Source organism: Collinsella sp. AM20-15AC (assembly GCF_003471405.1).
GTDB lineage: Bacteria > Actinomycetota > Coriobacteriia > Coriobacteriales > Coriobacteriaceae > Collinsella.
The window spans coordinates 17334-75004 of sequence record NZ_QRJA01000010.1 but is presented as its reverse complement, the minus strand read 5'-3'; the positions used below and the strand labels follow the sequence as shown (position 1 = coordinate 75004).

Here is a 57671-nt window from a genome sequence, read left to right as displayed (position 1 = left end):
TGGCAGTCCCGGCTTCCCGTCAGATAATCAGTTAGGCGCTTGCACCCATGCGTTGATAGACCGTGATGAAGCGCTCGGCAAGGATACGGAAGCCCTCAGCGCTCATGAGCTGATCCTCCGCATGCAGCAAGATGATGCGAAACGGCAGCTCCTCGCCGCTGGCCTCTTGCTGAAGCAGTTTCATGTGAGCGTCGTGGCCTGCGTTGAACACCACGTTGCCCTCGTCGATAAGTTTCCGGGCGGCCTCAAAATCACCATTCTCGGCACAGGTTATCGCTTCGAGGTAGCAGCTGCGCGCGCTCCCCACCTGAGCGACGATAGAGAAGCACGTCATTTCAAACTGATCGATCGCTTCTTGTTTGATCTCTGACATGGCTATGCCCCCAGCAACTTTCGAGCCTGTTTGAGCACGGCCTCGCCGTTCATTGTCCCATACGCTGTCATATCAATCGGCTCCACCGGACAGTTCACTTGATTCTTCACCTTGTTGAGTTCAAAGCGAACCTGCGGTCCCAGCAGGATAACGTCGCTATCCGCATATTCCGCCGCTTGGTTGACAGGGTGCGCCTCGATGGTGCACACGAAACCGTCCTTTTCAGCCGCCTGTTGCATGCGCTGTACCAGCATGCTCGTCGAAGCGCCCGCGGCGCACATAAGTACGATATGTTTCATCCTACGCTCCCAACCTCATGGAAAATGATGGTGTGAATATGAAAATCCCTATGCGGCCGATTCCTCGAGAGCGGCCTGCTCCTCTCGCAACGCCTGGCGATCAGCCATAAGGGTGAAGGGGGTATACATGAGCACCGACACCGCCAAAACCGCAACCGAAATCACCAGGCACCCGATGCCGCCCTGCATGAATGCGATGACCGGCTGGGGAAGCACCCAGGGAAGCTGAATCGTGGGATTGAACGCAGCCCCAAGACCGAGGGCGTAAAGCGCCTGGACCACGATGGCGCAGACCGGGATGTTCAGCACGAACGGGATGAAGTACGTGGGATTCAGCACGACCGGCAGACCGAACATGAGCGGCTCGGAGATATTGAAAAGCGACGGAACAAGCGCGATGCCGCGAATCGCCTTGAAGCGCTCGGACTTGGTGAAGAGCAGCGAGATGCTGATGCCCAGGGCGTTAGCCTGGCCACCGATGGCGGTGCCGAGCGCGACGACGGCCCAAGCGCCATAGGGCAGTGCCTCGCCCGCGATGATGGCCTCGGTGTTAGCAGCGCTGCAAGCCATGATTACCGGAGCGTAGAAGTTGAGCATCACGTTGGGGTGGACACCGAAGAACCAGAAGATCGACTGCAGCGAGCACACGATGATATAGGCCAAAGGAGAGGCACCGACCATCGTGACCGGCGTGCCGATCAAGGTGTTGATCATATCGAACAGGTTGCCCCACGGGGTGAAAGAAAGACCCCACTTGGCGAACCACACCGCAGTGAATAGCACGATGGCGGCAAACATCGGCGACAGCGAGTCTGCAACCATGGGCGGAACCATATCGGGGAGCTTGATTTCAAGCTTGCTCATCAAAATGGCTGTCACCTTCGGCACGATCAGGCCAAGCAGAATGGCGACGAAGATGCCGTTCGATCCCATGTACGACGTGTTGATGAAACTCGCCATGGGAATATCCTCGAACGATTGCTGCGGCATGAATGCCAAAAACACCGCGCCGCTCACGATGCCACCGGTATAACCGCTAAGGCCGCATACCTTACCCCACCTCAAACCGATGAAGAAGGAGATGTATATACCCATCATGTTCATGGTAACGGTGAGGATGGAGTTGCCGGTCGCCATGAGACCGCTCGAACCCACCCAATCGGAGAACCCCGGAATGGGGAAGTTGATGAGAATCGCGATAACCGAGACGCCAAGGGTCATGGGCAGCGTGCACATCATGCCGCCCATGAGGGCGTCGAGCATCTTGCTGTCAGCAACCTTGCTTGCCACAGGTGCGATTGTCTTATCCATTATGTTTTGGATCTTGTCGAATACCGCCATGTTTCAGCTCCAATCTTTGCAGTGAACTCTATCGATGCCCGTGTGCGGCATCTTCCCCTCTAGATAGCGCATCCACCTCTCTTCAAAATCACAACGACGTGCTTCAGGCAGTACGCCATTCAGCGTGAATTGGCGAGATTGCCCCAGCGGACGCTTACGTCAGGTCCGCGTACGTCACGAGCCCCACGTCCTGCTCTGCAAGCCATGCGGCGACATCAGGGTCGACAAGCATCGCGGCTTCCCGGATGCGGGCCTCGAGCATGGTCGAGTTATCTCGCAAGTACGCGTCGATATAACCTGGGTGAAACACCATGAGACGGCATATCCCTTCCGGTGTCGTTTCAAGCGCCTCTCGAAGCGCCGCAAAGGGATCCGCTTCATATGACGAGAAATCCTTGGGAACATAGGAAAGCACCGGCGTCGAGCGAAAGGTGACTGGCTCGCCCGGAACACCCATCGCGAAATAGGGCAGGCCGTGACGCTCGGCAACGATCTCAAGGCCGCGGAAGAACATGGGGCTTGCGACCGCATGTCCCTCGAAGTAATCGGGCTCACGCCCGACGAGCTCAAGGAATCGCCGATACTGCGCCTCGATTTCGATAATGACCTCGTCAAGCACCACGAAGTCCTCCCCAGCCCGCGCGGCGGCGCGATATGCTGAGCTCCGCTTGAAATTGCCATCATCGTCAACGATGCTCGAGATGAGCGAGGAATCGCTGAGGGGCCTACCCGTGCAGATATTGGTGTGCTGACCCAAGCAGAGATCCTTGATTTGCAGGCGCGCCAAACCGCTTTCTGCAAGCGGCATGTTGGTCATGACGCCCACCGAGCGAATGAGCCCCGCTTGGACCGCGGCCGCTATCCCGCAATTAACACCGTCGCTGTAACCTAAATCGTCGGCGCGCAGCAATAACCGCTTCATCCGATCCTCCTCAACCGATATCTCGTCGAGCGGCAAAGCAACGAAGCGATGCCCTGTGTAGAGCCGATGCCGTGTTCCGGCGGGGCGGCAAGCTTCGTCGTCTCTTCTTGCATTAAGTATGACGCCGGCTATATCCAAAATCGGTTACATGCTGTGCCACAAGGTTGCGAGATGGCTACGCGAGTTTCATAACGTGAAACTCCGCAGGAATACCGGCATGTTTGAGCTATAGTTTGGTCAAATGAGGCCCTCTTATTCGGGCCACTGAGCATAAAGGGGACAGCCATCATGGAAAAATCCATCTCGATGGGATCGGTTGCCGAACGGTTGCTTGACTACATCGACACCGCAATGCAGCACGACACCAACTACGAGATAGCGACCACGCTGGTGAAAAACTACAGCAAGCTGAGCGAGCTCTCGATTGGAGAAATCGCCGACATGTGCTTCGTCTCGAAGGCTTCAGTGTCGCGATTCTGCCGGTTTATGGGTTTCGCTGATTTCAAGGACCTGCGCAACCAGCTTGAACATGACATCCTCAAAACCGGGTTGTTTCCACATGCCTTTGTAGAACAGCTGTCAAACGACACGGAAGGCGCTCTGGCATCCTACCGGGAGGCGATCCTGCTCAATATCGAAACGACCATCTCGGCGGCAAACATCGCGAAACTGCCCGCCATTGTCGATGATTTGCACGACAGCGGGCATGTCGCGTTCTTCTCCCACCACTTCCTCTGGGACGTGGGCCGCTACTTCCAAAGCAGGCTCACCATCATGAACCGCCTCATCGAGCTTTACCTCGATTATTCATCGCAGCTCGCCTGCGCGCAATCGCTCACCAAATCCAGCCTCGCCATCATTTGCAGCATAGGGGGAACATACCCCATTCGTTATCCAGAAATCGTCAACGCACTCGCCGCCTCCGGCTGTCGTCTTCTCGCCATCACACAAAACACCTCAAGCGCCTACTGGAACCATGCCTCCTGCATACTGAGCTGCGGAGTGACCAACAACATCGACACGGGCAAGTTCGGTGCGCTTGCCGCCATCGACTTGATAGTCATGGAATACCTGAGGCGTTATGGAGCCGATTCCGGTACTGGCGAGTAATCTCGTCGGACCACCGACGCTCAGCAGGGCAAGCCGTTTTCTCTAATCACGTCCTGATACCAGAAGAAGCTGTCCTTCCTGAAACGAGCGCATTGCTTCGCATCGGTTTCCGTGCGATCGACATACAGAAGGCCGTAGCGCTTAGTGAACCCCTGATGACTTGAGCATAGATCCATGAGGCTCCAAACGCAGTAGCCGAAGACGGGATAGCCTTCGCGAATGAGCTCCTCGACCTCGCCCAAATGTCGTGAAAGGTATTCGATGCGCACGGCATCATGCACCCTGTTCTCCTCGTCAAGTGACTCGGAAAGAGCCATGCCGTTCTCCGTGACGATCATCGGAAGCTGGTAGCGATCGTAGAGCTTGCGCATGCCCACGCGAAGCCCAAGGGGGTCGATGCCGTTCGACATCCACTCGGTCGGCGCGATCGCAGGGTTATCGCAGAGTTCGAAATCCCCGCCCGACCACGGAGGGAACCGGTCGAAGCGGATGGGCTCCGTGCGCTCATGCGCACAATTGCTGAAATAGTAGTTCACCCCAAGAAAATCGGGCCTCGTCGCGACCAGGATGTCGTGGTCCCCGCACTCAACAACAGGGTAGAAACCTTCGCGCTCCAGGTAATAGCGCGCATAAGGCGAGATGTCGCCGCGCACACTCAGGTCGAGCAGGTAGTTCTGCATCATCTCCTCGGCGTTCATGGCCGCAAGCACATCCGCCGAAGCGCTCGTCCGCGGGTTGACCACCTGCATGGCGACAACGGGGCCGATCTGCGCATCGGGGTCGATCTGTCGCAGGCACGCGATGGCGCGATGCTCGGCAAGAGCGACATGATAGCTCATCTGGTAGGCGTTCTTCTGCCGTTGGCGCGGATCGGTTTCGGTGTCACCCGTGTTGCTGGGCGCGGAGGTCGCAATTAGCTGTTCATTCACGGTAACCCAGCGCTTGACGCGCCCCTTGAAGTGCGTGAAGCAGATTTCGGCATAGCGCACATAGAAGTCGATCATCTTACGGCTCTTCCAGCCGCCGAAGGTCTCGACCAACGCACTCGGACATTCGAAGTGATACAGGGTGACCAAGGGCTCGATCCCTCGCTCCAGCAGGTAGTCAATCAGCTGGTCATAAAACGCCAAGCCCTCAGGATTGGGATCCCCCGAGGCATCGGGCATGATGCGGCTCCAAGCGAAACCCATCCGGTAGACCTTGATGCCGAGCTCGGCCATGAGGTCGACATCCTCACGCCAGTGATGATAGTGGTCCGAGGCGATCTTGTTATCGGCGATGCCGGGACGCCCCGGGCCGCGATCGGTGGTTGCCGGACCTTTGCCTCCTTCATCATACCCACCCTCAACCTGAAAAGCGCTGGTGGAAGCACCCCAGAGGAAACCTTCGGGAAACCGGTGCTGAGTCATGAGTTCAACCTCTCGTCACGGATGTCACTTCTTGCAACTCCCGTTATAACGGATGTACGAACCAAAGCCTGTTACTCATTCCCGGGCAATGTTTCACGATTTGAAAACGGCCGTGCCATCATGCACCGCAAACTCTAAAGAACATGCCGTCGCGAAGGCCAAGCCTCATGCCCGCCACCGTCACGTGCCGGCGCCGCACACCGCCAAGCCGCTACTCCCCGTCGCGGAAGGTCAGGAGGTCGCGGTAGTCCGTGTCGCGCGTGCTGCCCGTCTTCGAGAACGGGTTCACCGAAGCAGGACACCTCATCCTCAAGATCTACCTCCTCGACGAAACCAAGGTCGATTTAGGAGACGCAACGTTACTACAGCGCAGGGAAAACGGCCCGCCGAATAAAATCGGATCGATCCCCCGTCTTTCGGTCGATTGCCACCACCATGGATGCCGGAAAGCGCACGGTAACTGCAACAAGCGGCTCATCAGCAACAACGCCAGGCCTGACATGGATGCGCTCAAGACGACCCGTCCAAGTCTCTTGCTCAAACTCTACGCTCTCGCGCTCGATATCTTCGTCTGTCAGGACCGATCCATCAGCTAGTTTGTACTCAGTCATTATCTAGAACCTCCCTCTCAGACAAACCATGCTTGAGAGCATTGCGGTGGACAATTGCCATGGAAGTATCCTCTCCTCCAGGCAGAGTTTGTCATACTCATTGCATGACAAACTCTGCCTTGATACGTTCCCCACCCCATGCTCATCGGCAAAGCTCAAGGCCATAAGCGAAATAAGCTTCTAACACCGAACAATTCCTACCGCTACCCATCAGACCTCTCCAGCAACATCCGTAAGTCATCGATGGGCGGCAGAGCATCGAGCAACTCTCGTGGCATATCCTTCGACGTCTTATAGGTGGCCACACCCATGGGTTTTGTGAAGTCTTGGATCACATAGTCAACAAATCCCTTGTCCATGTCTTTGCAAAGCACAAGGCCTATGGAGGGATTCTCGTGCTCGCGACGCTCAAAGTCGTCCAGGATGCGTAGATAGCCAGAGAGCTGGCCGAGATAGGCCGGCTTGAAGGGGCCGCTCTTGAGCTCGACTGCAACTAAACAGTTGAGGTCGCGGTTGAAGAACAGGAGGTCGATGTACTGATCGATGCCAAAGGCGTCGAGATGGTACTGGTTTCCCACAAACGCGAAGGCTCGACCGAACGTCATGATGAACTGCTTGATATTCTGCACGATGCCTTGCTCTAACACGCGCTCGTCGACATCCTCCGCATCGCGCACCCCGAGTTCCTCAACATTGATAAAGTCGAGCAGATACTCGTCCTTGAACGTGGCGATAGCGCGCAGCGCCTGCTGACCCTTTGGCAGCGTTGAGAGGAAGTTGTTGGAGACCTCTCCTTGATGATGAAAGTCGTCCGCCTTCAGCGAGCGTTTGAGCGCCTCCACACTTAAGTGCTCAAATGCGCACTTGTGAATGTAGAAGAGCCGCTCGTCAAGGGTCTTAGCACCTGCAAGGATATACCGATGATGGGTAAACCCAATCGCTAAAAAATCATCGAGAGAACATGTGTTTGAATTCGGCACTTGCAAGTGACGAATTTGCAGAAGGCCACCGTCTGAAGATTCGTCACTCACGAGTGACGAATCGAGAAACGCCTGTTCATCGCCCGGAGCAGACCAAGCTTCAAAGAAGATTCGCATATATTTGAGACTTGTTGTGGAGAAGCCCCTGAGTCCTGGCAGCTCCTTCCGCAATTGTTCGCTGATGGTTTTGAGCGCGTTGGTTCCCCACGTGCCATTGCGCGTGTTGGCGGAGACGTAGCCTCCCACGGCGAAATAGAGCTGCAGCTGCTGAGCGTTGGCGCTCTTCGCCGCAGCATACTGCGCACGCAATATCGCCGTCTTGATGGTCTGAACTTCCTCACGATAGCCCGTAATCTCTGACATCATGGCGTCCTCCTCTTCTTACGAACTTGTGTTCCATGACGCGTTCTATGCTATCAACGCGTGCGGACACAAAATTGCGCGTACCATAGAGGCGTTTTCTGCTTCGCCTCGTTTGGAAGATGTATGTCCAAACCCTCATCCGCACTCGCCGCCAGCTCTTGCGATGTTTACGCCGACTCCGCGCGCCACCCTCTCACGCGCACATGGTGCGTAGCTGCGCTCGCCCTCATCTGCTGCGCGCTCTGGGGCAGTGCGATCCCCTGCATCAAGATCGGCTACGAGCTTCTCGGCATCCAAAACGGCGACGTACCATCGGAGTTTCTCTTCGCTGGCGTGCGCTTTATGCTTGCCGGCGCTATCGCACTTGCCGCTGCAGTCATAACAAGACGTCGCTTGCCTCGCGTCTCACGCACGGGATGGCCACTCGTTATCAGACTCTCGCTTGCCCAAACTATCGTGCAGTACGCCTTCTTTTATATCGGCGTTTCAAACGCTTCGGGTGTGCGCGGCTCAATCGTCAACGCTATGAACACGTTTCTCTGCGTGTTGATGGCAGCGCTCGTGTTCCGGCAAGAACGGCTCACTGCGCGCAAAGTCCTCGGCTGCGCTATAGGTTTTGCCGGAGTCGTTATCGTCAACCTCACCGGTGGCGATAGCGGCGGCGCCGTCACGCTCACAGGCGAGGGCTTCATCCTTATTGCCGCTGTCTCCTACGCTGTCTCGTCTGCCCTCATCCACACCTACTCCCAGCGCGAGGACCCCGTGGCGCTCAGCGGCTACCAGTTTATCAGCCCTAGTCATCGCGCAAAGCCCCTTCGGCAGCACACGGTGCAGCCAAGTCACCGCAGGCCGGGGCGGGAGGCGGTCCTTTCTCTCGGAAAACTTCGCGAAGCCCAGTTTCCGAGAGAAAGTGTCCGGCTGCCGCCCCGGCCGACCAGGTCACATTACACCGTGTGCTGCGGCAGGTCCTGCAGGGCGATGACGTCCATGCCCATGTCGTTGGCGCTGCCGTGACCCTGCTGGTCCTCACGCACCGCCTCGATGGCACTCACGTACGTGTTGGCCGCAGACATCGCGGTCACGCAGGTCACACCGCGTCGCACTGCCTCGGTGCGCAGCAGATAGCCGTCGCCGCGCGAGCCCGGGCCGTATGGCGTATTGATGATCACCGCGATCTTGCCATCGGCGATGAGGTCGCCGATGTTGGGGCGCTCGCCGTCGTGCGGGCCGCTAATCTTCTCCACGACCTCGCACGTCACGTTGCCTCCACGCAGCACGCGCGCCGTACCCTCGGTGGAGCAGATGTCAAAGCCCAGGTAGCGCAGGATACGGGCGACCGAAAGGATGTGGCGCTTGTCGCGGTCGCACACGCTGATGAACACCTTGCCGACGCTCGGGTCGGGCAGCTTGTAGTCAATCGCCAGCTGCGTCTTGGCGTATGCCTCGGGATAGCTCTTGGCGATACCCATGACCTCGCCCGTCGACTTCATCTCGGGCCCCAGGATGACGTCGGCGCCCGGGAAACGACCCCAGGGCATGACGGCTTCCTTCATGCAGAACCAGTCCAGCTGACGTTCGTCGCTCGGCAGGCCCAAGCTCGCGATGGAATCGCCTGCCATGATGCGCGCCGCGCATTTGGCCAGCGGCACACCGGTGGCCTTGGAGATAAACGGCACGGTACGGCTGGCGCGCGGGTTGGCCTCGATCACGTAGACGGTCTCGCCCTTGATGGCATATTGCACGTTGACCAGACCGCGGACTCCCAGCGCCATCGCGATGCGGCGCGTGGTCTCGCGGAGCTTCGCCTGCAGGCTCTCGCTAAAGCTGAACGGCGGGATGCAGGTCGCGGAGTCGCCGGAGTGAATACCGGCTTCCTCGATATGCTCCAGGATGCCGCCGATGTATACCTCTTCGCCATCGCACAGGGCGTCGACATCGGACTCGATTGCGCCCTCCAGGAAGCGGTCCAGATACACCGGGTAGTCGGGGCTGATGCGCGCAGCCTCTGCCATGTAATCGCGCAGATGCTCGGCATCGTAGGCGATCATCATGCCGCGGCCGCCCAGCACGTAGCTCGGACGCACCAGCAGCGGGTAGCCGATGTGCGCGGCCACGGCCTCGGCCTCCTCAAACGAGGTGGCCTGACCCGCCGGCGGGTACATAATGCCCAGCTTGTCGAGCAGGGCGGCAAAGCGCTCGCGGTCCTCGGCAAAATCGATGGCGTCGGGCTTTGTGCCCATAATGTTCACGCCGCTCTCCTCGAGCATGCGCGCCAGCTTAAGCGGGGTCTGGCCGCCGAGCGTCACCACGACGCCGTCGGGGCGCTCGACATCGATAACGTCCATGACGTCCTCGTAGGTGAGCGGCTCAAAGTACAGACGGTCGGACGTGTCATAGTCGGTCGAGACGGTCTCGGGATTGCAGTTGACCATGATGGTCTCGAAGCCGCGAGCCGCCAGCGCGTAGCTCGCGTGCACGCAGCAGTAATCGAACTCGATACCCTGGCCAATGCGGTTGGGGCCGGCGCCCAGGATCATCGCCTTGGGCTTGTCCGCCGGCGTGGTCTCGTCGGGAGCCACGCACTTCTTGGCATCCGGGCTCGTGCGGTAGATGTTCTCGTACGTCTTGTAGTGGTACTCCGTGGCGCTCGAGAACTCGGCCGCGCAGGTATCGACCGTCTTCATGCTGGGAACCACGCCCAGACCCTTGCGATAGGCGCGCACAAAGCGCTCGTCCGAGCCGGTCAGCGCGGCAATCTCGGCGTCGCTCGTGCCGTACTGCTTGAGCAGGCGCATCGCGTCGGCGTCGATATCCTCCACACGCAGGCCGCGGATGCTCTCCTGGACCTGCACCATGTCGTTGATACGGTTGAGGTACCACGGATCGATGCCGCAGATGGCATGGATGCGGGCGATGTCCCAGCCACGGCGCAGGGCCTCGACCACAAAGAAGATGCGGTGCTCGGTCGGGGTTGCCACGGCCCGAGCGAGCTCGTCGTCGCTCAGCTTGTCGGCACCCTCCTTGCCGCCGGCGCAAATGCCCTGGTGTCCGTCCTCCAGCGAGCGCATGGCCTTGCCGAAGGCCTCCTCAAAGGTGCGGCCGATCGCCATGATCTCGCCCACGGCCTTCATACGCGTGGTGAGCGTGGGGTCGGTACCCTTAAACTTCTCGAAGGCAAAGCGCGGCACCTTGACCACACAGTAGTCGATCGTGGGCTCAAAGCAGGCGGGCGTTGCCTTGGTAATGTCGTTGACGATCTCGTCGAGCGTGTAGCCCACGGCCAGGCGAGCGGCGGCCTTGGCGATGGGGAAGCCCGTGGCCTTGGAGGCCAGTGCGGACGAACGGCTCACGCGCGGGTTCATCTCGATGACGATCAGACGGCCGGTCTGGGGGTTCACGGCAAACTGCACGTTGGAGCCGCCGGTCTCGACGCCGATCTTTTCCAAGATGGCGAGCGAGGCGACACGCATGCGCTGATACTCAAGGTCGGAGAGGGTCTGCGCCGGTGCCACCGTGATGGAGTCGCCGGTATGCACGCCCATGGGATCGAGGTTCTCGATGGAGCACACGATGATGCCGTTGCCGGCGTGGTCGCGCATGACCTCCATCTCGTACTCTTTCCAGCCCTCGATGGACTCCTCGACCAGCACCTCGTGGGCAGGCGAAAGCTCGAGGCCCTGGCTCACGATGGAGACGAGCTCCTCATGGGTATGCGCGATGCCGCCGCCGGCACCGCCGAGGGTAAAGCTCGGACGCAGCACGCAGGGATAGCCCACGCGCTCGGCGATGGCCTCGGCGTCAGCCACGCTATAGGCGTAGCCCGAGCGCGCGACCTCCAGGCCGATCTCGGCCATGGCCTCGTTAAAGAGCTTGCGGTCCTCGCCGCGCTCGATGGCGGCCAGGTCGCAACCGATCATCTCGACGCCGTACTTGTCGAGCGTGCCGTCCTTTGCCAGCTCGACGGCGGCGTTCAGACCGGTCTGGCCGCCCAGCGTGGGCAGCAGCGCGTCCGGGTGCTCTTTCTTGATCACGCGCTCGATAAACTCGGCGGTGATAGGCTCAACATAGGTGCGGTCAGCCAAGCCCGGGTCGGTCATGATGGTCGCCGGATTGGAGTTGACCAGGATGACCTCAAAGCCATCCTCCTTGAGCACCTTGCAGGCCTGGGCGCCGGAGTAGTCGAACTCGCAGGCCTGACCGATAACGATGGGGCCCGAACCAATAACGAGGATGCGCTTGATGTCAGTACGTTTAGGCATGTTAGTTCTCCTCGGTCGCAGCGTTCTCGGACTCGGCGAAATTCCAGCCGGCGAGGCGGTCCTTCGCGGTGTCGATGTCCAGGTAGTTCTCCTCGCCGTCCATGAGTCGCGTAAAGGCGGTAAAGAGATAGTGGGCATCGGTGGGGCCGGGCGAAGCCTCGGGGTGGTATTGGACCGAGAAGCACGGGGCGTCGAGCAGCTGGATGCCCTCGGCGGTGCCGTCGTTGAGGTTCACATGTGTCAGGCGAATGCGGCCAAAGCGCTCGTTCATCACGACCGGCGCGATACCGCGGCGCACCCAGGCGCGCAGGTCGCCATCGGCCGCATGCTCGGTTTCGCCGCCGGAAAGCTCCGGAATCAGTTTGCCCAGACTGGGGAACAGCAGGCCAAAGCCGTGGTTTTGCGCGGTGATCTCCACGCGACGGCTCACCAGATTCATAACCGGCTGGTTACCGCCACGGTGACCGAATTTAAGCTTTTCCATTTGGGCGCCGCAGGCCAAGCTGATCATCTGGTGACCTAGGCAAATACCAAAGACCGGCACCTTGCCGATCAGCTGCTGCACCTGCTCGTAGGTCTCCACCACGGCGTCGGGGTCGCCGGGGCCGTTGGACAAAAAGACGCCATCGGGATTCATCTCGAGCACCTGCTGGGCGGGAGTATCCCACGGCACGACGGTAAGGTCGCAGCCGGCGCGGACCAGCCCCTCCAGAATGCCGCGCTTCACACCGCAGTCGTAGGCGACCACTTTGTGACGGGCAGGAGCGGCAACCGCAAGCGCAAAGTCATGCGTGGCAGGCAGGTCGGCGGCCACAAACTCGTAAGGCGCGGGGCAACTTACGGTCTTGACCAGGTTCTCGCCTACCAGCGTGGGCGCTGCGGCCAGACGCTCGGCAAGCTCGTCGACGTCGAAGATCTCGGTCGAGATAATGCCCATTTTGGAACCATTGTCGCGCAGATGGCGCACCAGAGCGCGGGTGTCGACACCCTCGATAGCGACGATGCCGTGAGCGCGCAGGTACTCCGGCACGCTGACGGCCGAGCGCCAGTTAGAAGGCGTGGCGCACATGTCGCGAACGATCATGCCGCGCATGGCCGGAGCGCTCGCAGGGCGCACGGCGTCGCCGGGGAAGGCCGACTGGACATCGGTCTCGTCGATACCGTAATTGCCGATCTGCGGATAGGTCATGGTTACAATTTGGCCGGCATAACTCGGGTCGGTCATGACCTCAAAGTAGCCCTCGAGCGAGGTGTTGAAGCAGACTTCGCCGGTCGCGGTGCCCTCGGCGCCGCATGCACGTCCATAAAAAATGGTCCCATCCTCAAGATACAGGATACAGGGACCGCAGGTGCCCTTGCTGGTTTTGGCCAGCATACGCTGGCAAAGCTCGCTGGGCGCGAAGGTGCGGGCGGCAGCGCCCGCGGTATGGTTGTTCGCCATAATTCTCCTTCCCGGTCTCACAGGACCGGCTTAAAGGTGTGTAGTTAGGCCTCGCGGTATTGTAACCGCAAGCATGCCTCATGGCGTTAATTTCATCGAAATGTTTACGAAATGATAATTATGACTTTCTATGCATAATGATTATTTAATCCCCGTCCCAGAAAAATTATCCCGCGTGGGCTTGTGGCTCACGCGGGATAATGGCCTCTTACTTTTGCTTGTCCTGTTCCAGCAGATCGGACGGTGAGCGATCGGGCTTGCCGCCGCGGAAAATCTCGCGGCCATGCAGACGATGCTCCAGGTCACGTTCGGCCTTTTCCTCGTCAATCTTGGTCTGGCTCACCACCGGGTCCTCGATCAGCGACGAAACCGAGTTCACCTGTTTTTGAATGCGCTCGGCAATGGTGTCGTCCATGCTTACGATGCGCATCTTCCAGTCGATACTCGTGGCGTTGGATGAGCTCTTGGTCCACACAAACGTCAAAATGGCGCTCTGATGACCCCGCGCGGGAAACATGCCAAAGAAGGAATCGTGCTGAATGTTGCTATCCTCGTCGATATAGGCGTGAACGTTATACACCACGCGGTCGATCTTATCGTTGAGCAGCGCGTTGGTCGCAAGCGCAGCGGCCTGAATCTGCCCGTTGGACAGCAGCTCGAGCTCGTTGGCAGACGATGTGTCCAACACCGTCACCTCGACCGTGCCCGTACGCTCATCAGCTTCATCGACGGTAAAGTCGAGCGGGAACTGCGTAAAGCCGTTGCCCCACTCAAGGCCGCCCTTCAGCGCCGTCGAAACGGTATCCACCGAAACGCTCTCGGACAGGTTGGCGGTATTCAGACGGCGCATCACGCCGTAGCCGATCTGCATGCCCACGATCAGCACCAGAATACCGATGACCACGGCCATCGCGGTCTTCGTAATGGTATGGCTCACCTGCGAGCCCGAAGGATCGTCCTCGGACAGCGGGTCGATATGTTTTGCCTGGCTCGCGCGGTCCTCGCTGCGCAGCTGCGCTAGCGCCGCTTTGTCACCGCGCTTGGCCGCAGCCTCCTTCTCACGCATGCGCTCGGTTCGCTTTTTGGCAAGCGTGGGATCCAAGACACCGGATGCATCGATTTCGGAGAATAACTCCGTCACTTCTTCCGGAGTCAAAGGGTTCTTGTCAGCCATAAACTTCCTGTCATATCAATCAGTCGAGCTCGTGCGCACGCGCACCTTCGAACTGCATTCGATAGTAACGGGCATAGGTGCCGCCACGGGCGAGAAGCTCCTCGTGCGTGCCACGCTCCACAACGCGACCATGCTCAACGGTCGCAATCTCATCGGCATGCTTAATAGTCGAAAGACGATGGGCAATGATAATCGTGGTGCGGCCGCGTGCCAGCTCTTCGAGTGACTCCTGCACCGCCTCCTCGCTCTCGTTATCCAAAGCACTCGTCGCCTCGTCCAAAATCAGGATCTTGGGGTTCTTGAGAAACACGCGCGCAATGGCAACGCGCTGCTTCTGTCCACCCGAAAGACGGCTGCCGCGCTCGCCCACCACGGTGTCGTAGCCCTGAGGAAGCGATTCGATAAAGGTATCGATATTGGCGCGGCGGGCAGCCTCGGCAATTTCTTCCGCCGTAGCGCCCGGCTTGCCGTAGGCGATGTTCTCGCCGATTGTTCCGTCAAACAGGTAGACATCCTGCTGCACCAGGCCGATGGCGCGGCGCAGGCTCTGCTGCGTCACATCGCGCACGTCCTGACCGTCGATGCTAATGGATCCGGCAGCCACGTCATAAAAGCGCGGCAGCAGCGAACAGGTCGTGGACTTGCCACCACCCGAAGGGCCAACCAAAGCGATGGTCTGCCCGGGCTTGATGGACAGATTCATATGGTCGATAACGGGACGCTCTTCGGCATCACCCTCGCCCAGCTCAACATCCTCGTAGTTAAAGCACACGTCGTGATAATCCACGGCGCCGGCAGTCACCTGCAGATCCGTAGCGCCCGGCTTGTCCTGGATATCCGGCGCGGTCGAGAGCACCTCGTCCATACGCTTAAAGCCGGCGATGGCCTTCTGATACGTTTCGGCCGAATTGACGAGTGTCTCGAGCGGCGTGCAGAACAGCGAAATATAGAGTGCAAAGGTCGCCATATCGACCGCCTGCAGCTGTCCCTGGGCGACCAGCCAGCCGCCCAGCAGTACCACGATCACATAGAGCACACCCGAGAGCAGGCCATACGTCGCAGTATAGACGCCCATGGCGTGATACATGTTCTCCTTGGACGAAAGATAGCGATTGTTGGAGGCGCGGAACTTAGAGCGCTCGGTCTCCTCATTGGCAAAGCTCTTGACCACGCGCATGCCAGCCAGCGAATCCTGCAGCTGTGCATTGATGCCGCTGATCTTTTTGCGATTGTCGCTAAAGACCTCGCGCATGCGCATGTTCTGCCAAAACATGATGACCGAAAACGCTGCTGTCACCGCAGCCATGGCAAGCGCCAGCACCGGGGCGATGGTAAAGAGGATCACAAACGAGCCGATAATCTCGATGCCGCAGATGATGATCCACTCGGGCACGTGGTGCGCCGCCTCGCAGATATCGAACAGGTCGTTGACCACGCGGCTCATCATGTCGCCCGAGCTGTTACGGTCGAAGTACGCAAAGCTAAAGCGCTCATACTGGTCGAACAGGTCCTCGCGCATCTTGGACTCCATGCGCGCACCCATCACGTGACCCCAATAGCTCACAAAATAGCGGCAGGCGCAGCGGATGACATACATCAGCACCAAACCTACCGCGATCATACCGAGCGCCTGCATAATGGCAGCATGACCCTGGGTAAACAGCCCACCGGTCAAATTGCGCAGAATAATAGGAAACGCAAGGTCAATGGCGGCAAGCACCAGAGCACAAACAGTATCAGCAACAAAAAGCCCCATCTGGGGCCTGTAGTAAGAAAGAAACCTCTTCAGCATAATCACCTTACGCGGTTTTACCAAACCGCGTTTCGTCTCGACGCTGCAAGTGCTCCATTTGGACAATCTGGCCTTCAATCGTCGGTCGCGTATATCCATACGCTTCCCTCCTCTTTTGGGCCACCTTGTCTCAAATGGAGCACTTTCGCTGACTTACACAAACCTGCGGGATCATCCCCGCTCGTTAAAGCTCCGCACCCCCAAGGCGATGCGCGATGCTATCGCAGGCCAAGGCGCCCACGACGGTCTTGGCGTCTTCGATCTTGCCGTCGAGCACGGCGTCGATCAGCTCGTGCAGCGGCACCAGGTCCACGTTGACAAACTCGTCATCGTCGGGGTTGGGCGCATCAAACTCGAGCTTGGTAGCCAAGTAGATGTGGATGATCTCATCGCAAAAACCGCAGGACGTGACAATCGACGTCAAAAAGCGAATGCGACCGGCCCTAAAGCCCGTCTCCTCGTGTAGCTCGCGCTTAGCGCAATCGAGTGGGTCCTCGCCCGGGTCGAGCTTGCCGGCGGGAATCTCGACCGTCACGCGGTCGATGGCGGTGCGGTACTGACGCACCAGTACGATCTTGCCGCTCTCGGTCAGCGCCACAACGGCCGCCGCACCCGGATGGCGAACGATATCGCGGGCGCTGCGGCGACCGTTAGGCAGCTCAACCTCAAGACGGTGGACGTCGAGGATCTTGCCCTTCCAGGCGCACTCCTCCGAAAGAATCTTCTCGTGCAGCTCGGCATCGTGCGGGTCATCGTCGCCCAGCACCAGCGCCGGCTCGTCAGCGACCTCGCCACCAGGTTCGCCCTCGGCGTGCCCATACACGCGGCTGTCCTCCTCGACGATCTGCGCATCCACGAGCTCTTCGTTCTTTTCGTCCATCCGTCTCATTCCTCTCGGACTTTAGGCATCCCAGGCGTCGCGGCCGCGCAGCGCGCGCAGGCCAATATCGTGACGCAGGGTCTTACCCTCAAAATCAATCTTCTCGCAGGCCTCGTAGGCAAGGTTGCGAGCGTTCTCGAACGTGTCGCCCAGAGCGGTCACGGCAAGCACGCGACCACCATTGGTCAAGAGCTGGCCGTTCACCACAGCAGTGCCCGCGTGGTACACGGTCACGTTCTCCATGGCCTCGGCATCGGTGATACCGGCGATGACCTTGCCCCTCTCGTAGCTGCCGGGATAGCCCGCACTCGTCAGGACAACGGCCACGGCCCACTCGTCGCGCCAGTCGAGCTCAATCTGATCGAGCTCACAGTTGGCGCAGGCCAGCATGACCTCAACCAGGTCGTTCTTAAGGCGCGGCAGCACGACCTGCGTCTCGGGGTCGCCAAAGCGGGCATTGAACTCCAGCACCTTGGGGCCGGCGGGCGTGAGCATAAAGCCGCCGTACAGGCAGCCGCGGTAGTCGATGCCCTCGGCAGCAAGCTCGGCAACGGTCTGCTCCATGACCTTCACCATGGTGGCGTGCTCCTCGTCGGTCACGATGGGCACCGGGCTGTAGACACCCATGCCGCCGGTGTTGGGGCCCTTGTCGCCCTCGAGCGCGCGCTTGTGGTCCTGCGAGGTGGCCATGGGGCGCACGGTCTTGCCGTCGGTAAAGGCCAAAAGCGAGCACTCGGGGCCGGTCAGCATCTCCTCGATAACCACGGTGTTGCCGGCATCGCCAAAGGTGCCGCCAAAGCACTCGCGCACGGCCTCCTCGGCCTGCTCAAGTTCGGTCGCCACGATAACGCCCTTGCCCGCGGCAAGGCCGTCGGCCTTGACGACCAGCGGAGCGCCCTGCTCACGCACATAAGCAAGAGCCGAAGCCTCGTCGGTAAACGAGCCGTAGGCTGCCGTCGGAATGCCCGCGCGCTCCATGAGCTGCTTGGAGAACAGCTTAGAGCCCTCCATCTGGGCGCCCTCGGCACCCGGGCCAAAGCAGGGAATACCCACCGCGCGCACGGCGTCGGCCACGCCCGCCACGAGCGGAGCCTCGGGGCCAATTACCACGAGTCCGCATCCGTGGCTCTGCGCAAACGCCGCCACGGCCGCAGGATCGCAGTCGTCGAGAACAACGTTCTCGCCGCAGCTCGCGGTGCCGCCGTTGCCCGGCGCGATGTAGAGCTTGCCGGCGCGCGGTGATGCTGCGAGCTTAGCTGCCAAAGCATGCTCACGGCCGCCGCTGCCCAACAACAGGATGTCGATGGTTTGAGTGTCCGCCTTCAAGGGTGCCTCCTCTATGGATGAATGGCCCGCTCCGCGCGAGCCCTTTGCAAGCAAATATACCCCTCGGCCGCCCGCTTGGGCTGCAAAGGGGTATATCGCAATAACCAAATAGTCCCGATTACTTCCAGAATCGGTTGATGATCTGCTCGCGACCGGCGCCGACGCCAATGAACGTCACGCGGGTGTGTGCCAGATCCTCGATAAACGCCACGTAGTCCTGAGCCTCCTGCGGCAGCTCATCAAAGCTGCGGCAACCGGTGATGTCGCACTTCCAGCCGGGGAGCTCCTCGTAGATGGGCTTGGCATGCTCAAAGCGCACCTGATGCTCGGGCACGCTGGTGTAGCGCTCGCCATCGACGTCGTAGGCCACGCACACCTTGATGGTGTCGAAGGCCGAAAGCACGTCGAGCTTGGTCAGGGCGATATCGGTGAGGCCGTTGACGCGTGAGGCGTAGTTGGCGATGGGGCCGTCGAACCAGCCGCAGCGACGACGGCGACCGGTGGTCACACCGTACTCATAGCCCTCCTCGGTCAGCGTGTGACCGGCCTCAGACTCATAGGAAAGCTCGGTGGGCATGGGGCCCGAACCGACGCGGGTGATATAGGCCTTCATGACGCCCAGCACGCGGTCGACGTTCTTCATGCCCACGCCGGAGCCGGTGATGGCGCCGCCGGCGGTGCAGTTGGAAGACGTCACGTACGGATAGGTGCCGTGGTCGATGTCGAGCAACGTCGCCTGGGCGCCCTCAAACAGCAGGTCCTTGCCCTCATCGATCATGTTGTTGAGCAGCAGGCTCGTCTCGGTGATGTAGGGACGCAGGCGCTCGGCCATGGGCAGGTACTCGTCGCAAATCTGGTCCACGGTGTAGGTGGGCAGGTTGTAGATGAGCTCAAGCTCGGGGTTCACGCGGGCGAGAGCGGTCTCCAGCTTGTCGCGGAACAGCGCCTCGTCCAGCATATCCTGCATGCGCAGGCCAATGCGGGCCATCTTGTCCTGATAGCACGGACCGATACCGCGCTTGGTGGTACCGATGTTCTTCTTGCCGAGCTTCTGCTCAAAGGCGCCATCCAGGTCGATGTGGTACGGCATGATGACATGCGCGTTGCCGCTAATCTTGAGGTTCTTGGTGGTGATGCCGTCGGCCTCAAACATGTCGATCTCCTCAAGGACAACCTTGGGGTTGACGACGCAGCCGTTACCGATCACCGACACATGGTCGGAATACATGATACCGGAGGGCACCTGGTGCAGGCCGTACTTCTTGCCGTTGACGACGATGGTGTGGCCGGCGTTGTTGCCGCCCGAGTAGCGCACGACGGCATCGAAGTCGCCGGCGACCAGGTCGCAAATCTTACCCTTGCCCTCATCGCCCCACTGGGCACCGACCAAAACGGTTGACGGCATGTTTACTCCTTACATTCATGGACTGTCTACGCGCCACGCCGGCACGCAGAAGCACAAAACATTCCCAGTATACCCGTGCAACGGGTGCCTGTCCTACTCCTCGGCATGTGCCCCATCAAGCTCATAGAACTTGGTGGATGCCGGCAGGAACATCAGGTCGACGTCGCCGATCGGGCCCGAACGGTTCTTGGCCACGACAATACGCGTAACGCCCTCGTCGGGTCGATCGTCGCGCGAGGCTTCGGCCTCGTCGGCGGAGCGGTCCAAGAACATAACGATATCGGCGTCCTGCTCGATGGAGCCCGATTCACGAAGGTCGGAAAGCTGCGGGCGCTTGCCGGTACGGGATTCGACCTGACGCGAGAGCTGCGACAGCGCGATGAGCGGGATCTTGAGCTCCTTGGCCATGATCTTCAGACCACGCGACATCTCGGAGACCTCGACGGTACGGCTCTCGGAGCGGCGTCCCGGCGGAGGACTCACCAGCTGCAGGTAGTCCAGGATGATGATAGCTTTCTCCTTGTTGTGGAGCATGCGGCGGCTCTTGGCGCGAATCTCGGTCACTGTGGTGCCGGGCGTATCGTCAATCAGAATATCGAGCTTGGACAAGGTCTGCGTGGCCTCGTTGATATTTGCCCACTGCTCGGGGCTAATGCGGCCCATGCGGAAGTCACTGATCGAGATCATGGCGTAGGCGCAAATCAGACGCTGGGCAATTTCCTTGCCCGACATCTCCAGCGAGAAGAAGCCGACGGTATAACCGGCAGCGGCAGCGTTGAGCGCCAGATTCAGGGCGAACGACGTCTTACCCACAGCAGGGCGGGCGCCGATGATGATGAGCTGGCCCTCGCGAAAACCCATGAGCATGCGGTCGAGCGACGGGAAGCCCGTGGGCACGCCCGCAGCCTGGCCGCCTGCCTGGCACACTTCCTCGGCCTCGTTATAGGCCTCGACCATAAACTCGGTCAGCGTCTTGTAGCTCGACTTGACCTCGCGCGCCGTGACCTTGAGCAACTTGCTCTCGGCCAGCTCCACGACCTCTTTGGTATCGGTGGGAGCGTTATAGGCCAGCGCGTTGATCTCGTTGGTGGCGCCGATCAGCTCACGCAGCATCGAATCGCGGCGAACGATAGCGGCATGGTGCTGCCAGTTGACGAGCGACAGGGTCTGACCCATCAACTCCAAAATGTAGGCCTCGCCGCCCACGGCATCAAGCTTGTTGATGCTTCGCAGGTAATCGATCAGCGAGATGGAGTCGATGGGAATGCGGCTGTTGTACATATCGACCATCGCGGTATAGATGGTCTTATGAATGGGCCGGTAGAAGTCATCGGGCTGCAGCTCGACCTGGGCCTCTTCGACCACCTCGGGCGATAGCAGCATAGCGGCCAGTACATTGGCCTCTGCATCTTGGTTTTGGGGAAGACCCAACTTGGAGCCGCGGTCCTCAACCGTCAGCCCGGTCTCCCTATCGTCATATGCCATGAGCATCCTCATTCATATCGCTTGCGAGCATCCATAGTATCAGCCACGGTCCCAAAACGCGCCGCGCGCCGCCAATCATCACCGAACCAAACGGATGAACGGTCCTGTATATAGGACTTCGACGCAACGTTCACCATGAAACTCACTCAGCGCAAAAAACAAAAGGGCGCCCTGGTTTCCCAGAGCGCCCTTCTTAGAACAAGATTGTTGCGTTGCAGCAAATGCTACTCGGCAGCAGCCTCAGTCTCGACCTCGGCGGTCTCGGCCTCGGCGACCTCAGCGGCCTCCTCGACCTCAGCCTCGGCAGCGAGCTCCTCGGCGGTAACGCCGACGAGAACGACAACCTCGGCCTTGATCTCGCGGTACAGCGAGATGGCAACGGTGTGGGCACCGGCAACCTTGATGGGCTTACCGAGCTCGACGCGCTTGCGGTCGATGTCCATACCGAGCTGAGCCTTGATGGCGTCAGCGATCATAGCGGCGGTAACGGAGCCAAAGAGGATGCCCTCGTCGCCGACCTTGACGTCAACGGTGACCGTCTTGCCCTCAAAGGCAGCCTTGGTCTCGTTGGCGGTAGCCAGACGGACGGCCTCGCGCTTGGCGATGTTGTTGCGACGCTCGTCAAGCTGCTTGAGGTTGCCCTTGGTGGCGGCAACAGCGAGCTTCTTGGGGAACAGGAAGTTCTCAGCGTAACCCTGAGCGACCTCTACGACGTCACCCTCGCCGCCCTTGCCCTTGATCTCATCGAGAAGAATAACCTTCATGATGCGTCTCCCTTCTTAGCCGCGGTCGCGGTTGCCACGAGAGGAAACCACGGGGACGGTGTACGGCAGGAGAGCCATCTCGCGGGCGCGCTTGATGGCGTTGGCGATGTCATGCTGATGCTGCGTGCAAGCGCCAGTGACGCGACGGGGCTTAATCTTGCCACGGTCGGTCATGTACTTACGGAGAAGCTGAGTGTCCTTATAGTCGATGAACTCAGTGTTCTCCTTGCAGAACTGGCAGTACTTACGACGCGGCTGACGTGCAGAAAAATCATTAGCCATGTCAAAATACCTTTCGTTTGGCAACTTCGGCGAACCGAAGCCGCCTCTCACTCAAAAATAGGTGAACAACCCTTAGAACGGGATGTCCTCATCGTAGACGTCGACCGCGGGCGGCGTAGCCACCGGTGCGGCAGGACGTGCTGCGGGCGCGGGAGCTGCGGGGGCGTAACCGCCCTGGTCGTAGCCACCCTGGCCACCACGGGAGCTCATAAACTCGATCTCATCGACGATGACCTCAAGCTTGCTCCGGCGCTGGCCGTCGCGCTCCCAAGAGCTGTAGCGCAGCTTGCCCTCGATCGCGACCTTGTTTCCCTTTGCCAGGAAACGGCTCACGGCCTCGGCGCGGGTGCCGAACATGGTGCAGTCGACAAAGTTGGGATAGTCCTCCCACTCGCCAGTCTGCGCGTTGCGGCGACGATCGTTCACGGCGACGCCAAAGGACAGAACCTGGGTTCCGCCGGCGGTGGCGCGCAGCTCGGGATCGCGGGTGAGGTTACCGGTGATGTTCACTCGATTGATGCTCATAACTCACTACTTCCTCTTGGGGCACAAGCCCAGTCCAAAACGACAGTCTTACTCCTGGTCGTCGCGACGGACGATCATGTGGCGGACCACAGCGTCGGTGATGCGCAGGACGCGATCAAGCTCGGCGATCTGGGTAGGATCTGCGTGGAAGTTGATGAGGGTGTAGTCACCATCGGTGAGGTCGTTGATCTCGTAGGCGAGCTTGCGCTTGCCCCACTCGTCAACGGAGTCGACCTTGCCAGCGCCCTCAGCGATCGTGGTATCGATACGCTTCATAACAGCGAGACGAGTCTCGGGGTCGAGCGACGGGTCAACAAAGAACAGCAGTTCATAAGCCTTCATATTGTCACCTCCTCTGGGCAAATGTGGCTTCAGGTCGTGAAGGTGCGCCTGAAGCAGGAAAAGACTTGGTAATAATATCTTTCAACCTCCTAGGCTGCAAGAATATGCAGCTACAACCTCATGACCTCCACATATGTCCATGCTCACACGGCACTTCATGCGCATTCCAACCAAATGCTGACCAAATGCTTGACGGATCTGTGTTCAAGATACGGTGCCGTGGGGACAAGCTGAGCCAAGCCGCAGGTCAGTGGGCACAAGGCTGTGGTCGCAAAATGCATACCAGTGGCCCACAGCACCACCCAAAGATTTTTAAATTCATTGCCAAGTCGCTTATGAATACCCTTTTTTGAACAATTGAGTTGATCAACCACGCTGGTCGGAAGCCGTTTTTTGGGACCTCAAGCCCCACTGCAGCGCCAAGCACGGCCAAGCGTTTTAAAAAATGCCAACTTTTCTGTTTGCACTTTGCGATTCCTCGTGTATACTGACTTTCGCATTTAACGGAGAGTTGTCCGAGTGGCCGAAGGAGCACGATTGGAAATCGTGTAGGCGTCAAAAGCGTCTCCAGGGTTCAAATCCCTGACTCTCCGCCAGTTAATTCCAAAGCAGGCCTTCGAGCCTGCTTTGTTTTTACCCCACGCGGAGGGGTGGCAGAGTGGTTGAATGCGGCGGTCTCGAAAACCGTTTGGCCTGTATAAGGTCACGAGGGTTCGAATCCCTCCTCCTCCGCCATTTTGGTTGAGAAAGCTCCCGAAAACGGGGGCTTTTTTGTTTAGAGTCCCTTACAAGCAAATACGGCGGAGGAGGAGGGATTCGAACCCGTCAGGACGCGGAGCGTAAAGAAAACGCGCCAGTGGCGCGTTTTTAGCGCAGCGCGGTCGGCGCAAGCCGACCGAATAAATTTTGAGCTCCGCTCAAAATTTGGACATCCCTCCTATTCAGCCACGTCCCCCATTGCTTTCGATTTCACCTTGAATCTCAAACATGTACATCACCCTCCAAAAACGACATTTTTCGGCATCTTTGGAGGCTGATGTACATGTTTGGTACCCATGACCGTTCCCAGTCCCTACCGTTTGCCGAGCAATAGGGTCTCAATCGCCGCCAACCATGTACTATGTACGGGCATTGTTCAAACCCGAGAATCAAAGGACCTCATCTTGCCCGTCGTCGCCGCTATGACTGTTACTTCACACGCCTCGGATGCCATGGTCGCTATCCCATTTTGGCTCGAGATGTTCGCCGTTGTCGCGGCATCGATCTCGGGCGTGCTGGTCGCTCGCGAGCACAAGCTCGACCTGGTGGGCGCGGTCGCGCTCGCGGTGGTCTGCGGTCTGGGCGGCGGTCTTTTGCGCGATATGACGCTCCAGGTCGGCAACGTCTACATCCTCAACCAGCCCATGGCACTACCGCTCTCCATCGCCACAGCCGCCATCATCTATATCTTCCCGGCAATCGTCGATAAGCCCGAAAAACTCATTCCCCTGCTCGACATCATCTCGGTCGGCATCTATGCAGCAACCGGCGCGGACAAGGCGTTGGTGTACGGATTTGCGCCCGCCGTATGTATCATGATGGGCTTCTTTACCGCCGTGGGCGGCGGCATGCTGCGCGACGGCTTTATGGGCGTGGTCCCGGGCATTTTCCAACGCACCAACTTCTATGCCATCGCGGCCGTCGCCGGATCGGCAAGCTATGTAGCCCTCGTCATGAGCGGCCTCATGAGCAATGTTGCCGCGCTGGTCGTATGCGTTGTGGTGACCATGGGGCTGCGTTGGCTATCACTGCGCTTTGACATTAAAAGCCCTACCGAGGAAGACATCGCGCGCTTTTTGCACCGTAAAAAGTAGGTAGCACAGCACAACCCCTCGAAATGCAACCGAGAGATTCTTTTAGAGCGCCCGCGCGTTGGGTACCCTGTTAGATACCTGTCGAGTATCTAACGAAGGATTCACTATGCCTTGCAACCAAGTACCGTCGATCCGGCGCCACAAAGCGCAGGCCCGCATCACCATCCTATTCGCGCTGATTGCGCTCGCGCTCACCGCACTTCCCACGGTGTCGTTCGCCGGCACCGACACCGCGGGAAACGTGCTCGCAACCGAAGTTGACTCAACTCCGTCCGGTATCGAAGGCGACCTGTACTGGGCCGGCCAAAGTCTCAACCTAGACGACGCCTCCATCGGCCGCGATATTATCGCGGCGGGTGAGAACCTGTCGATTCGCGATTGCACCGTAGGCGGCGCCGTTCGTCTGGCGGCACGCACCATCGATATCGCCAAAACCGCAATCGATGGCAGCGTCACGGTGGCCGGCCAGCACGTCGTGCTCAACACCGGCAGCACCGCCAACTGTTTTTACGCGGCAGGCGAAACGGTCGCCCTGCGCGGCTCCGCCAAATCGGCGGCGCTTGCCGGCGACACCGTAACCATCGACGGCACCGTCGATGGCGATGTTGAGGTCTGGGCCGACAAGCTCATCCTGGGTAAAAACGCCCGCATCACCGGCACGGTGAACGCCCACGTCTCACAGGACCCCGAGCGGGCCGAGGGCGCCCAGGTCGGAGCTCTCAAGATCGACCGGACCGAGAACGAGAACACCTCTACGGCCAACGACATTATCGGCGGCATCGTTGCCGCGGCGCTTTCCACCTGCTTTGTCGCCATCCTGCTTGAGCTTGTCTTTCCACGCGCAACCGCCAGCGCTGCCGGCATGCTCCATCAGCGTCCCATGCCGCTGTGGGTAAGTGGTCTTCTGGGCACGGTCGCCGTCGCTCCCGCCGTGCTGCTGCTCATCATCTCGATTGCAGGCCTGTCGCTCGCCGCCGCCCTCATGTGCGGCGTCATCGGCATCGCTTTGGTCTCGGCGGCATTTACGGGCACCGCGGTCGCGCGCATGGTCGGACACAACCAAAACCGCTACGCCATGGCCGCCGTGGGCGGTATCGTCGCGGGCGCACTCACGGCACTTCCTCTTATGGGCAACTTTGTCAGCGGTGTAGCCTTCGTCTTCACGCTCGGCTACGCCATCCAGATCATCTGGCGCAACGCCCACCTCAAGCCGCAGCAGCCGGCTAACACGCCAGGACTCCCCACCGCCTAGCCGCCAACCACCACAAAAGGGCCAGGCACCTTTGTGGTGGCGCAAAGCAACCTGATCCCATTGCACCAAAAAGGGCGCCGACCATTGCGGTCGACGCCCTTTCTTATTGGCAGTTATAAGCCCCAGCGCTTATTTGTTGACCTGGCCGGCGCGGACGGCTGCCTTCTTACGGTCGGTGGCGTTGAGCAGACGCTTGCGCAGGCGGATGTTCTTGGGAGTAATCTCCACCAGCTCGTCGTCGGCGATGTACTCCAGCGCCTCCTCCAGAGAGAAGGTGCGAGGCGGCACCAGCTGCACGGAGATGTCGGAGGTCGAGGAACGCTGGTTACCCAGGTTCTTGGTACGGGCGATGTTGACGACCATGTCGCCGGCCTTGCTGCGCTCGCCCACGATCATGCCCTCGTAGCACTCGGTGCCCGGCTCAACAAACAGCTGGCCGCGCTCCTGCAGCGTGCCCAGGGCATAGGCAACGGCCTTCTCGGTGGTCATGGAGATCATGGCACCGTTCTGACGGTTGCCGATCTCGCCGGCGTAGGGACCGTACTCCAGGAAGGTGTGGTAGAACACGCCCTCGCCGTGGGTGACGTTCATGATGCGGTTCTTAAGGCCCATGATGCCACGCGTCGGGATCTTAAACTCAAGGTGCGTCACGATGCCCGAGGTATCCATGCTCGTCATGATGCCACCGGAGGTGCCGAAGACCTCAACGACCTTGCCCGAGTACTCGTCCGGGCACTCGACGACGGCCTGCTCGACAGGCTCCATCTTGTTGCCGTTCTCGTCCTTCTTAAACAGAACGCGCGGACGACCGACCTGGAACTCAAAGCCCTCGCGGCGCATGGACTCCATCAGAACGGACAGGTGCAGAATGCCGCGGCCCGAGACCTCGACGCCGCTCTTGTCCTCGAGCTCCTCGATCTTCATGGTCACGTTGTTCTCGGCCTCGTTGAACAGGCGCTCCTTAAGCTGACGGGCGCCAACGATATCGCCGTCGCGGCCGACGAGCGGGGAGGTCGAAGCCTCAAAGACGATGGACAGGGTCGGCGGGTCGATCTCGATGGGCTCGAGCTCGACGGGATTCTCGGGGTCGGTGTAGACATCGCCGATATCGGTGCGGTCGATGCCCACAACGGCGGCAATGTCGCCGGCGCCGACTTCCTGGCACTCGGTACGGCCCAGGTAGTCGAAGGTAAAGAGTTGCTTGACGGTAGCGGTGGCGCTGGAGCCGTCGTTCTTGACGACCAAGATCTGGTCGCCCTGGTGGATGGTGCCGGAGTACACGCGGCCGATGCCGATACGGCCGACGAAGTTGGAGTGATCGATGGTCACGCACTGCATGGCCAGCGGAGCGGTCTCGTCAACCTCGGGTGCGGGCATGTCGTCGATGATCATGTCGAGCAGCGGGTACATGTCCATGTTGCCGTCCTCGGGATCATGACGGGCAAAGCCGTTGACGCCGCTGGCGTAGATGACATGCTCCATGGCAAACTCAAGCTGGTCGTCGGTAGCGCCCAGGTCGGCCATAAGGTCCAGGCAGTCGTTGTAGGCCTTCTCGGGGTTGGCACCCGGACGGTCGATCTTGTTGATGACGATCATGATCTTAAGGCCGGTATCGATAGCGTGACGCAGCACGAAGCGGGTCTGGGGCATGGGACCCTCAAAAGCGTCGACCAGCAACAGGGCGCCGTCGGCCATACGCAGCACGCGCTCGACCTCGCCGCCGAAGTCGGCGTGGCCCGGGGTGTCGATGACGTTGATCTTAACGTCCTTGTACTCGATAGAGATGTTCTTGGCGAGAATCGTAATGCCGCGCTCGCGCTCCTGGTCGTTAGAGTCCAGGACGCGGTCCTCGACCTGCTGGTTGGCACGGAAGGCGTCCGTGGCACGCAGGAGCTTGTCGACCATCGTCGTCTTGCCGTGGTCGACGTGGGCGATGATGGCGATGTTCCTCAGATTGTCTACGCGCATGTAGTTCCCCTATCTTCTATCCATATACAAACGGCACGCGTATGCGACCCGCCCAGCGATACAACGCTCAGCGGGAATATTGAGCCTTTTACCGAAAACTCGTTTATTTTAGCGATTTTAGATAAGAGGGGTTTCCTCACCTGCAGGTTCAGGGTCGCTCCACATAAAACCATCGCCGGCACCCATGCCCTCATACAGCACGTATGCCGAAAAACCGCTCTCGAGCGTGGTTTCGAAGAAGCTCACGAGCAGAGCATCGTGATAGCCGCCGTCAATCTCGACGCAGCCGGTGTAGCCGATGGCATAGCGGGCGATACGGCCCAGGCCCTCGTCCTTAAGACCCATCTTGTGCTCGGAGATAAAGTTGGTGGCAGCCTCCAGGCATGCCTCTTCGCCGTCCTCGTCGAGTGCGGCCAGATAACGGTTGGAAGCGGCGTCCTCAATTGCCACAACCACGCCCGGGTTCTCGCCCGCGGCCAGGTCGTCCAAGAAGGCGCCAATCAGATCGCACACCATGGCGTCGAGCTCGGCGGAGACGTTACCGGCGTCCTGCATATCCTGTGCCATCTTTAGACCTTCCCATCGAATCCGGCGTCGTTACAGTTCTTGTGCCTCAGCAGCGATCTTGGCGGCAGCGTCGCGGGCGTGCATCATATCCACCGCACGCTTGTCGAGCACCTTGATCTGACTGGTCAGCATTACCGCGTCGACCACACCCCAGACTACCAGGCCCGTCGAAATCGAAAACCCAAGCGCACCAACTGTACCACGAAGACGAGAACAGATTACCGCGACAAGGGCGGAGATGATAACCATCTTGATATAGGAGCCGCGGCGCTCGCGAAGCGTGCGGGCCTGCGTCACATAGGCGATGCGAGCCGCCTCGGATGCCTCCGAGCGCATCTGGGCTTCACGCGCGATGGCGGCCGCCTCGGCCGACATGCCGCCGGCCATCAGCGAACGCTCCGCAACCTGGACGCCCCGCATTTAAAAATCATCGGGCGAGAGCGTGTGGACGAACTCATCGAACTTCTCGAACTCCTGCTCGTCGTCGATCTCCTCGGCGACCGGAGAGACGGTGCCCAGGCGGTTCATGATGTCGTCCTCCACAAACATGGGAGCATTGCTACGCACGGCGAGAGCGATAGCGTCGCTAGGACGGGCATCGATGCCGTGTTCGCTGCCGCCGGCCAAAACGACGACCGTCGCGTAGAACACGGGCGGCTCGGCACGGACAATCTCAATACGCTCGAGTTTTGCATCCAGGGCATCGAGCGTGTCGAGCAATAGGTCATGGGTAATCGGACGCTCGGCGCGGCCGTTGTCGATGCCGCGGCTGATTGCCGCGGCCTCAAAAGAACCCGTTTGGATAGAGAGGGAGCGCAGCGGCGCGGGGGAGTCCGATTTGCCGCAACGCTCGCGAAGTACGATAAGCGATGGCACGGGACCGGCGGCCATGACGATGGTCTCTATGTCGACACGAACCATGGAACACCTCCGGTACGTAGCGGTTAACACGCGGCACCTTCGCCGCATTGAATAGCTATACTACCCAATCTTTCGCACAGAACACAAAACCAAAATGAGTTTTATAACACACAAGAAAAGAGCCCCAAGGCCATGCCTCGGGGCTCTTCACAGTTTTGATGGTGGACCTGACAAGATTCGAACTTGTGACCTCCCGGTTATCAGCCGGACGCTCTAACCAACTGAGCTACAGGTCCATCATGGTGGAGGTTAGGGGGATCGAACCCCTGACCTCAGGCTTGCAAAGCCCGCGCTCTCCCAGCTGAGCTAAACCCCCACGGAGACAGTAATAAACACCCCAGCGGCGACTCGGCTCTCGCTGGGGTGTTTATTGCGAAAGAAAGTGGTGGACCTGACAAGATTCGAACTTGTGACCTCCCGGTTATCAGCCGGACGCTCTAACCAACTGAGCTACAGGTCCATCGCGCAAGGGATATATTAGACGAGTCGTTACGCGCGCGTCAACAACTTTTTTGAAAATCTTTGGGAGGGTGGTCGCTGGGCTGGCGGGATGGTTTTGGTTTGCTGCTCGGACAGTCCTGCGCAAGACGAAGGCCACATTAAGTGGCCTTCTTTGCGTGCGGAACTCGCGACAAACCAAAACCATCCCGCCAGCCCAGCGACCATGGGGTCCCAAGGTTTTCAAAAAGCGGTCGGCGCGCAGTGCGCCGACCGCCGATATATGGGATCTGATATTTTCTACCAGCTAGGGCCTCTTACTCGTCTAGGAGATCTTCTGGCATATCGTTGCCGTCGCCTAGATCGACAGGGGTTTCTTCGGGGGCAGAGCCGTCTTCTGTGGCTTCGCCTTCGGGCTTCTCCCTGGTTGCCGTCATGCGAGCGACGGCGCATACGCGGTCGCTGTCGTCGACGGTCATCATCTTGACGCCCTGGGTGGCGCGGCCAGTCTGGCTGATCTCGTCGGTCTTGACGCGAATGACCGTCGCGCCTTCCGTCACGATAAACAGCTCGTGCTGCGGCCCCACCGTCTTCATGGCCGCAAGGTTGCCCTTGCGCTCGGTCATCTGGATAGTGTAGACGCCCTGGCCGCCGCGGTTCTGCTCCGGGTAGTCCGCAACCGGCGTACGCTTGCCGTAGCCGCGCTCGGTGATGACAAACAGGTCACCATTGCCGTTGGTAACCTCCATACCCAAAACGCTCACGCCGTCCTTCATGCCGATACCGCGAACACCGCTGGTATCGCGTCCCGTGGCGCGTACCTGGTCCTCGGGGAACATGATCGCCTTGCCCGCGGTGGTGGCCAGGATGATCTTGTCGCCCTCGCGCACGCGGCGCACGGCGAGCAGCGCGTCGTCGTCCCTCAGGTTGATGGCGATCAGGCCGTCGCGGCGGCTGCGGTCATAGGCGCTCATCACGGTCTTCTTGACCATGCCGCTCTTGGTGGCAAACATCAGGTACTCATCGGCCGGGAACTCGCGGCAGCTGATGACGCTCGCAATCTTCTCGCCCTCCTCGAAGGGCAGCAGGTTGACGATCGCGGTGCCGCGCGCCTGGCGCGTACCCACCGGCAGCTCGTGCACCTTCAAGCGATAGACCTTACCCTTGCTCGAGAAGAACAGCACGTACTCGTGCGTGGATGCGATAAACATCTCGTCGATGACGTCGTCCTCTTTAAGGTTGACGCCCGACACGCCCTTGCCGCCGCGCTTCTGGGCGCGGTAGGCAGCAACCGGGATGCGCTTCACATAGCCGGTGTGAGTGATGGTCACGACCATGTCCTCGTCGGCGATGAGGTCCTCGACATCCAGGTCCTTCTCAACACGGCTGATCTCGGTGCGGCGCTTGTCGCCGAACTTCTTGGAGATCTCGCGCATCTCTTCCTTGATGACGCCCAGGATCTTTTCCTCATGCGCCAGCAGGTCCTCGTAGTAGGCGATGGCGCGGCGCAGGCCGTCCAACTCTTCTTGGATCTTGTCGCGCTCCAGGCCGGTCAGGCGGCGCAGCTTCATCTCGAGGATGGCCGTGGTCTGCTCGGGCGTAAAGCCAAAGCGCTCGATCAGGCGGCTGCTGGCCTCGGAGTCGGTCTGCGAGGAGCGGATAATGCTGATAACCTCGTCGATATGGTCGAGAGCCATCAGGTAGCCCTCGAGGATATGGGCACGCGCCTGGGCCTTCTTAAGGTCGAAGCGAGTGCGGCGGGTGACGACGTCGACCTGGTGATCGATGTAGCGCTGCAGCATCTCGCGCAGGCTCAGGCATTTGGGAACACCGTTGACAAGCGCCAGGTTGTTGGCGCCAAAGGTCGTCTGCAGCGAGGTGTACTTATACAGGTTGTTGAGCACCACCTGCGGGATGACGCCCTTCTTGAGCTCGATGACCAGACGGATACCCTTCTGGTTGGACTCATCGCGCATGTCCGAGATGCCCTCGATGCGCTTGTCGTTTACGAGCTGGGCGATCTTCTCCTGTAGGGTGCCCTTGTTGACCATGTAGGGAATCTCGGTAAAGACCAGGCGGCTACGTCCGGTCTTGGTAGATTCCACGTGGGCCTTGGCACGCACGGTAATGGAACCACGACCGGTCTCGTAGCTCTGCCTAATGCCGGCGCTGCCCATGATGATGGCGCCGGTGGGAAAGTCCGGGCCGGGCATGATCTGCATAAGCTCGTCGACGGTGGCATCGGGGTTATCGATCAGGTAGCAGGTGGCCTCAATCGCCTCGGTGAGGTTGTGCGGGGCGATATTGGTGGCCATGCCGACGGCGATGCCCTGGCTGCCGTTGACCAGCAGGTTGGGGAAGCGCGCGGGCAGCGCCTGGGGCTCGGCGAGCGACTCGTCGTAGTTGGGCTGCCAGTCGACGGTGTCCTTTTGCAGGTCGCGCAGCAGCTCCATGGCAGGCTTTGCCAGGCGGCTCTCGGTATAACGCATGGCCGCCGCGCCGTCACCGTCGATGTTGCCGAAGTTGCCGTGACCGTCGATGAGCGGCGTGCGCATGGAGAACCACTGCGCCAGACGAACCATGGCCTCGTAGACCGCGGCGTCACCGTGCGGGTGGTACTTGCCGATAACTTCGCCGACCGTCCAGGCCGACTTCTTATGCGGGCGGTTGGGGTAGATGCCGCTCTCGTTCATGGCGTACAGGATACGGCGGTGTACCGGCTTTAAGCCGTCGCGCACGTCTGGCAGGGCGCGCGCCGTGATGACCGACATCGAGTACTCGATGAACGACTGCTTCATCTCGCGGCCGAACTCCGAAATCTGGAGCTGGCCGCCGTTGATATCCTCGCCGGCCGAGGCGCCGCGGTCGACTTCGCCAAAGCTCTCCTCGAGCTCGGCGTCGTCGTCCTCTTCCTCCTCATCGTCGGCATCGGGGTTATAGGCGTCCGGATCGCCGTCCTCGCCCTGCTCAGCACGGGCAAGCAGGCGCTTCAGATCATCGGGCATACCGGCATCGCCGGCCTCGCCCATATCCTCGTTATTGTTGATATCGTCTGCCACGTTACCTCCTCATGGTTTGCGTGGTCCATTAGTTCCCTACCACGGAGACGGCTTTTCCAGGTGCCGCAGATTCGCCCGAAAGAGGAGGGAAGCGTACTTGGGTACGCGACCGACGATTGAGGGCGAAGGTGCGGTGGCTGGGAAAGCCGCAGGGATTAGGCGTCTAAGAAACGTGCGTCGTGGGCGTGCTTCTCGATGTACTCGCGACGATAGCCGACCTCGGAACCCATGAGCTCGCGCACGGCGCGGTCCGCCACCACGGCGTCCTCGATCGTCACGCGCTGCAGGATGCGGGTCTTGGGATCCATCGTCGTCGAGGCAAGCTGCTTGGGGTCCATCTCGCCCAAACCCTTGTAGCGCTGGACGGTATAACCCTTGCGCTTCTTGGTGATCTTGCCGTCCTTGGCCTTGCCGTCCTCGTCGTTATCGTCGGGGTTCAAGCCCAGGCTCTGGATGGTGTCGCGCAGGATCTCGTCTTCGGGCTGGCGGCCGTTGGGATACACGTAGTGGATCTTGTTGCGCACCTTAATGCCAAAGATGGGCGGGCAGGCAACATAGACGTAGCCGGCATCGATCAGCGGACGCATGTACTTGTAGAAGAACGTCAGCAGCAGGATGCGGATATGCGCACCGTCGACGTCTGCATCGGTCATGATGATGATCTTGTGGTAGCGCGCCTTAGCAATATCGAAGTCGCCGCCGTCACCGGCGCTCGTCGTAACGCCGCAGCCAATCGCGGTGATCAGCGACTGGATGGTGTCACTCGAGAACGCGCGGTGGTCGCCCACGCGCTCGACGTTCAGAATCTTGCCGCGCAGGGGCAAAATCGCCTGGATGTCTCGGCGACGGCCGTCCTTGGCCGAACCGCCTGCCGAGTCGCCCTCTACGATAAAGAGCTCGGTCAGCTCGGCATCGCGCACCGAGCAGTCGGCAAGCTTGCCGGGCAGCGACGCCGTCTCGAGCAGGCTCTTGCGGCGGGTCGCTTCGCGCGCCTTGCGGGCGGCGTTGCGGGCCTTACATGCCTGCTGGGCCTTCTTGACGATCTCGCGGGCGGGCTTGGGATGCTCTTCTAGATAATCGGTAAGACCGTCGGTCACGATCTTGAGCGTGAGCGCGCGCATGTAGGAGCTGCCGAGCTTGGCCTTGGTCTGGCCCTCAAACTGCGGATCGGGCAGCTTGACCGAAATGACGGCCGAGAGGCCCTCGCGCACATCGTCGCCGCTCAGGTTGGCGTCCTTCTCCTTGAGCAGGTTCTGCTTGCGGGCGTAATCGTTGATCACGCGAGTGAGGGCGGTGCGGAAGCCCTCGAGATGCATGCCGCCCTCGGGAGTATAGATGTCGTTGGCAAACGACATGACGTTCTCGCCGTAGCCGGCATTCCACTGCAGGGACACCTCGACCTCGCCCATCTTGGTCACGGGCGCGTCCGCATCCGACTTGCCCTCGATGTAGATGGGCTCCTTAAAGGCCTCGGGGACGTCCTTGCCGTCGTTGAGGAACTTGACGAAGTCGATAATACCGCCCTCGTAGCAGAACTCCTCCACATGGGGAGTCGCCTCGCGCTCGTCGGTCAGCATGATCTTGAGGTTCTTATTGAGGAACGCTGTCTCCTGCAGACGGTTGTGCAGCGTATCGAAATCGTAGACGCAGGTCTCGAAGATCTCGTCATCGGGCCAAAAGCTGACGGTGGTACCCGTCGAATCCGAAGTGCCCACGACTTCCATCTTCTTGACGGTCTTGCCGCGCGAGAATTCCATCTCGTAGACGCTGCCGTCGCGGCGCACCTGTACGACCACGCGCTTGGACAGCGCGTTGACGACGGAGATGCCCACGCCGTGCAGGCCGCCCGAGACCTTGTAGGCCGAGTTATCGAACTTACCGCCGGCGTGCAGGATCGTCATGACGACCTCGAGCGTCGGGATCTTTTTGATAGGATGCTCGTCGACGGGGATGCCTCGCCCGTTGTCGACGACCGTGATGGAGTTGTCGGCGTGGACCGTCACCTGAATCTCGGTGCAGAAACCGGCCATGGCCTCGTCAACGGAGTTGTCAACGATCTCCCACACCAGGTGATGCAGACCGCTGGCGCTCGTCGAGCCGATGTACATGCCCGGGCGCTTACGAACGGCCTCGAGACCTTCGAGGATCTTAATCTCGCCGCCATCGTAATCGTTTTCGTTTGCCACACGTCCTCCTTCAGTTAAGAAAATGTGTACAGCCTTACTAGTTTATCGTAAAAAAATACCCTCGGGAACGAGGGTATTTGGCTCTACAAGGCCACCAGATGCGATTTAAGGCTCTTTTTTGCTTTGCACGCCCTTGGCCCACTCGGCACTGGCTCTCATGGCGTTCTCGAGGGCCTCGCGCAGTTTTTGGTCTTCGATGGGTGCCACTTGGCGTTCGATCTCGCCGCGCTCGGCTTCGCTTAGATCGGCGCGCGGGGCCGGCGGACGCTCGGTCACGGCCGGGCGCAGGCGTTCCTTGGCGGCAGGCGGCGTGTGGCCGGGTGCGGTCGTCTTGAACACCAGGCCGTCCACATGTGCCCCGGCGCGTTCCATGCGCGCGCGGATGATCTCGCGCAGCAACGTCATTTCCTGCGTCCACGAGGGCGAGTCGAGATACACCAGCAGCTCATTGGACTCGGGCAGGTAGCGCAGTCCCGTCACATGCCGCCCCTCGCGCGTGCCCGAGCACACCGCGTTCCATGCGCGATAGACCGCGCGCGACTCCTCGGCGGCCTCCATCTGCGCACGGCGCTTAGGCGTTGCAGCCGCCAGGATGCGCTGGCGCTCTGCGTTCAAAAAGCCACTGAAGGCGACCGTCTCGCTCTCGCGCTCGTAATTAGCACGTCTCACCCATGCTCACCACCTTGGCTCGATCAAGCAGGTCATCGGTAAAGTACCCCAGGTTGGTCGTGGTTATGACCGTCTGGATGTCATCGCCGATCAATTGCAGAAAGGCACCGCGCCGATCGCCATCGAGCTCGCTCATCACGTCGTCCAACAGCAACAGCGGCGCGGTGCCCAGGATATCGCGAGCTACGGCCACCTCGGCCACCTTCCAGGCCAGCACCAGCGTACGCTGCTGGCCTTGGCTGGCAAACGAACGGGCAGATCGCCCCGCCACGGTAAACTCGATCTCGTCGCGATGCGGGCCCACAAGCGTCACGCCGCGGCGCAGCTCCTCGTCGGCGCGCTCGTCGAGGGCCGCGAGCATATGCTCGTACGCCCAGCCCTTAAGCTCCTCGCGGCAATCGGCCTGAGGCAAATCCCCCAATGTGGACACATAGGAAACGCCTGCGTCCTCACCGGACGCCACCTGCCCATACGCGGCGCGCACGTGGCCCGCCAGTCGGTCGAGCAGGGCCAAGCGATGCACGAGCAAGGCGGACCCGGCTCGGGCGATGGAGTCATTCCACGCACCGAGCATCTCGCGGCAGCACCAGGTCTCCTTGAGCAGGGCGTTGCGTTGCGTCACACAGCGTCCATAGGCGCTCGCCAGATCGGCGTAACGCGCGCTCAGCTGCACGCCAAAGTCGTCGAGGGCGGCTCGGCGCACGCTGGCGCCGCGCTTGACCATATCCAGATGATCGGGACAAAACAGCACGCTCGGCAAAACCCCGCGCACGCCGGCGGCCGAGCACCTCTTGCCATTGCGGCTAAACGAGCGTTTACCATCTTCCACGGCCAGCCCCATATCGAGCACGCGACCATCGCCCTCGAGCCTCAGCTCGACCTTGCACGAGCCTGTGCCGTCGTGCACGAGCTCGGCAGCGCTGGGATGCCTAAACGAGGCGCCGCTCGTCAAAAGCTGCAACGCCTCTATAAGGTTGGTCTTTCCTGCCGCATTGGGCCCCGCAAGTATCGTCACGCCTTCGTCCAGGGCAAGACGGTAGCTATCGAAGCTGCGGTAGCGCGCGACGGAAAGGTTGCGGGCAAACATGGTCATAGCGCAGTGCTAGATGCGAACCGGCATGACCAGGTACAGGTAGTTGATCTTGTCGTAGGACTTAAAGATGCCCGCCTGCGAGTAGCTCTTGAGCTCCAGCGTGATCTCCTTCTCCTTGGACAGGGCATTAAGGCAGCCAAAGATGTAGTGGTAGTTAAAGGCGATGGTGCCCGACTCGCCCTCGGCCTCGACATCGATCGTCTCCTGCGCCAGATCCTGGTCATTGGAGATGGAGGACAGGCCCATCTGGCCGTTCTCGACATCGATTTCAAACTTGACGGCGGGGTTCGCGCTCGCGATAACGGCCACGCGCTTGAGGGCGGCGTTAAAGGCCGCCACATCGATCTTGACGCTCGTCACGCACGAATCGGGGATGAGCTGCTTGTAGTTGGGATACACGCCCTCGATACGGCGCGACACGTAGGTGGTGTTGCCGGCCTCGAAGACAACCTGGGTGTCGGTGGCGCCGATCATAATGGTCGCCTGGCTGGCCATGATGCTCAGGGCGTCGTTGAAGGCGTCGGCCGGAACGTTGAGCTCAAAGGAGCCCTCGAGGGTCGAGGTCTCGACCTGGGTGTCGCATACGGCCAGGCGGAAGGAGTCGGTTGCCACCAGGCGCACGGTGTTGTTCTCGACCTTCATATGCACGCCTCCCAGGATGGGGCGGGCCTTATCGGTCGAAGTGACGCGCCACACGCGGCCGACCATCTCGGAGAGGATATCGGTCGGAAGCTCCACGGCGCTCTCGATGGCATAGGCCGGGAACTCGGGGAAATCGTTGGCGTCGAGCGTGTTGAGGCGGAAGGAGCTCTTCTCGCATCCAATCAGCACCTGACGCTCCGAGAGCTCAAAGGTGACCGGGGCATCGGGAAGGGTCTTCGTGATGTTCGAGAGCATCTTGCAGGGAATCACCATCTCGCCCTCTTCTTCGACATGCGCCGCGATGCGATGACGGATCGAGATGGTGTAGTTAGAGGTCTGGAATTCCAAGATGCCGTCTTGCGCCTTAACGAGCACGCCCGACAGGATGGGAAGGGTGGATGCCGAAGCGACACCCTTCATAACGACGCCGATGGCTTGTGTAAGCGAGCTCTGGCTGACGGTGAACTTCATCTTTTAATACCTTTCTATAGATATAAATATCTTAATAATAGTAATAGCACTGACGAAACTGTTGATTACTCCCAAAGACGCAGGTCAGACCCAAAAAGAGAATCGACAGCAACCTGTGTGCAACGAGGGTGGTTTTCCACGTTCAAAACCTGCGCAAAACTTTTCATCACCGCGGGTTGGGTTTTAGACACCTTATGCCCGTGGTTTCGACAAGTTTTCAACAGGTGTCTCTATTTCCCTACGAGCGCAGTGTAATTTTATCGCGCAGCGACTTGAGGTCTTCGGTCACGGTGCGGTCTTCCTGAATCATCTTCTGGACTTTTTTGTAGCTCGTGCTGACGGTTGAGTGGTTGCGGTTGCCAAACTCCGCGCCTACCGCCGTGGTCGTCATCTCGCACATTTCAATGGCCAGATAGATGGCGATATGACGAGCTTTGGCTATGTTGGCGTTGCGGCGCGGGCCGATGAGCTCCTCGTGCGTCACGCCGTACTGCTCCTCGATGACAGACTGGACCGTCTGCACGTTGATCTTCTTGGCCGATGTGTCGAAGTACTGGCTTGCGATGGCATCGATGTCGTCGAAGCTGAGCTCGCTGCCCTCTCGCTCGCGGTCTCCCGCCTCGCCGGCGCAGCGCTCGCAAAAGCTCTCGAGTTCGCGGATGTTGGTTCCGGAGACCTCTGCCATATGTTTAAAGTGCTCGTCGGTCAGGTGCCCGCTGTCGCCGCCATAGGCCGCCAACAGCGAGTCGTCGCCCGCCTCGGGCGCGGCGGCTATCGTGTTCTCGTAGTAGCGCTGCAAGATCTTGTATTTCATCTCGTAGCTGGGCTCTGCTACCAAGCAGAGCATGCCGGCGTTAAAGCGGCTGGTCAGGCGCTCGTCCATGCTCAGGTCTTTAGGCGCGCGGTCGGCCGCGATGACGACTTTTTTGTTGTTGCGGATAAACTCGTCCATGAGCTGGAAGAAGTAGTCCACGCTCGCGCGCTTGCCGATGATGTTTTGAATGTCATCGATGATGAGCACGTCCACGCCGTGATACGCCTGCATGATCGGTGCGTTGCTTTTCTTTTGGCGATCGAACTCCGTCATCAGGTCGTCGAGGTATGCCTGCGAGTTGGCGTACTTCACCTTGATCTCGGGCGACTTTTCGGCAAGCTCGTTTTTGATGGCGAGCAGCAGATGGGTCTTGCCCAGGCCCGATTTGCCATAGATGAACAGGGACGTGCAGGTGCCGCGCTCGTCCGCGAGTGCGGCGAACTTGAGCGCCGAACGGTAGGCGTGACTGTTTTCGGGGCCGTAGACAAAGTTTTCAAAGGTGAATTTCGAGTTGGCCGCGAGGGGCGCGCCGTCGGTGTTCTGCTCGACCGGGGCCGTTGCCGTCGGGGCGCTCGTGGGCGATGCTGTGGCTGGCTTTGCGCTCTTTGCGCCGGTCCCACCCTTCATCTGGTTCATCATGCGGCGGAAATCATCGGCCGAAAGCGTGTTTTTGATCGCGATGCCCGAATCCTCGCCCGGCGTCGTGTCGTGTGCGATGGGCATATGTGTGACAGCGGCCGCAGGCGTTGCCGACGCCGGCGCAGCGGGCATGGTTTCACGGGAAACATCACCGGTCTGGTGTTCGGCCGCCGGCATGGCAGCGGCCACGGGTGCCGCCGGGGACACGACGGATGCTGCGGCCGCGGCGTTATCTGCCGTGGCGCCCTGCGGTGCCACGATGTCGAGCGCAATCGGCGCAAAGGCGATCTCTTCCAGGTACGCCTCGATAGTCGGCTGATGCTTTTTGAGCTGAGCGATGGCAAATCGCGAGGGCGCCTCAATTGTCAAGGTGTCCTCGGTCAAGCTCACGGCGCGCGATTGCCCCAGCATGTTGATGAGGCGCGCATCTTGGCCGTCGCGCTGGCAAAAGGCGATGGCATCCCCCAGGATGATGCTTGCTTCCTCGTCCACTGTCTCTCCCGTTCCTTAACTTTGGGCCTGTACGCGAGCGCTTCCGACTTCGGTCAGATGGTATTTCTGCCCATGTTTGATTACTAAGCCCGCCTGCGCCAAGTCGTTGAGCGTGCGCGACCAGGTGGGGGCGGAGTTTCCATATGCCCGCGCCAAGTCCGTCGCGCCGCACTCTTGGTGTTGGGCCAGATATCCCAATGCGGCGTTGCCGCGTTCGCTTACAAACACGTCCGACTGCGGCTGGGCATATTGATTCGCCGCATTAGGATACATCATTTGAGCTGCTGGTTGTTGAGAACTCTGCATGGGCGGCATCTGCTGTTGAAAACTTTGCGTCCACTGTTGGTAAGGCTGCGGCGGCATCTGCTGGGCCCAGGGGTTGTACTGTCGTTGCGGCATCTGCTGATACGGCTGTTGGTACCCTTGAGGATATTGTTGTTGATACGGCTGGCCGTATCCTTGCTGTGACATGTATTGGGGCGGATACCCTTGCGGGTATGGTTGGTAACCCGTTTGCTGGCCGCCTGCCATGGCTGCCGTCTGCTGCATGGTGCCGCCGTCCAGGTCTGTCATCGGCATGGCTTCCAGCGTATTTTGCGTCATGGGCGCATACGGCGTCTGGGGATCTTGCGCAGAAAAAGCTCCGGGCTGTTGCATGTGTGCCATGGGCTGCTGCATCTGCTGCGCCATCATAGGCTGCTGTGCAAAAGCGCCGGGCAGGGGGTATGTCGGCGCCTCCGTCTCGGGACGCACGGCCGCCCCTCGCCCTCCGGCGCGCTCGATTTCCTGTACGCGCTTGGGGTTCAGGCTTACCGTAACCACGGTGCCGTTACCCATGTTGTCCTCGATGGACACGGCGCCACCGGCGTTTTCCAGGTATTCCTGCACCATGGGAAACCCAGCCCCAGTCCCGCGAATGTATCGCTTCATGTTGCTGTTTGCGCTGGTCACGCCAAAGTCAAACGCGCGCTCCTTGTCATCGATGCCCGGTCCCTGGTCCGCGAATCGGATAGTGTCGCCGCCGTCCAGGATCGAGATGATGGGCTCTGCAAAGTGGGCGTGGATAAAGTTTTCGACAATCTCGCGGATAATCATGAGCGAGATGTGCCCACCCTGCTCTTTCATGCACTGGTAGACGGTATTGGTCGTCTCTTCCAGATAGGTGCGCACGTCCTGCGGCTCGATGACGATGACGCGCGGTGTCGACAGCATGTCGTCATAGACCGCTATGCGTGCGGCGTACATCGCACCCGGCGCCTTAGCGGCGGCCTGTTCTTCCTCGCCACGCTCTTCGCGCACGCCGGTGATGTGCTCGTTGTCGGGTGCCGGGTCTCCGGAATCGACCATGGTGTAAAAGTCGTCAGACATGCCGCTCGCAATCTTTCAAAAGGTTTCGAACAAATAGTAGCTCACCGTGCAATGTTTCTCATCTTTCGACAACTTTTCAAAACCTGTTGAAAACTTTGGAAAACTGGCGAAAAGTTCTCAACATTGCCAACATGACCTGTTGAAAACTCGATGAAATATCGTGAAAAGTTGTTATGCGCCGCAAAATCCAGCTGAGCTTATGGGGGAACCGTGTGAACTACGCAACCTTTTACCTTTGATTTCTTGACATTTGAACATTGATTTCCCTACAATCTTCAAGCTCACGTGTCTATATCTGCGTCCGCGCTCCCGCGGACACTCGAAATGCAGCAGGAGGAACTTAAGATGAAGCGTACGTATCAGCCTAATAAGCGTAAGCGTGCCAAGACCCATGGCTTCCGTGCCCGTATGGCCACCAAGGGTGGTCGTGCCGTGCTCGCCCGTCGCCGCGCCAAGGGCCGCAAGCGTCTCACTGTCTAGCAGCGATACACACATCTCGCATGAAGACTATTAAGTCTCGGCAAGATTTCGAGCATGTGTTCAGTCAGGGGCGTCGTTTCAATCACCCTCTGATTCGAGTGACCATATGTGAATCGGTTGGCGAAGGCGACTCCGGAAGGGTCGCCTTCGTTGGTGCTAAACGGCTCGGTTGCGCAGTCGTGCGTAACCGTTCTAAGCGTGTGATGCGCGAGGCCGCCCGCAGCTGCGGATTTCCCGTTGCGGGTTATGACATCATCTTGTTCGCGACTCCCAAGACGAGGATTTCCTCGCCGCAGGAGATGGACAAGGCGTTGCGTTCGCTTATGAAACGCGCCGGCGTTGCCGGGGAGGAGCGATGAGCAATCACGTTTTGCGACGTGTTGCCATCGCTCCTATTCGCATATATCAACAGGTTATTTCGCCCTTATTACCTGACGCTTGCATTTATTACCCAACGTGCTCGCAATACGCCATTCAGGCGATTGAGCGGTACGGTGTTTTGAGAGGCTGCTGGCTTGCCGTGAGGCGCATCGCTCGCTGCAATCCCCTGCACGTCGGCGGTTATGACCCTGTGCCCTAGCGGGCACTCGCTATCGGAGGAAAACTTACATGTGGGATTGGATCGTTAACATCCTTTTCGAGCTGCTCAAGCTCATCCAGACCTTTGCGGTCGACTGGGGCCTGTCCATCATCATCCTGGTGGTCATCATCCGTCTGCTGCTGACGCCGCTTATGCTCAAGTCGACCAAGTCGACGGCTCGCATGCAGGTGTTGCAGCCCAAGATGCTCGAGATCCAGGAGCGCTACGCCGACGATCCCCAGCGTCAGGCCGAGGAGATGCAGAAGTTCTACAGCGAGAACAAGTTCAATCCGCTGTCCGGCTGCCTGCCGCTTCTGATTCAGATGCCCATCCTGATTGCCCTGTTCACGCTTCTGCGCAACCTGCCGCAGTACTTTAACGAGGGCACCTTCTCGTTCTTCAACATCCTGCCCGACCTGACCACCACGCCGAGCGCCTCTTTTGCCGATGGCTTTATGGTCGCACTGCCTGCGTTGATCTGCCTGATCCTCTTTGCCGTCCTGACCCTGATTCCGCAGCTCTATATGTCACGCAATCAGACTGGCCAGCAGGCGCAGAGCATGCGCATGATGGCTGTTGTCATGACCGTCATGATGCTCTGGATGGGCTGGAGCCTGCCCGTCGGCGTTCTGCTGTACTATGATGTGTCTTCTGCCTGGCAGGTTATCCAGCAGATCTTCGTGACGCAGAAAGTTATCGACAAGGCTAAGGCCGATGAGGAGGAGCGTCTTAAGAACGCCCCGCTGCAGGTTGAGGTCACTCGTCGCGAGAAGAAGCCGCGCCCGCACAAGAAGAAGTAGCGGGATATCAATCTTATTTAGGTACCTAACTTTTGGAGTACGTTATGTCTGAAGAGATCATCGAGGATATGCTTGAGGAGGTTGCCCCGCAGGTCGCGGGCGATTATCCCGAGATTGCACAGCGCTACAAAGCCGGTGAAGAGCTGACCGACGAGGAGCTCGACACCATTGCCGATGTCGCGATTTCCATCCTGCGTTCCATCCTTTCGCACTTCGATGCCGCCAACTCTCCTATCGATGAGTATGAGGGCGACGAGGGTGAGCTGATTCTGGATGTAACGGCTCCCGACCTTGCTGTTCTCATTGGCCGTCATGGTCGCACCCTTGATGCCCTTCAGGTTATGTTCTCTTTGCTAGTGAGCCGCAAGCTTGGCTTTAGGTATCCGGTTGTAGTGGACGTCGAGGGATACAAGAGCCGCCGTCAGGACAAGGTTGCCTCCATGGCTCAGTCTGCAGCCGAGCGTGCCATCCGCACTCATAAGAGTGTTTCGCTTCCGCCCATGAACGCCTATGAGCGTCGACTGGTTCACATTGCACTTCGTGGCAATGATGCCGTCGATACTCATTCTGAGGGTTCTGACCCTGATCGCCATGTGGTGATTGTTGCTCGATAATCTGCTCGTGCTTATGCTAAGGGGACGTGGTTTCCACGTCCCCTTTTTTTGTCAAAAGTTCTCGATACACTGATTTTTGTCAGAAAGGAGCTTTCGTTGTTAGTTCTTACTGATCAGCAGGCTGACAAGATGTTGAGTCGTCTAACTTCTTATTGCAAAGAGTATTCCTTGAGCGTAACTGATGTTGAGCTGAGGAAATGTATTCAGCATTTGGATTTGGTTCTGGAATCAAATAAGACAACCAATCTCACCCGTATTCTTAACATAGAAGATGCTGCAGTGCTTCATATCCTCGACTCACTTGTGTTGCTCCCCTATATCAATAAGGCTCCTGAGGGAGCTTTGCTCGATATGGGAACAGGTGCGGGCTTCCCAGGTATTCCTTTAACCATAACCACGCATCGTAAAGCTACTTATATTGACTCTGTTGGCAAGAAGGTTGATGCTGTCAATTCTTTTGTTCATGCTCTTGGATTGAAACATGCTCATGCGGTCCATGATCGTCTTGAAGAATATGCTCGAAGCCATAAGAAGCAGTTCTCTGTCCTAACTGCCCGCGCACTGGCTCCTCTACCGATTCTTGTTGAGTATGCAGCTCCGTTCCTCAAGGATGGAGGGCTATTCGTTATCACCAAGGGCAATCCTTCGGATAAGGAGCTTGCTTCCGGCATGTCAGCAGCTAAGATTTGTGGCTTCACTTTGCTTCTGAATGACGCAATCGATTTGCCTGAGGGCTTGGGCCACAGAGAGTTCATTGTTCTTAAGAAGAGTCATCCAGCATCCGTTTCATTGCCTCGTGCAAATGGCATGGCAAAGAAGAATCCGCTTGCCTAGATGTTTCACGTGAAACATAATGGATACTAACAACTTGCAGTGTTTCACGTGAAACATGGCGGTTGATATCGAATCGGAATGTTTCACGTGAAACATCCTCCGTTTGACAGCTTTAATACACATCAGGAGGGACCGTGGGATTTCGCGACGTTAAGCGTTCTAAGAACGCAAAAGACACGCGTATCATTGCAATCATCAATCAAAAAGGCGGCGTCGGTAAGTCAACGACGGCTGTAAACCTTGCAGCAGCACTGGGTGAGCAGGGTCGTAAGACACTGATTGTCGATTTTGATCCGCAGGGAAACAGTACAAGTGGATTTGGAATTGAAAAAGAAGACCTTGATCACTGCATCTATGATGCATTGTTGAATGATGTGCCGGCAGAATCGCTTGTTCTTGATACAAATTGCAAAAAGGTATTCGTAATTCCAGCTACGATACAGCTTGCAGGTGCCGAAATTGAGCTCGTAAGCGCAATTGCTCGTGAAACCCGCCTCAAAGATTTGCTTGAGCCGATTCAGGACGAGTTCGATTTCATTTTCATTGACTGTCCTCCTTCGCTCGGCCTGCTTACTATCAATGCCTTGACCGCAGCAGATAGCGTTTTGATTCCAATCCAGTGTGAGTATTACGCACTCGAGGGCGTTACGAAGCTGCTTGAGTCAATGAAGATGGTCAAATCACGTCTGAACAAGGGCTTAGACACCTATGGCGTGCTTATGACCATGTATGACTCACGTACTTCTTTGTCGAATCAGGTTGTTGAGGAAGTTCAATCGTACTTTGGTGATAAGGCGTTTAAGACACTGATTCCCCGTACGGTTAAAATCTCTGAAGCTCCGTCTTTTGGAGAACCGGTAATTACCTATGCACCTCAAAACAAGGGTGCAAAAGCGTATATGAACCTTGCAAAAGAGGTGATCAAGCGTGCCTAGTGCAAAGAAACGTGGTGGATTGGGACGCGGACTCAATGCTTTGGTCTCAGAGGCTGAGTATGAGACCGGTGGTTCTGCTGCATCTGCTTCAAATGCCGCATCTGAAACAAAACTACCTATTGAGGATATCGTTCCCAACCCTAATCAACCGCGAATTCACTTTAATGAAACTGAACTTCGCGAGTTGAGCGAGTCAATCCAAGAACATGGCGTTTTGCAGCCGCTCTTGGTTCGCAATCATGGAAACGGCTATGAGATCATCGCTGGTGAGCGTCGTTACCAGGCGTCAAAGCTTGCTGGTCTTGAGGAACTGCCTGTCATCATTAAAGATGTTAATGATGAAGAGATGCTGGCTCTTGCTCTTATCGAAAACCTTCAGCGTTCTGATCTGAATCCCGTCGAAGAGGCTAAGGGCTATCGCCAGCTCATCGATGCTAGCGGTATGACCCAGGAGGCATTGTCGAAGGCCGTAAGCAAGTCACGCTCTGCAATTACAAACTCGCTGCGCCTTCTCGATCTCCCCGAAGTAGTTCAGCAGATGATTTTTGAGGGTAAACTTACTGCTGGTCACGCACGTGCGATTCTTGCAGTTCCCTATGAGGATGCTCGAATTCGACTTGCAGAGAAGGTTGTTGCGGAGGGCCTTTCCGTAAGAGCGACAGAAAATCTTGCTCCATTGTTTTCTGCCGGAGAGACGCCTAAGACGCCGCGGCCTGCAACGCCTCAGTCTTTTAAAAAGGCTGCGCGTGTACTTCGTCAAGTATTTAATACCAACGTGCGCGTGAAGAGCTCGCGTGGAAAGAATAAGATTGAGATTGAGTTTAAAGACGAGGAAGAGCTCTCTCGTATTCTTGGTGAAATGATTCAGTTTGATCAAGGAGGCCAAGATGAGGAATAAGATTTTAACTGCGATTGCATTGGTGACGACTGTCGCGGCTGGTGCCTTTGCTGGCTATAAGATCGCGACAGACGATGAACTTCGAGGTCGTTTGCTTCGTGGTGCGCAAGATATTGTCGATACTTCCAAGAAGAAAATGGATGTTATGACAGAAGATGTTGCCATGCGCACTGCTCAGGTAACAAAAAATCCTAAGATTAATCAAGGTTGGGTTAGCAACCAATGGGAAAATGTAGGCTATTAGGTACCTAACAATTACCCTGCATATTTTGAGGGCCCCTGTCTGATTCATGAGACAAGGGCCGCTTTTTTTGTCCGTAAACAATGGGAAAGCTAGCAGCTGGTCCAAAATGGAGGTCAATAAATGAAACGGCCCAGGTTGCATATCTTGCAACCTGGGCCGTTCGATGTTTCACATGAAACGTTTTGGAGTGCGACTCCCCTATGCGTTCTTCTGAACTTTGAAGCGCTGTTTCAGCTGTCCGCAAGCGGCGTCAATATCGTTACCGCGGGAGTTACGAATCGTGGTCTCGATGCCACGGGACTCAAGACGACGCTGAAGGTCCTCAACCTTATGAATCGGCGACGGCTTGAGCGGGCTGCCCTCGATGTCGTTAAGTTGAATCAGGTTAACGTGGCACAGCGTTCCCTCACAGAAGTCGCAGAGTGCCTGCATCTCGGGATTCGTATCGTTGACGCCTTCGATCATGGCATACTCATAGGTCGGGCGGCGGCCAGTCTTCTCGGTGTAGAGCTGAAGCGCTTCGTGAAGGCGAAGCAGCGTGTACTTCTTAACACCGGGCATGAGCTTATTGCGCGTCGACTGGATGGCGGAATGCAGGGAAACGGCAAGCGTGAACTGCTCGGGGATGTCGGCAAATTTGCGAATACTGGGAATAACGCCGCTGGTAGAGACGGTGAGGTGACGAGCGCCGATACCGATGCCATCGGGGTCGTTGAGGATTCGCAGCGCCTTGAGAACCTCGTCGTAGTTGGCAAACGGCTCGCCCTGGCCCATGAAGACAACGCTTGTGGCACGCTCGCCAAAGTCGTTGGATACATGAAGCACCTGGTCGACGATCTCTTGAGCGGTCAGAGAGCGCTTGAGGCCGTTGAGACCGGTAGCGCAAAAGGCACAGCCCATGCCGCAGCCTGCCTGGGTGGAAACGCAGACGGAAAGCTTGTTACGACGGGGCATGCCGACAGTCTCGACGGAAATGCCATCGTGGTACTCGAGCAGATACTTGCGCGAGCCATCTTTGGAAACCTGCTTGGTGAGTTCAGTCGGCGTATCAAAGGCAAACGCCTCTTTAAGCTGCTCGCGGAAAGCCTTGGGAAGATTGGTCATATCGTCAAACGAACAAACGTTCTTCTCAAAGACCCATTCGATGAGCTGCTTCGCGCGGAAGGCGGGCTGGCCAAGTTCGGCCACGAGCTCGCGAATATCGTTTTGGCTCAAGTCGCGAATGTCCTGAGATTTAGTCTTGGGATTCATGGAAGCCTTTCGATTTTGGGGAAACGTAGAGGGTATCGCTACAATATGGTATCAGCTGCAGAAATTATAGAGGAGGAGTCTGCCCATGCCGGGTAAAAGCCTAGAGAACATGCACGTAGCGGTCTTGGCGGGCGGTCATTCCGCCGAGCGCGAGATCTCGCTCGATTCGGGAAAGAACGTTGTGGTGGCACTGAAGGAAGCCGGCTACACCTCGGTGGAGCTGCTTGACACGGCCGCTGATGACTTTATGGTAACCATGGCGACCGGCGGATTCGATGTGGCATTTATCGCCATGCACGGCGCCGGCGGTGAGGATGGCGCCATGCAGGGTGCCATGGAGACCCTGGGTATCCCCTACACGGCCTCGGGCGTACTTGCCAGCGCCTGCGGTGCCGACAAGGAGGTCTCTAAGCTCCTATACGCCAAGGCGGGCATTCCCATTGCCCCCGGCCTTGCGCTCGAAGTGGGCGATGAAGTCGATATCGATCACGTTGTCGAGGTCTGTGGCGAGCGTTGCTTTGTGAAACCGGCCGTCAACGGTTCCAGCTATGGCATTTCCCTGGTCCACGAGCCCTCCGAGCTGCCTGCGGCTATCGCCAAGGCGTTTGAGTTTGGCGACAAAGTGCTGGTCGAGAAGTGTATCGAGGGTACCGAGATCACCGTCGGCGTATACGGCGAGGATGACGTGCGCGCCCTGCCGATTGTCGAGATCCGTAAGCCCGAGGACTGCGAGTTCTACGATCTGGACGTGAAGTATGTCGACCCTACGGACATCCATCGCATTCCGGCGCAGATTTCGCCCGAGAACTACGCTCGTGCCCAGGAGCTTGCCTGTGCTGCCCATAAGGCACTCGGCTGCCTGGGTATCTCGCGCAGCGATTTTATCGTGAGCGAGGACGGCCCCGTTATCCTCGAGACCAACACGATTCCCGGCATGACCGATACGTCGCTGTATCCGGATGAGATCCGCCACACCGACGACATGACGTTCCCGCAGGTCTGTGACAGCCTGATCCGTATGGGTCTTCGTCGAGCGGGCATTGCATGCTAATCGAGGACGCGGTTTCGTCAGGAACGCCGCAGTTTGTCATCGACTCCTATGCCACGCTTGCCGAACGCGCCAAAACGCAGTCCTTCGGCCTTATCGAGGAAGATGTGATTGTCCTCGATACCGAGACCACGGGTCTTTCGGTGCAGGACAATGAGCTGATCGAGATCTCGGCGGCCCGTCTTTCGGGCCGCGAGGTCGTCGACCGCTTCGATACCTTCGTGCATCCCAAGCAGCTGATTCCCGCCGAGATTACCGAGCTCACGAGCATTACAAATGCCGATGTGGCAGATGCCCCGTCGGCCGTTGAGGCCGTCGCCGCTCTCGCCGATTTTGTCGGTGGTTGCCCGGTGATCGCACATAACGCCACGTTCGACCGCTCGTTTATCGAGTCGGTCAAAGGCGGCGTCAACGTGAGCGATATTTGGATCGATTCGCTGGCGCTGTCGCGCATCGCGCTTCCGCGCCTGGCCTCGCACAAGCTGTCTTTTATGGCCGATCTGTTTGGCTGTGACTCGGTATCACACCGTGCCAATGCCGACGTCGACGCTCTGTGTGGCGTATGGCGCGTGTTGCTCGTGGCGCTCACCGACTTGCCCCAGGGCCTCATGGCGCGCCTAGCCGACATGCACTCGGATGTGCCTTGGTCCTATCGTCCTATCTTCTCATTCTTGGCAGGGCAGAACCCTGGTTCTATCTTCTCTCTCAGCGCCGCTCGTGCTGACGTTCTCAAGGCCGATCGCGCCGACGATCGGGTGGACGCCGACGAACTGCCGGTCCTCAAGATGCCGAGTCGTGAGGAGATTGAGGCAGACTATGCGCCAGGTGGCCTGGTCAATCGCATGTATCCCACCTACGAGCCGCGTGATGAGCAGATCGCGATGGCGCTCGAGGTCCGCGATGCGCTGGTCACGGGCACTCATCGTGTAATTGAGGCGGGCACGGGCGTTGGCAAATCGATGGCCTATCTGGTGCCTTTTGCCGAGGCAGCACGCCGTAACAACATCACGGTTGGTATTGCGACCAAATCGAACAATCTTGCCGACCAGCTCATGTACCATGAGCTGCCAAAACTTGCCGAGCAACTGGACGGTGGTCTGTCATTTTGCGCTCTCAAGGGGTATGACCACTATCCGTGCCTGCGCAAGCTCGAGCGCATGAGCCGAGGCCAGGTCGAGATTACCACCAAGCGCGATCCGGCGGACACGCTCACGGCGGTCGCGGTCATTATGGCGTACGTCTGCCAATCAGCCGATGGCGACCTCGACTCGCTCGGCATTCGGTGGCGCAGCGTCAACCGCCCCGACTTTACGACGGCCTCGCGCGAGTGTGCCCGTCGCCTCTGCCCGTTTTTCCCTGATAAATGTTTGGTCCACGGTGCTCGCCGTCGTGCGGCGCATGCCGATGTGGTGGTCACCAACCATTCCCTGCTGTTCCGCAATGTCGCGGCTGAGGGCAGGATTTTACCCCCGATTCGTCATTGGGTAATCGACGAGGCCCATTCCATCGAGCGCGAGGCGCGCCGCCAGTGGGCGCGCGTGGTGTCGGCGGACGAATCACGCGTTCTGTTTGAGCGCCTGGGTGGCTCGAGCACCGGCGCGCTAAGCCAGGTTTCCCGTGATTTGGCAACCTCCGAGGGCTCTACGCTCTATTTGGGCCTTACTGCCAAGGCGACGTCGACGGTTGCGCGCGCGAGCATGGCAATCGCCGACGTGTTCGATGGCGTTCGCGAGCTCGGCCGCCGTGCCCGTGGGGGTTATGACAATGCCAATCTATGGATTGGCCCCGAGTTGCGCGAATCTGACGACTGGCATGATTTCTTACAGTCGGCCTACACAGCCATCGACGCATTGGAACAAGCTGACAAAAGCGTCGAGGCGCTGGTGCAAGCCGTCGCCGCCGACAAGCCCGAGGTTGTTGTCGACCTGGGTGATATCTCGCGCCGCCTGCACGAGCTGGTCGAGAACCTCAAACTCATCATTGATGGCACCGATGAACACTACGTATATTCGCTGCAGGTCAATCGCAGGTTGCGTGCCGGCGGAGAGTCAGTGACCGCAGAGCGCATCGACATTGGCGAGGCCTTGGCAACCGAGTGGCTGCCCGAGGTTCACACGGCTATCTTTGCCTCGGCAACCATGACGGTGTCCAAAAGCTTTGAGCACTTCAACCATGCTGTCGGCCTCGATCGCATCGGTGCTTCAACATCCTCATCGCTGCACTTGGACTCGAGCTACGACTTCGATTCGAACATGGCTGTAGTCGTTGCGGGCGATATCCCCGATCCGCGCGATCGTGAGAGCTATCTTACGGCGCTCGAGCGCGTGCTGGTCGACGCCCATCTTGCCATGGGCGGATCGGTGCTCACGTTGTTCACCAATCGGCGCGACATGGAAGACCTGTACGCCCGCGTTGAGCCCAAGATGGCCCGTGCGGGTCTGGAGCTCAACTGCCAGCAGCGCAACTCATCTCCTCGTCGCCTGCGCGACCGGTTTATCAACGAGCCGACCTCGTCGCTTTTTGCGCTTAAGGCCTTCTGGGAGGGGTTTGACGCCAGCGGCGAGACGCTGCGTTGCGTCATCATTCCCAAGCTGCCGTTCTCGAGCCCCACGGACCCGCTCTCGTGCGAGCGCAACCTGCGCGAAGACCGCGCTTGGGCGCGCTATTCGCTGCCCGAGGCGGTGCTCGAGGTTAAGCAGGCGGCCGGCCGCCTTATCCGCTCGTCGACCGATTGCGGCGTGCTGATTCTGGCCGACCCGCGCCTGGTGACGAAGGGCTACGGGAAGAAGTTCTTAACGTCGCTGCCCACGAGCTCCTACCAGCGCATCGAATCGGCGCAGATCGGGCACTATCTGCAACTGTGGCGCGCACGTCACGAGCGGCGGCGCTAAAGCGGACAGACGAGGGTTTTTGCCATATCGCACAGACGCTTTGACAGGGCGGGGTCATCCAAGATGCGGATGGCTCCGCCCGCTGCGATTATCTGGCTCAGTAGCCAACGCTCGGAGCCGTAATGCACGGTTACCGTTGCCGTGTCTGCCCCGCCGCGCTCGATGAGGGTGATGCCGGCCCAGTCCAGATGCTCCGCCATATCGAATGGCATCAGGAGCTTTGCGCTACGCTGCGTCCGGGCAAGGGAATCGTGGAGGGATGCGACGTCCGGTGCGTGAGGCACGACGGAGTCTTCCGTCAAGGTGAGTCCCTCGATTTTATCCATGCGATAGGTGCGCTGCTCATCGACCGCGATGTCCCAGGCAATTAGGTATGTTTGGTCGCCGTTTACCGTAATGCGCAAGGGGTCGACCAGACGCTCGCGTGGCCGCTCATCGTCCATCGAGCGATACGAGATGCGGCAGCGAACGCCGTCCTGAATGGCGCAGCTCAGCTGCTGCCAGTGCGACCCGTGGTTGACGGTGTCAAAGACGCGCTGGTTATAGCCGAGCTCTTCGGGCAGAAGAGCATGTCGAATCCGAGCCGCCGCCTGGGGCTCGATCCCCAACGATTCAAGTTCATGGTTGAGCACAGCGCCCTCGGCGGCACTCAGGCGCAGCGGTAGCACATGCCCGGCGTCACCGGTGAGGACCACACGCTCGCCGTGGCATTCGCAGATGATGCGCGCACCCGATTCTCGGTCCGCGAGCGTCGAGACGATCTCGAGAATCTCGTCGAGCGACACCCCCGTGATGTCAAAGCGACTGCAAATCTCGGTTCGTGTCATGCCGCTCTCGCCGGCGGCGTAGAGGGCCTCCATGATGTCGATGGCGCGCGAGAGTCTCTGCTCGCTGGTGAGTTTACGCACGGGCATGCTCATGCACCGTCCTTTCAATGAGGTGGTTCCACGCCTGCTTGAGCGATTTGGGGGCCATGGGCCTCATGCCGTCCGTGGCGTGGGCCATGCAAAATGAGGCGGCGGCTTCAAGGTCACGCACGTCAACGGTCCAGGTCCATCCCGCATCGGTGTGTGCGAGCTCACCTCGCCCGCGCGTGAGGCCGTTGATCATATCGATCTGCGTCTGAGGGGCGAACGAGAACGTGGCTGCAACGGGCGGTCGGTCGGCAAAATCGAATTCAAAGAACAGATAGTCGTTGAGATAGAAGTCCGCGGGAATGGCGTAGGCCTTCGAAGGACGCCAGGCGCGAACGATACGGTCGCAGCGGAATGTCCTGATGTCGTCGGTGACATTGTCGAGGCCGCAGAAGTACGCCACGCCCTCGCGCTCGAACATGCCGTAGACGCAGACGGTACGTTCTTTCTGCTCGCCGCGTCCGTTCTGATATAAAAATCGCAGCGCGCACCGCTCGGCAAAGGCGCTCCATACCGCATCGACGGTGGGAGAGCGGCGGATCGGTGCTTCGTCCGCCGTCGTCCTGCCGGTGAGGTAGGCAATCTTGGAGCGAATATCGGCAAGCGGCGCGGCAAAGGTGGATGAGCCGGCCGCTAACGTCTGGTCGATGGCGTTGAGCAGGATATCGGCGTCGTCTGCGGTGATGAGGCCGCCTGCAGCAAACGTGTGCTCGCGGTCGATTGTCCACGAGCTTTCCTCGGTCTCCTGCGCACCGGCGGGGCGAACCTCCTTGATTAAGATGCCACGCTCGAGCAGTTTGTCACGATCGCGCCGAAACTTGCGCTTATCCGAGTCGATATTGCCCGAGCCATATCCCAGGTCAGAATCCAAGACGATCTGCTCGGTCGTCAGCGGTTCGGGGGAGCTGTTGAGCACAAAGAAAAGATTGAGGATGCGCTGAGCCGTTTTATCGAAACTTGGCTCCGAATTCCCCTTTTTAATTGTCGCGGTCGCGTCGCTTGCCGTCATAGAGTCCTCGCATGAGAAGGTGGTTTGCTGCCATGATTTTAGTCCGATATGGAGATTAGGCTATATCCTTGTCCGCTCGGGGCGTTAAGATGGCCCGAATTCGGTCGTTTGCGCTCGCTCGGGGTATACTTTCGACTATATACGGTTCTAATGTGCAAGCATTGGGCCTATTTGTCGGATTATGGATGTGGAGCGCACATGGCGAACACCCAGAACTATATTAACCACCTGCTGCAGAACACCGGCATTACGCCGGCATGCAGCGAAGAAGAGCGCTTGGCTGCCGAGGATATCGCTCAGATCTTCCGCAACCACGGCTTTGATCCCGAGGTTCAGGAGTTCAATGCCCCGGCGCCCAGTAGATTGGCATTTGCCGTTACCGGTATCCTTGCGTTTGCCGGCGCCTTGCTGATGGGCATTGGCGGCGGTATCGGCTTGGTCGGCACCTTGCTGGCCATTGTCGGTGCCGTACTCTACGTGCTCGAGCGCACGGGCCACCCCGTGGTTTCGCGCCTGGGTAAGACGGGCGTGAGCCAAAATGTCATTGCCTACCACAAGGCCTCGGGCCCGCTTGCGTCTCCGCGCAACCGCCCGGTGGTCGTTGTCGCACACTACGACTCTCCCCGTGCTGAGCTGCTCGCCCGCGAGCCTTATGCTTCGTATCGTGCGCTCATCGCCAAGCTGTTGCCCGTTGCCACGGTTGCCCCTGCTGCCGTTGCCATCTTGCGTATCCTGCCGCTCCCCGGCGCGCTCAAGGTTCTGCTGTGGATTGTCGCGATCCTCGCTTCCCTCGTTGCGCTCGCCAACGCGGCAAACATCATTTCTAACCGCTACATTCTTCCCTATACGTCCGGCGCGGTGTGCAACAAGTCTTCTGTCGCCGCTATGCTCGGCGTTATGAACAACGTTGCTCCCTTCCAGGGCGAAAACGAGTTTCCCGACGATGTTCCGTTCGATACCTATTTTGGGGAGCAGAAGCGTCGTGCCGAGGAGATGGCGCGCGCAGCAGCGGAGTATGCCGCGGCCCAACAGCAAAACGACTACGGCAATACCATCGAGTATGAAGAGCCTACCTACGCCGAGGATGAGTTCGGTCAGCCGATTGCTCCCGACGCTCAGGCCGAGCCCGAACAGGGTGAGGATTTCGACGAGCAGATCGAGGGCTTTGAGGGTGCGTCTGCCGACGAGACGCTGATTGGCGCCATCGTGCCCGAGGATCAGAATCAGGCTGTCCAGGCCGAAGAGTTCAATGACGAGGTTTCCGCTGCCGAGCCGGCGGAGGAGCCTGTCGCGGCCGAGCCCGAGTCCAAGCTCTATCGCAATGCCGCCGGCAACATCCGCTTTGGTTCGGATGCCATCCGTGCGCTCGGGATGCTTCCCGAGTCGTGCACGCTCGATTACGAGGAGGGCGAGGAGCCGACGTTTGAGCCCGAGCCTGCCCCCGTCGTGACTGCACCTGCGCCCGCCGTCACCGTGGATGATGAGTCTGCCGCGGTTACCGCTGCCGTTGCCGAGCTCGAGGCGGTGTCCGCGATCGATCCCGCGGCAGGACTGGACATTTTGGCCCCCGCCGCGCCGGCGCAAGACGTTGCGGACGAGTCTGACGACGATTACGTTGAACAGCCGAGGCGCGTGTCTTACGAGAGCGATACTGATTTCTCGGCCGAGATTCCCGCGGCAACGCCCCATGCCGATATTGCATCCGCGTTCTCTTCGATTGGCGCCAGCGCTTCCAACTTCTTTAAGGGTGCGCTTGCAAAGGGCAGGAAATTTGTCGACGATTTCGAGGAGAAGCGCGCTGCCGCACGCGAGACTGCCGAGCAGGAGGCTATCGCTCAGCAGCAGGCAGCCGAGGCGGCACGTGAGCGCGCGGCGCAAGAGTTCGAGCAGAACGAGGCTGTGCAGTCCGTGCCCGTCGACGCTGCCAAAGCTACGACGTCCTTTGAGTCCCAGCAACCGGCGTCCGCGGATGTTGTTGAGGCGACGACGTCTTTCGAGGCTCAGCAGCACGTCGATAGCACCATGTCGTTTGATGCCGCGCAGTTCGATTCCACGATAACGTTTGAAAAGCAAGGCACCGCGATTGCCGAGTCCCTTCCTGTTTCCGATGAGCGGGGCGATGCGGCAGACGATGACGAGTCTATTGATGCTGCCGCAATCCAAGATGCCGCCGAGGACGAGCCCGTCGAGGCCAACTCTGACGAAGAGCAATACGCAACAGCCGAGCAAGATGATTCGACCGAGGTCGAGCAGGAGGAAGTGCCTGCGGTTTCCGAGGCTCCCGAGACAGACGGGTCGAGGCCTTACTCCACGCAGATTTTCACCATGCCGATCCCGAGTGGTTCCGGTGCCACGGTTGCCGATGTCGCTCCCACTCAGGACGAAACGGTCGATTCCCTTATGGCCCAGATTTCCTCCCAAGCATCGCCGCGTCCGCAGGTGAATGTTCCCGATCCGGCGTCGGCACCGTCGCCTGCACCCTCCTCGTCTCCGCTGGCTTCGGTCCCCGATCCGTCGCTGCCGTCGATGAAGCAGACAAACGTTGCGTCTCGCACGTCGCTGTTCGACCTTCCCGATCCCTCCGCACAGGTCAACGACCCCTTTGCTACCGCTCAGGGTCCCGAACCCACATCGGCACCCGTTGCGCCTCCTATGCCCGTTGCGTCGGGCGCACAGCCGATCGAGACCATTTCGGCTCCCGCCCCTGCGGCACCTAAGTCTCGCAAGCGCGGCCTGGGCGGCCTGTTCGGTCGTAAAAAGAAAAACGAACAGGACAGCATGAGTGACTGGCTGGGCGTCGAAGACGATTACGATGCCAAGAAGTCCGGTCGCGGCATCGGTTCGTGGGATAATTTCGAGGACGATAACGATGGCTGGAAGGGCGGCGCTACGTCTTCCGACGGTGCTTCTTCCGAAGATATGCTCTCGGCTGTCGCTTCTATGGGCGACGATGAGCTGCTCGGTCACGATATCTGGTTTGTGGCAACGGGCGCCTCGGATTGTGATGGCGCCGGTATGAAGGCCTTCTTGGCTTCGCATCGCGATAAGCTCCGCGGCGTCTTCTTCATCAATCTTGAATCCGTCGGCGCCGGTAGGCTTTCGGTGGTGACGGTTGAGGGCGAACAGCAGCTGCTCAAGGGCGATCGCCGCATCATGAACCTGGTCAGCAAGGTGTGCAAGTCGTTCCATGTCGATTGTGGCGCGCTCGAGATGCCCTATGCCAAGACCGATGCCTACGCCGCGCTCGAGGCGAGCCGCCGAGCCCTCACCATCGCCGGCGTGGACGGCACGCGTCTGGCTTGCGCTCGTACCGAGGACGACCTGCCCCACAATGTCAACCCGACGAACATTGCCACGGTATCCGAGGTCGTGACCGAGGTTATCCGCCGTTCGTAGACGGAGCTCTAAGGAGTCAACGTGTTTTCGTATATTAAGCGCCATTGGCCTGTCTACGTGATTTTGACCTTGATTGCCATTGCGTTAGGGTTTGGAGCTGCCTACATCGTGGGCGCGAAGGGCTCGACCCCCGCCTCCGCAATCAGCGAAGAGGTGGAGCAAGAACAGAGCACGGGTGCCGATGGGATTCCTGAGTCCGAGCAAGCAATCGTTGATGGTGGATCTTCGTCTGCAGAGTAGATGCGGCGATTTAAATGACTGA

General features: G+C 59.0%; 50 protein-coding genes, 5 tRNA genes and 1 pseudogene. 20 read left to right on the top strand and 36 right to left on the bottom strand.

Going from position 1 to position 57671, the window contains the following annotated elements:
- Nucleotides 1-31: 31 nt before the first annotated feature.
- The 4 genes from DW233_RS04925 to DW233_RS04910 form a co-directional block, all read right to left on the bottom strand.
- The gene (locus DW233_RS04925; protein WP_089572593.1) at nucleotides 32-373 is read right to left on the bottom strand and encodes a PTS lactose/cellobiose transporter subunit IIA; all 342 of its coding nucleotides are present in this window, start codon (nucleotides 371-373) and stop codon (nucleotides 32-34) included.
- 2 nt (nucleotides 374-375) lie between these two features.
- On the bottom strand, nucleotides 376-672 hold the full coding sequence (locus DW233_RS04920) for a PTS sugar transporter subunit IIB (protein ID WP_089572594.1): 297 nt from the start codon (nucleotides 670-672) through the stop codon (nucleotides 376-378).
- A 48-nt stretch (nucleotides 673-720) separates the two neighbouring features.
- Nucleotides 721-2013 carry a PTS sugar transporter subunit IIC gene (locus tag DW233_RS04915; RefSeq protein WP_118266998.1) on the bottom strand — a complete coding sequence of 431 codons (1293 nt, stop codon included), beginning with the start codon at nucleotides 2011-2013 and terminating at the stop codon, nucleotides 721-723.
- 154 nt (nucleotides 2014-2167) lie between these two features.
- Complete coding sequence (locus tag DW233_RS04910) at nucleotides 2168-2971, bottom strand: ChbG/HpnK family deacetylase (RefSeq protein WP_233502819.1); 804 nt, start codon at nucleotides 2969-2971, stop codon at nucleotides 2168-2170.
- Nucleotides 2972-3223: 252 nt separating this feature from the next.
- Here DW233_RS04910 and DW233_RS04905 point away from each other — a divergent pair, with 252 nt between their 5' ends.
- Nucleotides 3224-4045 (top strand): MurR/RpiR family transcriptional regulator, encoded by an 822-nt coding sequence (locus DW233_RS04905; RefSeq protein ID WP_089572597.1) that lies wholly within the window; start codon nucleotides 3224-3226, stop codon nucleotides 4043-4045.
- Between the two features lie 20 nt (nucleotides 4046-4065).
- Here DW233_RS04905 and DW233_RS04900 read toward each other — a convergent pair whose 3' ends face one another.
- The 3 genes from DW233_RS04900 to DW233_RS04890 form a co-directional block, all read right to left on the bottom strand.
- Nucleotides 4066-5454, bottom strand: a complete 1389-nt coding sequence (locus tag DW233_RS04900) for a glycoside hydrolase family 1 protein (RefSeq protein WP_118266996.1) — start codon at nucleotides 5452-5454, stop codon at nucleotides 4066-4068.
- A gap of 362 nt (nucleotides 5455-5816) precedes the next feature.
- Nucleotides 5817-6065 carry a pilus assembly protein HicB gene (locus DW233_RS04895; protein WP_099432424.1) on the bottom strand — a complete coding sequence of 83 codons (249 nt, stop codon included), beginning with the start codon at nucleotides 6063-6065 and terminating at the stop codon, nucleotides 5817-5819.
- Nucleotides 6066-6268: 203 nt separating this feature from the next.
- A complete protein-coding gene (locus tag DW233_RS04890; protein WP_089572600.1) occupies nucleotides 6269-7411 on the bottom strand; it encodes a YhcG family protein in 1143 nt (380 codons plus the stop codon).
- A gap of 120 nt (nucleotides 7412-7531) precedes the next feature.
- On the opposite strand from DW233_RS04890, the gene DW233_RS04885 reads away from it, so the two are divergent.
- The gene (locus DW233_RS04885) at nucleotides 7532-8422 is read left to right on the top strand and encodes a DMT family transporter (protein WP_118266995.1); all 891 of its coding nucleotides are present in this window, start codon (nucleotides 7532-7534) and stop codon (nucleotides 8420-8422) included.
- On the opposite strand, the gene carB is transcribed toward DW233_RS04885, so the two are convergent.
- The 12 genes from carB to rpsF all read right to left on the bottom strand — a co-directional run bounded on the left by carB (nucleotide 8353) and on the right by rpsF (nucleotide 23083).
- Complete coding sequence (carB, locus tag DW233_RS04880; RefSeq protein ID WP_118266993.1) at nucleotides 8353-11667, bottom strand: carbamoyl-phosphate synthase large subunit; 3315 nt, start codon at nucleotides 11665-11667, stop codon at nucleotides 8353-8355. The two genes, DW233_RS04885 and carB, sit on opposite strands and share 70 nt — an antisense overlap.
- A 1-nt stretch (nucleotide 11668) precedes the next feature.
- A complete protein-coding gene (gene carA, locus DW233_RS04875) occupies nucleotides 11669-13108 on the bottom strand; it encodes a glutamine-hydrolyzing carbamoyl-phosphate synthase small subunit (protein WP_118266992.1) in 1440 nt (479 codons plus the stop codon).
- Nucleotides 13109-13316: 208 nt separating this feature from the next.
- On the bottom strand, nucleotides 13317-14282 hold the full coding sequence (locus DW233_RS04870) for a hypothetical protein (protein ID WP_117564028.1): 966 nt from the start codon (nucleotides 14280-14282) through the stop codon (nucleotides 13317-13319).
- A 19-nt stretch (nucleotides 14283-14301) separates the two neighbouring features.
- A complete protein-coding gene (locus DW233_RS04865) occupies nucleotides 14302-16074 on the bottom strand; it encodes an ABC transporter ATP-binding protein (RefSeq protein WP_118266990.1) in 1773 nt (590 codons plus the stop codon).
- Between the two features lie 184 nt (nucleotides 16075-16258).
- Nucleotides 16259-16954: an NUDIX domain-containing protein gene (locus DW233_RS04860; protein ID WP_171021464.1), complete on the bottom strand. Its 696-nt coding sequence runs from the start codon at nucleotides 16952-16954 to the stop codon at nucleotides 16259-16261.
- Between the two features lie 21 nt (nucleotides 16955-16975).
- A complete protein-coding gene (purD, locus tag DW233_RS04855; RefSeq protein WP_117584036.1) occupies nucleotides 16976-18280 on the bottom strand; it encodes a phosphoribosylamine--glycine ligase in 1305 nt (434 codons plus the stop codon).
- A 118-nt stretch (nucleotides 18281-18398) separates the two neighbouring features.
- Entirely contained in the window at nucleotides 18399-19685 is a 1287-nt protein-coding gene (locus DW233_RS04850) for an adenylosuccinate synthase (RefSeq protein WP_055251352.1), read from the bottom strand.
- 93 nt (nucleotides 19686-19778) lie between these two features.
- Complete coding sequence (gene dnaB / locus DW233_RS04845; protein WP_006235827.1) at nucleotides 19779-21176, bottom strand: replicative DNA helicase; 1398 nt, start codon at nucleotides 21174-21176, stop codon at nucleotides 19779-19781.
- A 218-nt stretch (nucleotides 21177-21394) separates the two neighbouring features.
- Nucleotides 21395-21934 carry a 50S ribosomal protein L9 gene (rplI, locus tag DW233_RS04840; RefSeq protein WP_022094073.1) on the bottom strand — a complete coding sequence of 180 codons (540 nt, stop codon included), beginning with the start codon at nucleotides 21932-21934 and terminating at the stop codon, nucleotides 21395-21397.
- Nucleotides 21935-21949: 15 nt separating this feature from the next.
- Nucleotides 21950-22216 (bottom strand): 30S ribosomal protein S18, encoded by a 267-nt coding sequence (rpsR, locus tag DW233_RS04835; RefSeq protein WP_006235829.1) that lies wholly within the window; start codon nucleotides 22214-22216, stop codon nucleotides 21950-21952.
- A 72-nt stretch (nucleotides 22217-22288) separates the two neighbouring features.
- Nucleotides 22289-22741 (bottom strand): single-stranded DNA-binding protein, encoded by a 453-nt coding sequence (locus tag DW233_RS04830; protein ID WP_006235830.1) that lies wholly within the window; start codon nucleotides 22739-22741, stop codon nucleotides 22289-22291.
- A 48-nt stretch (nucleotides 22742-22789) separates the two neighbouring features.
- Nucleotides 22790-23083, bottom strand: a complete 294-nt coding sequence (gene rpsF / locus DW233_RS04825) for a 30S ribosomal protein S6 (protein WP_006235831.1) — start codon at nucleotides 23081-23083, stop codon at nucleotides 22790-22792.
- A gap of 505 nt (nucleotides 23084-23588) precedes the next feature.
- Between rpsF and DW233_RS04820 the strand changes: the two genes are divergently transcribed.
- The 4 genes from DW233_RS04820 to DW233_RS04805 all read left to right on the top strand — a co-directional run bounded on the left by DW233_RS04820 (nucleotide 23589) and on the right by DW233_RS04805 (nucleotide 26188).
- A tRNA-Ser gene (locus tag DW233_RS04820) sits at nucleotides 23589-23679 on the top strand.
- Between the two features lie 48 nt (nucleotides 23680-23727).
- Nucleotides 23728-23818, top strand: a tRNA-Ser gene (locus DW233_RS04815).
- Nucleotides 23819-24246: 428 nt separating this feature from the next.
- A complete protein-coding gene (locus DW233_RS04810; RefSeq protein WP_233547942.1) occupies nucleotides 24247-24936 on the top strand; it encodes a trimeric intracellular cation channel family protein in 690 nt (229 codons plus the stop codon).
- Between the two features lie 106 nt (nucleotides 24937-25042).
- Nucleotides 25043-26188: a polymer-forming cytoskeletal protein gene (locus tag DW233_RS04805; protein WP_117564022.1), complete on the top strand. Its 1146-nt coding sequence runs from the start codon at nucleotides 25043-25045 to the stop codon at nucleotides 26186-26188.
- A gap of 129 nt (nucleotides 26189-26317) precedes the next feature.
- Here the strand turns inward: DW233_RS04805 and typA are convergent, their stop codons facing one another.
- The 13 genes from typA to DW233_RS04740 all read right to left on the bottom strand — a co-directional run bounded on the left by typA (nucleotide 26318) and on the right by DW233_RS04740 (nucleotide 40147).
- Nucleotides 26318-28156: a translational GTPase TypA gene (gene typA / locus DW233_RS04800; RefSeq protein WP_117584035.1), complete on the bottom strand. Its 1839-nt coding sequence runs from the start codon at nucleotides 28154-28156 to the stop codon at nucleotides 26318-26320.
- A gap of 117 nt (nucleotides 28157-28273) precedes the next feature.
- Nucleotides 28274-28723, bottom strand: coding sequence for a hypothetical protein (locus DW233_RS04795; RefSeq protein ID WP_089572580.1), 450 nt, complete (start codon nucleotides 28721-28723; stop codon nucleotides 28274-28276).
- 30 nt (nucleotides 28724-28753) lie between these two features.
- On the bottom strand, nucleotides 28754-29143 hold the full coding sequence (locus DW233_RS04790) for a hypothetical protein (protein ID WP_118266989.1): 390 nt from the start codon (nucleotides 29141-29143) through the stop codon (nucleotides 28754-28756).
- Complete coding sequence (locus DW233_RS04785; RefSeq protein WP_118266987.1) at nucleotides 29144-29644, bottom strand: bifunctional nuclease family protein; 501 nt, start codon at nucleotides 29642-29644, stop codon at nucleotides 29144-29146.
- A gap of 159 nt (nucleotides 29645-29803) precedes the next feature.
- A tRNA-Ile gene (locus tag DW233_RS04780) sits at nucleotides 29804-29880 on the bottom strand.
- 4 nt (nucleotides 29881-29884) lie between these two features.
- Nucleotides 29885-29960 (bottom strand) — tRNA-Ala (locus DW233_RS04775).
- 67 nt (nucleotides 29961-30027) lie between these two features.
- Nucleotides 30028-30104, bottom strand: a tRNA-Ile gene (locus tag DW233_RS04770).
- A 295-nt stretch (nucleotides 30105-30399) separates the two neighbouring features.
- Nucleotides 30400-33111: a DNA gyrase subunit A gene (gene gyrA, locus DW233_RS04765; protein WP_118267005.1), complete on the bottom strand. Its 2712-nt coding sequence runs from the start codon at nucleotides 33109-33111 to the stop codon at nucleotides 30400-30402.
- Between the two features lie 185 nt (nucleotides 33112-33296).
- Nucleotides 33297-35327: a DNA topoisomerase (ATP-hydrolyzing) subunit B gene (gene gyrB / locus DW233_RS04760; protein WP_118266985.1), complete on the bottom strand. Its 2031-nt coding sequence runs from the start codon at nucleotides 35325-35327 to the stop codon at nucleotides 33297-33299.
- Nucleotides 35328-35432: 105 nt separating this feature from the next.
- Nucleotides 35433-35996 carry a DciA family protein gene (locus DW233_RS04755; RefSeq protein WP_118266984.1) on the bottom strand — a complete coding sequence of 188 codons (564 nt, stop codon included), beginning with the start codon at nucleotides 35994-35996 and terminating at the stop codon, nucleotides 35433-35435.
- Nucleotides 35983-37089 carry a DNA replication/repair protein RecF gene (locus DW233_RS04750; RefSeq protein WP_118266982.1) on the bottom strand — a complete coding sequence of 369 codons (1107 nt, stop codon included), beginning with the start codon at nucleotides 37087-37089 and terminating at the stop codon, nucleotides 35983-35985. Before DW233_RS04750 ends, DW233_RS04755 begins: the two co-directional genes overlap by 14 nt.
- A 9-nt stretch (nucleotides 37090-37098) precedes the next feature.
- Entirely contained in the window at nucleotides 37099-38202 is a 1104-nt protein-coding gene (dnaN, locus tag DW233_RS04745) for a DNA polymerase III subunit beta (protein WP_117629990.1), read from the bottom strand.
- Between the two features lie 238 nt (nucleotides 38203-38440).
- Complete coding sequence (locus DW233_RS04740) at nucleotides 38441-40147, bottom strand: DnaA ATPase domain-containing protein (protein ID WP_118266980.1); 1707 nt, start codon at nucleotides 40145-40147, stop codon at nucleotides 38441-38443.
- A gap of 281 nt (nucleotides 40148-40428) precedes the next feature.
- Between DW233_RS04740 and DW233_RS10595 the strand changes: the two genes are divergently transcribed.
- Nucleotides 40429-40842, top strand: a complete 414-nt coding sequence (locus DW233_RS10595) for a PRC-barrel domain-containing protein (RefSeq protein WP_370448036.1) — start codon at nucleotides 40429-40431, stop codon at nucleotides 40840-40842.
- 118 nt (nucleotides 40843-40960) lie between these two features.
- On the opposite strand, the pseudogene DW233_RS10590 reads toward DW233_RS10595, so the two are convergent.
- Nucleotides 40961-41242 (bottom strand): annotated as a pseudogene (locus DW233_RS10590) (ATP-binding protein); the annotation flags it as partial.
- A 618-nt stretch (nucleotides 41243-41860) separates the two neighbouring features.
- On the opposite strand from DW233_RS10590, the gene rpmH reads away from it, so the two are divergent.
- The 9 genes from rpmH to DW233_RS04690 all read left to right on the top strand — a co-directional run bounded on the left by rpmH (nucleotide 41861) and on the right by DW233_RS04690 (nucleotide 46900).
- Complete coding sequence (rpmH, locus tag DW233_RS04730) at nucleotides 41861-41995, top strand: 50S ribosomal protein L34 (protein WP_019127408.1); 135 nt, start codon at nucleotides 41861-41863, stop codon at nucleotides 41993-41995.
- A 20-nt stretch (nucleotides 41996-42015) separates the two neighbouring features.
- Nucleotides 42016-42354 carry a ribonuclease P protein component gene (gene rnpA / locus DW233_RS04725; protein ID WP_118266977.1) on the top strand — a complete coding sequence of 113 codons (339 nt, stop codon included), beginning with the start codon at nucleotides 42016-42018 and terminating at the stop codon, nucleotides 42352-42354.
- A complete protein-coding gene (gene yidD / locus DW233_RS04720) occupies nucleotides 42351-42575 on the top strand; it encodes a membrane protein insertion efficiency factor YidD (RefSeq protein WP_117716213.1) in 225 nt (74 codons plus the stop codon). Before rnpA ends, yidD begins: the two co-directional genes overlap by 4 nt.
- Nucleotides 42576-42604: 29 nt before the next feature.
- Entirely contained in the window at nucleotides 42605-43375 is a 771-nt protein-coding gene (locus tag DW233_RS04715) for a YidC/Oxa1 family membrane protein insertase (protein WP_118266976.1), read from the top strand.
- Nucleotides 43376-43419: 44 nt separating this feature from the next.
- On the top strand, nucleotides 43420-43989 hold the full coding sequence (locus DW233_RS04710) for a R3H domain-containing nucleic acid-binding protein (protein WP_022093802.1): 570 nt from the start codon (nucleotides 43420-43422) through the stop codon (nucleotides 43987-43989).
- 168 nt (nucleotides 43990-44157) lie between these two features.
- A complete protein-coding gene (gene rsmG, locus DW233_RS04705; protein WP_233547941.1) occupies nucleotides 44158-44823 on the top strand; it encodes a 16S rRNA (guanine(527)-N(7))-methyltransferase RsmG in 666 nt (221 codons plus the stop codon).
- A 134-nt stretch (nucleotides 44824-44957) separates the two neighbouring features.
- A complete protein-coding gene (locus tag DW233_RS04700; RefSeq protein WP_055251322.1) occupies nucleotides 44958-45758 on the top strand; it encodes a ParA family protein in 801 nt (266 codons plus the stop codon).
- Nucleotides 45751-46656 (top strand): ParB/RepB/Spo0J family partition protein, encoded by a 906-nt coding sequence (locus tag DW233_RS04695; protein ID WP_199574584.1) that lies wholly within the window; start codon nucleotides 45751-45753, stop codon nucleotides 46654-46656. Before DW233_RS04700 ends, DW233_RS04695 begins: the two co-directional genes overlap by 8 nt.
- Nucleotides 46646-46900, top strand: coding sequence for a hypothetical protein (locus tag DW233_RS04690; protein WP_117564012.1), 255 nt, complete (start codon nucleotides 46646-46648; stop codon nucleotides 46898-46900). The genes DW233_RS04695 and DW233_RS04690 overlap by 11 nt, the downstream gene beginning before the upstream one ends.
- A 198-nt stretch (nucleotides 46901-47098) precedes the next feature.
- Here the strand turns inward: DW233_RS04690 and rlmN are convergent, their stop codons facing one another.
- Nucleotides 47099-48151 (bottom strand): 23S rRNA (adenine(2503)-C(2))-methyltransferase RlmN, encoded by a 1053-nt coding sequence (gene rlmN, locus DW233_RS04685; RefSeq protein WP_118266972.1) that lies wholly within the window; start codon nucleotides 48149-48151, stop codon nucleotides 47099-47101.
- Nucleotides 48152-48236: 85 nt separating this feature from the next.
- Between rlmN and DW233_RS04680 the strand changes: the two genes are divergently transcribed.
- Nucleotides 48237-49202, top strand: a complete 966-nt coding sequence (locus tag DW233_RS04680; RefSeq protein ID WP_118266971.1) for a D-alanine--D-alanine ligase — start codon at nucleotides 48237-48239, stop codon at nucleotides 49200-49202.
- The gene (locus tag DW233_RS04675) at nucleotides 49196-52090 is read left to right on the top strand and encodes a helicase C-terminal domain-containing protein (RefSeq protein ID WP_118266969.1); all 2895 of its coding nucleotides are present in this window, start codon (nucleotides 49196-49198) and stop codon (nucleotides 52088-52090) included. Before DW233_RS04680 ends, DW233_RS04675 begins: the two co-directional genes overlap by 7 nt.
- On the opposite strand, the gene DW233_RS04670 is transcribed toward DW233_RS04675, so the two are convergent.
- Both DW233_RS04670 and DW233_RS04665 read right to left on the bottom strand, forming a co-directional pair.
- Complete coding sequence (locus tag DW233_RS04670) at nucleotides 52087-53010, bottom strand: YafY family protein (protein ID WP_118266967.1); 924 nt, start codon at nucleotides 53008-53010, stop codon at nucleotides 52087-52089. The two genes, DW233_RS04675 and DW233_RS04670, sit on opposite strands and share 4 nt — an antisense overlap.
- Nucleotides 52991-54013: a YafY family protein gene (locus tag DW233_RS04665; RefSeq protein WP_118266965.1), complete on the bottom strand. Its 1023-nt coding sequence runs from the start codon at nucleotides 54011-54013 to the stop codon at nucleotides 52991-52993. Before DW233_RS04665 ends, DW233_RS04670 begins: the two co-directional genes overlap by 20 nt.
- 198 nt (nucleotides 54014-54211) lie before the next feature.
- Between DW233_RS04665 and DW233_RS04660 the strand changes: the two genes are divergently transcribed.
- Both DW233_RS04660 and DW233_RS04655 read left to right on the top strand, forming a co-directional pair.
- Complete coding sequence (locus DW233_RS04660) at nucleotides 54212-57409, top strand: hypothetical protein (protein WP_118266964.1); 3198 nt, start codon at nucleotides 54212-54214, stop codon at nucleotides 57407-57409.
- 21 nt (nucleotides 57410-57430) lie between these two features.
- The gene (locus DW233_RS04655; protein WP_022094153.1) at nucleotides 57431-57649 is read left to right on the top strand and encodes a hypothetical protein; all 219 of its coding nucleotides are present in this window, start codon (nucleotides 57431-57433) and stop codon (nucleotides 57647-57649) included.
- Nucleotides 57650-57671: the final 22 nt, after the last annotated feature.

Bases quoted from the DNA above. Each gene is read 5' to 3' on its own strand.
- DW233_RS04925 (WP_089572593.1), bottom strand. From the start codon at position 373: ATGTCAGAGATCAAACAAGAAGCGATCGATCAGTTTGAAATGACGTGC.
- DW233_RS04920 (WP_089572594.1), bottom strand. From the start codon at position 672: ATGAAACATATCGTACTTATGTGCGCCGCGGGCGCTTCGACGAGCATG.
- DW233_RS04915 (WP_118266998.1), bottom strand. From the start codon at position 2,013: ATGGCGGTATTCGACAAGATCCAAAACATAATGGATAAGACAATCGCA.
- DW233_RS04905 (WP_089572597.1), top strand. From the start codon at position 3,224: ATGGAAAAATCCATCTCGATGGGATCGGTTGCCGAACGGTTGCTTGAC.
- DW233_RS04900 (WP_118266996.1), bottom strand. From the start codon at position 5,454: ATGACTCAGCACCGGTTTCCCGAAGGTTTCCTCTGGGGTGCTTCCACC.
- DW233_RS04895 (WP_099432424.1), bottom strand. From the start codon at position 6,065: ATGACTGAGTACAAACTAGCTGATGGATCGGTCCTGACAGACGAAGAT.
- DW233_RS04890 (WP_089572600.1), bottom strand. From the start codon at position 7,411: ATGATGTCAGAGATTACGGGCTATCGTGAGGAAGTTCAGACCATCAAG.
- DW233_RS04885 (WP_118266995.1), top strand. From the start codon at position 7,532: ATGTCCAAACCCTCATCCGCACTCGCCGCCAGCTCTTGCGATGTTTAC.
- carB (WP_118266993.1), bottom strand. From the start codon at position 11,667: ATGCCTAAACGTACTGACATCAAGCGCATCCTCGTTATTGGTTCGGGC.
- carA (WP_118266992.1), bottom strand. From the start codon at position 13,108: ATGGCGAACAACCATACCGCGGGCGCTGCCGCCCGCACCTTCGCGCCC.
- DW233_RS04870 (WP_117564028.1), bottom strand. From the start codon at position 14,282: ATGGCTGACAAGAACCCTTTGACTCCGGAAGAAGTGACGGAGTTATTC.
- DW233_RS04865 (WP_118266990.1), bottom strand. From the start codon at position 16,074: ATGCTGAAGAGGTTTCTTTCTTACTACAGGCCCCAGATGGGGCTTTTT.
- DW233_RS04860 (WP_171021464.1), bottom strand. From the start codon at position 16,954: ATGGACGAAAAGAACGAAGAGCTCGTGGATGCGCAGATCGTCGAGGAG.
- DW233_RS04850 (WP_055251352.1), bottom strand. From the start codon at position 19,685: ATGCCGTCAACCGTTTTGGTCGGTGCCCAGTGGGGCGATGAGGGCAAG.
- dnaB (WP_006235827.1), bottom strand. From the start codon at position 21,176: ATGCTCATGGCATATGACGATAGGGAGACCGGGCTGACGGTTGAGGAC.
- rplI (WP_022094073.1), bottom strand. From the start codon at position 21,934: ATGAAGGTTATTCTTCTCGATGAGATCAAGGGCAAGGGCGGCGAGGGT.
- rpsR (WP_006235829.1), bottom strand. From the start codon at position 22,216: ATGGCTAATGATTTTTCTGCACGTCAGCCGCGTCGTAAGTACTGCCAG.
- DW233_RS04830 (WP_006235830.1), bottom strand. From the start codon at position 22,741: ATGAGCATCAATCGAGTGAACATCACCGGTAACCTCACCCGCGATCCC.
- rpsF (WP_006235831.1), bottom strand. From the start codon at position 23,083: ATGAAGGCTTATGAACTGCTGTTCTTTGTTGACCCGTCGCTCGACCCC.
- DW233_RS04805 (WP_117564022.1), top strand. From the start codon at position 25,043: ATGCCTTGCAACCAAGTACCGTCGATCCGGCGCCACAAAGCGCAGGCC.
- typA (WP_117584035.1), bottom strand. From the start codon at position 28,156: ATGCGCGTAGACAATCTGAGGAACATCGCCATCATCGCCCACGTCGAC.
- DW233_RS04795 (WP_089572580.1), bottom strand. From the start codon at position 28,723: ATGGCACAGGATATGCAGGACGCCGGTAACGTCTCCGCCGAGCTCGAC.
- DW233_RS04790 (WP_118266989.1), bottom strand. From the start codon at position 29,143: ATGCGGGGCGTCCAGGTTGCGGAGCGTTCGCTGATGGCCGGCGGCATG.
- DW233_RS04785 (WP_118266987.1), bottom strand. From the start codon at position 29,644: ATGGTTCGTGTCGACATAGAGACCATCGTCATGGCCGCCGGTCCCGTG.
- gyrA (WP_118267005.1), bottom strand. From the start codon at position 33,111: ATGGGCGAGGCCGGCGATGCCGGTATGCCCGATGATCTGAAGCGCCTG.
- DW233_RS04750 (WP_118266982.1), bottom strand. From the start codon at position 37,089: ATGACCATGTTTGCCCGCAACCTTTCCGTCGCGCGCTACCGCAGCTTC.
- dnaN (WP_117629990.1), bottom strand. From the start codon at position 38,202: ATGAAGTTCACCGTCAGCCAGAGCTCGCTTACACAAGCCATCGGCGTC.
- rpmH (WP_019127408.1), top strand. From the start codon at position 41,861: ATGAAGCGTACGTATCAGCCTAATAAGCGTAAGCGTGCCAAGACCCAT.
- rnpA (WP_118266977.1), top strand. From the start codon at position 42,016: ATGAAGACTATTAAGTCTCGGCAAGATTTCGAGCATGTGTTCAGTCAG.
- yidD (WP_117716213.1), top strand. From the start codon at position 42,351: ATGAGCAATCACGTTTTGCGACGTGTTGCCATCGCTCCTATTCGCATA.
- DW233_RS04715 (WP_118266976.1), top strand. From the start codon at position 42,605: ATGTGGGATTGGATCGTTAACATCCTTTTCGAGCTGCTCAAGCTCATC.
- DW233_RS04710 (WP_022093802.1), top strand. From the start codon at position 43,420: ATGTCTGAAGAGATCATCGAGGATATGCTTGAGGAGGTTGCCCCGCAG.
- DW233_RS04690 (WP_117564012.1), top strand. From the start codon at position 46,646: ATGAGGAATAAGATTTTAACTGCGATTGCATTGGTGACGACTGTCGCG.
- rlmN (WP_118266972.1), bottom strand. From the start codon at position 48,151: ATGAATCCCAAGACTAAATCTCAGGACATTCGCGACTTGAGCCAAAAC.
- DW233_RS04680 (WP_118266971.1), top strand. From the start codon at position 48,237: ATGCCGGGTAAAAGCCTAGAGAACATGCACGTAGCGGTCTTGGCGGGC.
- DW233_RS04675 (WP_118266969.1), top strand. From the start codon at position 49,196: ATGCTAATCGAGGACGCGGTTTCGTCAGGAACGCCGCAGTTTGTCATC.
- DW233_RS04670 (WP_118266967.1), bottom strand. From the start codon at position 53,010: ATGAGCATGCCCGTGCGTAAACTCACCAGCGAGCAGAGACTCTCGCGC.
- DW233_RS04665 (WP_118266965.1), bottom strand. From the start codon at position 54,013: ATGACGGCAAGCGACGCGACCGCGACAATTAAAAAGGGGAATTCGGAG.
- DW233_RS04660 (WP_118266964.1), top strand. From the start codon at position 54,212: ATGGCGAACACCCAGAACTATATTAACCACCTGCTGCAGAACACCGGC.